The sequence below is a fragment of the Streptomonospora alba genome (assembly GCF_000826685.1).
Lineage (GTDB): Bacteria > Actinomycetota > Actinomycetes > Streptosporangiales > Streptosporangiaceae > Streptomonospora > Streptomonospora alba.
Genome location: NZ_JROO01000013.1, coordinates 57,672 through 115,342 on the forward strand (window position 1 = coordinate 57,672; position 57,671 = coordinate 115,342).

The following is a 57,671-nucleotide window of genomic DNA, read 5'->3' on the forward strand; positions in this document are numbered from 1 at the left end:
GGTGAGGGCTGGGTTGTGCAGCCCGAGACCACCGCGACGAGGGCGAGTCCGGTTCCTGCCGCTAGCAGGCGGCGTAGGTGACGGGGGGACACCCTTGCGATCCTTTCACAGCGCCTCAGCGCCGACGCCGCAGCGCGCGCTCGATGTCGCGCTTGGCCTCGCGTTCGGCGATGTCGCGGCGCTTGTCGTAAGTGCGCTTACCACGCGCGAGGGCGATCTCGACCTTGGCCTTGCCCTCGCTGAAGTACAGCGACAGCGGGACCAGGGTGCGCCCGGCCTCCTGGGTCTTGCCGATGAGTCGGGCGATCTCCTCACGGTGCAACAGCAGCTTACGCCGCCGGCGAGCGGCGTGGTTGGTCCAGGTCCCCTGCGTGTACTCGGGGATGTGGACGTTCTCCAACCACACCTCGCCGTCCCTGACCTGGGCGAACCCGTCGACCAAGGAGGCACGTCCGGCGCGCAGCGACTTCACCTCCGTGCCGGTCAGGACAAGTCCGGCCTCGTAGGTGTCGTCGATGTGGTAGTCGTACCGGGCGCGCCGGTTCTGCGCGACGAGCTTGCGCCCTTTTTCCCGTGGCACAGGCATTCCCTTTCTCGACCGCCGACGACGGTGCTCGGGTCGCGGTCACCCGCTGTCCGAGGGCTATACCCGCAGATAGCGCCGCAGTGTCAGGAACGAGGCGACGGTACAGAGTAGGACACCCAGGATGATCGACACGCCGATGACCGACAGCAGGGATCCGGTCGAAAGTGTGACGTCGAACTGGAACCACTGCTGGATGCGGGTGAGCAGCAGGAAGCGCGCGGCGACGATGAAGCCGGAGGCGATGATGCCGCCGATCAGACCCGCGATGGCGCCCTCCAGCAGGAACGGGAGCTGGATGTAGAAGTTCGACGCACCGACCAGCCGCATGATGCCGGTCTCCTTGCGCCTGTTGTAGGCCGCTAGTCGCACGGTGTTGCCGATCAGCAGCGCGGCTGCGGCCAACTGCACGAAGGAGACGGTCAGCGCGGCGGTGGTGAGGCCGTCGAGCAGCCCGAAGAACTGTTCCAGCACCTGCTGATCGTCGTAGATCGTGTCGATGCCCGGCCGGCCCTGCATCTCGTTGGCGACGGCCTGGTACTTGGTGGGATCGACCAGTTGCACCCGGAAGTTGTCGGGGAGGTCGCCCTTGCGGACGGCGTCGATCATCGCCTGGTTGTTGGCGAAGCGGTCCTGGAAATCCTTGAAGGCCTGCTCGGCACTGACGTACTCGACGCTCTTGACCTGGTCCATCGACTCCAGGTCGCTCTGGATGTCCTGGCGCTGCTTGTCGGTGGCCGGCCCGTTCTCCTCACATGTGGTGGAGTTGGAGATCTCCGTGCACATGTAGATGGTCAGGGTCACGCGCTCGTCCCAGTACTGGCGCATCTGCGACACCTGCTGGTTGATCAGCAGACCGCCGCCGAACAGGGCGAGGGAGATGGCCACCGTGGTGATGACCGCCACGGTCATGGTCAGGTTGCGACGCAGACCGATCCAGATCTCGGAAAGTACGAATTGTGCACGCATGAGAGTTAAGGGTCCATCCTCGTGGGCTTCGCCGCGCTGCACTGACCAACGCAGGAGCGCTGGCAGGCCCGAGCGTCAGTACGCCTGTCCGTAGACGCCGCGGGTCTGGTCGCGCACGACCTCGCCCTCTTCGAGCTCGATCACGCGCTTGCGCATCGAGTCGACGATGGCGGCGTCGTGGGTCGCCATGACAACGGTCGTCCCGGTCCTGTTGATTCGGTCGAGCACCTTCATGATGCCGATCGACGTAGCGGGGTCGATGTTCCCCGTGGGCTCGTCAGCAAGCAGGATCTGCGGGCGGTTGACGAACGCCCGCGCGATGGCGACCCGCTGCTGCTCGCCACCCGACAGCTCGTCGGGCATGCGGTCGGCCTTGCCTTCCAGGCCGACGAGTTCGACGACCTCGGGCACGACCTTGCGGATGAACCTCCGCGGTTTGCCGATCACCTCGAGGGCGAACGCCACGTTCTCGAAGACGTTCTTGTTCGGCAGGAGCCGGAAGTCCTGGAAGACGCAGCCGATGCGGCGCCGCAGGTGCGGAACCTTCCAGTTGGAAAGCCGCGCCAGGTCCTTGCCGGCGACGTGCACCCGGCCCTTGTTGGGCTTCTCCTCCTTCAGGACGAGCCGAAGGAAGGTCGACTTGCCGGAGCCGGAGGGACCGACAAGGAAGACGAACTCGCCCTTGCCGACGTCGATGGAGACGTCCTCCAGCGCAGGGTGCTTCTGGGTCGTATAGACCTTGGTGACGTTCTCAAAATGGATCACGGCAGCATCACAAGGTTCTCAGGGGTAGGGGCACCTCAACGGATGACTGGCTCCGCAGGAGGCAGTACCGGCCACAGGGCCAATCGTCAGTGTAGAGGTGATCGCAACCCGGAATGTCCAGATCGGCCCGCAGCCTCGCGCGGGGGCGCGAAGGCGGGCGGATGCTCGGGCGGCCTCGACCACACACGGCGGATCGGCCTCGGCTGTTCAGAGAACAGCAGACCAGAGCATATCGGAAGTGTCAACCGGTGGTAACGTTCACGTATACCGACCACCATGAGCGCGTGTCCAGCGGCGACGCCCTTCGGATACCCTCGTCGCGCCGCCGCGGGGCCTACTCCTGGCTGCGCAGCCAGCGGATCTCGGCGTCGATGAAGCCGTCGATCTCACCGTCGAGCACACCGCCGGTGTTGCCGCTTTCCGCACCGGTGCGCACGTCCTTCACGCTCTGGTAGGGGTGCAGCACGTAGTTGCGCATCTGCGTGCCCCAGCTGCTGAAGCTCTCGCCGCGCAGCTCGTCGATCTCGGCCTGCTCCTCGCGCCGCTTGCGCTCCAGAAGCTTCGCCTGCAGCACCCCCATCGCGGCGGTGCGGTTCTGCAGCTGGCTCTTCTCGTTCTGACACGAGACGACGATGCCGGTGGGCAGGTGTGTGATGCGCACCGCGGAGTCGGTCGTGTTGACGCTCTGCCCGCCGGGCCCGGAGGAGCGGAACACGTCGATGCGCAGCTCGTTCTCGTCGACCTCGATGTGGTCGCTCTGCTGCACGACGGGTACCACGTCCACGCCCGCGAACGAGGTCTGGCGCCGGTTCTGGTTGTCGAACGGCGAGATGCGCACCAGGCGGTGCGTGCCGTGCTCGCCACGCAGCGTGCCGTAGGCGTAGGGGGCCTTGACCGCGAACGTCGTCGACTTGATGCCGGCTTCCTCGGCGTAGGAGATGTCGTAGATCTCGACGGGATAGCCGTGCCGCTCGGCCCAACGCAGGTACATCCGCTGCAGCATCTGCGCCCAGTCGGCCGCGTCGATACCGCCGGCCTGGGCGTTGATGCTGACCAGCGCCTCGCGCTCGTCGTAGGGGCCGCTGAGCAGGGTGCGGACCTCCAACGCACCGATGTCGCGGCGCAGCGACTCCAGCTCGGCGTCGGCCTCGGTACGGGTGTCGGCGTCGTTCTCCGAGGCGGCGAGTTCGTAGAGCACGCTCAGGTCGTCCAGGCGGCTGCGGATCCAGCCGACCTTGTTGACCGTGGACTCCAGGTGGGACAGCCTGCGTGTGACCTGCTGGGCGTGGGTGGGGTTGTTCCACAGCTCCGGGTCGGCAGACTGCTCGCGCAGCTCTTCGATCTCGCGCTGCTTGGCACCGAGGTCCAGGACGGCTTCCACACTCGCCAGCGTGGAGGAGAGTTCCTTGATCTTGTCTGCGGGGTCTAGGTCTGCCACACGCCCCAGTCTAGGGGGAACACGTCCGGTGCCTGCCACGGCGGACCCGCGCGGCCGCGCCGCCGCTTCGACCGCCCGGGCCGCGAGGCGGCCCGGGCCCGGGCCCGGGCGGCCGGGCGGTCGGGCGGTCGGGTGGTCGGGACTCACTCGCCGGAGGAGACCAGCAGGGAGCGCACGGAGCGCAGGGCGACCGAGAGTGTGGCCAGGTCGTACTGGTCGGACTCGCGGATCTCGCGCAGGGTCTGCTCCGAACGCTCCACCGCCACCCGGTTGCGCTCGATCCAGCGCCCCCGCAGCCGCTCCGGGGACTCCCCCGGCTCGCCGCTCTGCAGCACCTCGCGGGTGAGCCCGGCGTGCGCGGCGTAGAGGTCGTCGCGCAGGCCGGCCCGGGCCATGGTCACCCACCGGTCGTGGCGCGGCAGCGCGATGATGCGCTCGCGCAGCGACCCGATCTGCAGGCTCTCGGCCAGGTCGAAGTACACCTCGGCCACCTCGGGCAGCGGGCGCTGCGTGCGGTTGGCGATGGAGACCAGATCGAAGGTCGAGTAGGCCGGGACCATGCTCGCCACCCGCTCGGCCAGTTCGCGGGGCACGTTGGCCTTGGTGAAGCGGTCGCGCCGCTCGGAGAACAGGCGGAGATCGCGGCCCTGCAGCAGCTCGGGCAGCTGCGGCACGATCTCGGCCACGCCGGAGGAAAAGAAGGCCGTCTCCGAGCCCAGGTCGAAGGGCGACTTGCGGTTGCGCAGCAGCCAGCGGGTGCCGCGCTCGGCGAGCTTGCGGGCCTCCAGCATCAGGTCGAGCTGCACGTCGACGTCGATCCAGTGGTCCAGGTTCTCGATCTCGTCCCATAGCGCGCGGAGCCCGAACACCTCGCGCACCACCAGATAGGCGCGCGCGATGTCGTCGGGCGCGGCTCCCAGCTCCTCGCCGATGCGGAAGGCGAAGGTGGTGCCGCCCCGGTTGACCATGTCGTTGACGACCTGGTTGGCGATGATCTCGCGGCCCAGCGGGTGCTCGGGCATGACGTCGGAGAAGCGCCGGCGCAGCGCCTCGGGGAAGTACTCCACCAGCGTCCGGCGCAGGTAGGGGTCGCCGGGCAGGTCGGAGTCGGCGACCTCGTCCTTGAGGGCGTTCTTGGTGTGGGCCAGCAGCGTGGCGAACTCCGGTCCGGTCAGGCCGTGGCCGGCGCTGCGCCGCGAGGCGATGTCCTTGTCGTCGGGCAGCACCTCCAGCTTGCGCTTGAGCCTGCCCTCGCGCTCGAGCCGGCGCATGTAGCGGGCGTGGACGTGCATCATCGCGCCGGCCTGCTTGCGGGCGGCCGACAGCACCACGTTCTGCGCGTAGTTGTTGGCCAGGACCAACTGGGCGACGTCCTCGGTCATGCTCAGGAACAGCTCGTCGCGCTCCTCCTTGGCGAGCCTGCCCTCGCCGACCTCGCGGTCGAGCATGATCTTGATGTTGACCTCGTGGTCGGAGGTGTCCACGCCGGCGGAGTTGTCGATGAAGTCGGCGTTGACCCTGCCGCCGTTGCGCGCGAACTCGATCCGCCCGGCCTGGGTGAGCCCGAGGTTGCCGCCCTCGCCCACGACCTTGCAGCGCAGGTCGGCGCCGTTGACCCGCAGCGCGTCGTTGGCCTTGTCACCGACGTCGGCGTTGGACTCCGTGGAGGCCTTGACGTAGGTCCCGATGCCGCCGTTCCACAGCAGGTCGACCGGGGCACTGAGGATGTGCTGCATCAGCTCGAACGGGGTCAGGGCCGTCGTCTCGGAGTCGATGCCCAGCGCTCGGCGCACCTGCGGCGTGATGGGGATCGACTTGGCCGTGCGCGGGTGCACCCCGCCGCCCTCGGAGATCACCGCGGTGTCGTAGTCGGCCCAGGTACTGCGCGGCAGCTCGAACATGCGCCGGCGCTCGGCGAAGGAGCTCTCGGCGTCGGGATCGGGGTCCAGGAAGATGTGCCGGTGGTCGAACGCGGCCACAAGGCGGATGTGCCGGGAGAGCAGCATGCCGTTGCCGAACACGTCCCCGGACATGTCGCCGACCCCCGCGGCGGTGAAGTCCTCGTTCTGCACGTCGGTGCCGAGCTCGCGGAAGAGGTGCTTGACCGACTCCCAGGCGCCGCGGGCGGTGATGCCCATGGCCTTGTGGTCGTAGCCCACCGACCCGCCGGAGGCGAAGGCGTCGCCCAGCCAGAACCCGCGTTCGATCGCGATGCCGTTGGCGATGTCGGAGAAGGTGGCGGTGCCCTTGTCCGCGGCGACCACCAGGTAGGGGTCGTCGCCGTCGTAGCGCACGACGCGCTCGGGGTGCTCCACACGCCCGGCGACGCGGTTGTCGGTCACGTCGAGCATGCCGCTGATGAACTGCTTGTAGCAGGCGACGACCTCGGCCTGGACCGCGTCGCGGTCGCCGCCGGCGGGCAGCCGCTTGCACACGAACCCGCCCTTGGAGCCGCTGGGCACGATCACGGAGTTCTTCACCGTCTGCGCCTTGACCAGGCCCAGGACCTCGGTGCGGAAGTCCTCGAAGCGCTCCGACCAGCGCAGGCCGCCGCGGGCCACGGCGCCGAAGCGCAGATGCACGCCTTCCATACGCGGCGAGTAGACGTACATCTCGTAGCGCGGGCGCGGCGCGGGCAGGTCGGGGATGCGGCGCGGATCGAGCTTGTAGACCAGGTAGGGCTTGGGAGCCTCGATCCCGCCCTGGAAGTAGGTGGTGCGCAGGGTGGCCTCGATGGCGGCCAGGAAGGAGCGCAGGATGCGGTCCTGGTCCAGGCTGGCGACCTGGTCGAGCTCGCCGCGGATCTCCTCGGTGATGGCCTCGGTGCGTTCCTGGCGCGCCGTCTCGTGGTCGGGGTCGAAGCGGGACTCGAACAGCCGCACCAGCAGGTTGGCGATGTGCACGTTGGCCACGAGCACATCGGAGATGTAGGCGGGACTGAAGGTGCTGCCGGTCTGGCGCAGGTACTTGGCGTAGGCGCGCAGGATGGTCAGCTGGCGCCAGTCGAGTCCGCCGCGCACCACCAGCGCGTTGAAGCCGTCGGACTCGCCGCGGCCCTGCCACAGCGCGGTGAAGGCGTCCTCGAACAGCGCTTTCAGCCGCTCGGCCGGCAGCTCCACGGCGTCGGTGACGGGAGCGAAGCCGAAGTCGTAGATCCAGGCGCGCCCGGCCTCGGCGCCGGCCACGCCGTAGGGGCGCTCGTCGCGGACCTCCACGCCCATGTGCTCCAGCAGCGGCAGCACACGGGAGAGGGAGATCGGCTCGCCCTTGCGGTAGACCTTGAGGCGCCACTCGCCGGGCTCGGCGTTCTCGGGCCGGTAGAGGTTGACGGCCAGTTCGTCCTCGTCGAGCCGGTCGAGGCGGTCGATGTCGTCGACGGCGACCGCGGCGGCGGTGTCGACCTTGTAGCCCTCGGGCACCGCCGAGCCGTAGGTCTGCAGGAGCTCCTCGGCGCGGGCCGCGCCGAAGCGGTCGCGCAGAGCGCGGTCGAGATCGTCCTCCCAGGACCGGGTGGCGGCGACGACCTCGGCCTCCAGGGCGCTGTGGTCGACGTCGGCGAGGATACTGCCGCCCTCCGCGCGCACGACCAGGTAGAGCTGGGCGAAGGGCGCGGAGCCGACCTGGACGCCGTGGTCCATGGTGGCGCCCTCGAAGGCGCGGCTCATCACGTGCTGGATCTGCAGCCGCACGTCGGTGTTGTAGCGGTCCCGCGGCATGTAGACCAGGCAGGACATGAACCGGCCGTAGGGGTCGCGGCGCAGGAAGAGCTTGGTGCCGCGGCGCTCACGCAGGCGCAGCACCCCCAGCACGATGTCGTAGAGCTGGTCGACGGGGGCTTGCAGCAGCTCCTCGCGCGGGAAGCCCTCCAGGATCTCGACGAGGTCCTTGCCGTCGTAGCTCTCGGGGTCGAATCCGGCCAGGTCCAGGATCTCGTTCTGCTTGCGCTTGAGAATCGGGATCTGGGCGATGCTGGTGGTCACCGCCTCATGGGTGTAGAGGCCGAGGAAGCGGTACTCGCCGACGACGCGGCCTTGCTCGTCGAAGCGCTTGACTCCGACGTAGTCGAGGTACTTGCGGCGATGGACCGTTGCCCGGGAGTTGGCCTTGGTCAGCACCAGCACGTGGGGCTCGCGGGCCTTGGCGCGGGCCTCGGGCGGCAGGGCGGCGAAGCTCTCGGAGGCCGGGGAGTCGGCGCGCAGCAAGCCCAGTCCGGTGCCGGGGCGCGGGCTCAGGCCCAGCCGCTCGGCGGGAGAGTCCGGCGCGTCTTCGGCGTCGGAGGCGCTGACCAGGGTGTACTCGCGAAAGCCCATGAAGTGGAAGTGGCGGTCGGCCACCCAGCGCAGGAACTCGACGCTCTCCGACATCTCGCGCGCGTCGACGCCGCCGCGGGACAGGCGCTCGGCGGATGCGGCGACCTCGTCGGCCAGCAGCAGGGCCTGGCGGCGCATCCGGCCGGTGTCCTCGTGGACGCTGTGCACGTCGCCGAGCACGCGTTCGAGGTCGGCGGCCAGCTCCTTGCAGGCGGTGGGGCCGCTGCAGCGGTCGATCTCCAGGTGCATCCAGGACTCCTGGAGCGGGATCAGACCGTCGGGGTCGGCGTCGGGGTCGGGCTCGACCTCGTGCAGGTCGCCGGCGACGTCGCGGGCGACCCGCAGCTGGGGGTGGATGACCAGGTCGTAGCCGATCCCCCGGCGGCTGAGCTCCATGGTGACCGAGTCGACGAGGAAGGGGGCGTCGTCGGTGACGATCTCGACCACCGAGTGGCCGGTCTCCCAGCCGTCGCGCTCGCGGGAGGGGGTGTAGACGCGCACCTTGGCCCGCCCCTGAGGCCGGTGCCGAGCGGACTCCAGGTGGGACGCCGCCGGTCCGCATATCTCCGCGGGATCGCGCTCCTGCAGCTCCTCGGTGGCCACGTGCCGGTAGTAGTGCTCCAGCAGCCGCTCGGTCTGCTCGGGGCCGCCGGTGAAAGGAGGCCGACCGGAGCAGTGCGCGACGGCCTCGCGCAGCAATCGGTCCTGGACGGCGTCAGACTGACCGGGCATCGTGCGACCTCACTCCCTTGTGAGTCGTAGGGGGCCGGCCCCGGATCTGCGGGCGGATCCGGGACGTCGAGTCGTATCGAGTTGTGGGGCGCCGGGTGGGCGCCTGTGATGTTCCCGCTCTCCGGATGACGGGAGGGGAAACCTGTGCGCACAGGTGCGGTGCAACGGCCGGACTCCGTTGTCCGGCCCCGCCGCGGACCAGGTTACTGGGTCGCGTCCCGCGGTGTTGTGATCAACACCGTTAACTGTGCGTTTCGGTGATTAGGAGCGGATTGCGCAACCGCGCGGACCCGCACGGTTCGAGGCGGCCCCCGCGGCGTGTGCCCCGGCCGGGGCCCGCGTCCACGGTACGCCTGAGGCGCGGGGCGGCAAGGCGTGCGGCCGCTGCCGGTCAGGGCGCGCATACGACGTGATCCGCGGGGTACTCGCTGTGCCCGCCGGTGCTCACCCGGTGCCGGAAGTGGCCTCGCGCACGGCGCTGACCAGGCGCACGGTGTCGGTGAGGTCCTCCAGCACGTACTTCGCCCCGGCGGAGCGCAGCTGGGACTCGGTGGCCGACCCGCTGACCACGCCGATCGGCGTCGCGTGGCCGATCAGGGCGGCCTCGACGTCGCGCGGGGAGTCGCTGATGTAGACCGTGGACCACTCGGGGAACGCGAATCCGTGGGCCTGGGCCGCGCGCATGCGGGTGAACTGGATGAGGCTGCCCTTGGGGTAGTGCTCGGAGCCGAATCCGCCGATGCTCAGGTCGAGGTAGCCGTCGAGGCCGAAGGCGGAGAGCTTGGCCACGGCGTTGGCCATGATCGCGCCGGTGACCACGGTCTGCACGGTGTCCTCAAGCCCGCCGACGGCCGCCAGCGCCTCGGGTGCTCCCGACATCGCCCGTCCGCGCGCCGTCAGCTGGTCGCGGCGGCGGGCGAACGCCTCGCCCAGGGCGTCGACGAAGTCGGACAGCGGTTCCTCGCCCGGGTCCAGCCGCACGTCGTTGCGTGCCAGGAACTCGAAGAAGATCTCGGAGTCGGTGCGTCCTCCGGTTGAGGCCAGATACACCAGCGGCACCCCGGTGACCTGCTCGAAGGCCTCAGCGTAGGCCGCTCGCGTCACCTGGGCGACGTCGACGAGCGTGAGGTCGATATTCCACAACACCAGCCGGCTGATGGCAGCCTCCTCAAGGGCGTGCGGGCTTTTCCACCACAATTCTGCCTCGCACCGGAACCACAGGCCTCCGCCGTCCCCAGGCGGCCGGACGCACCGCTGTGCGGGGCCGCGGGGCGGCGGGAGCGCCCGTTCGGCACCGGCGTGAGGCTTACAGTAGTCCACCCTGCGCTCCCCTGCGTCTGGGAGGCCGCCTGCGGCGGCGCCGAGCGGAAAGGGGACCCGCGTCCCCCGCGCCGGGGCGCAGCGGGCCTCGCCCGCCTCGGCCCCGGCGCAGTGCCGGCGGCCGGCTCACCCCATGTGGGGATAGCGCCAGTCCGTGGGCGGGTTGAACGTCTCCTTGATCGCGCGCGGGCTGACCCAGCGGGCCAGGTTGAACACCGACCCCGCCTTGTCGTTGGTGCCGCTGGCGCGAGCGCCGCCGAAGGGCTGCTGGCCCACGATCGACCCCGTCGGCTTGTCGTTGATGTAGAAGTTGCCGGCCGAGAACCGCAGCGCGGCGTCGGCCTTGGCGACGGCGGCGCGGTCGCGGGCGACGACCGCCCCGGTCAGCGCGTAGGGCGCGACGTCGGCCATCTGCTCAAGGACCTGGTCGTAGCGGGAGTCGTCGTAGACGTGCACGGCCAGGATCGGACCGAAGTACTCGGTGCGGAAGACCTCGTCGGTCGGGTCGTCGCACTCCAGCACGGTGGGTTCGATGAAGTAGCCGACGCTGTCGTCGGCTCCCCCGCCCGCCAGCACGGTGATGGAGTCCGTGTCCTTGGCACGCTTGAGCGCGCCCGCGTTCTTGGCGAAGGCGCGGTCGTCGATCACGGCGCCCATGAACGTCGACACGTCGCCGGTGACGTCGCCCATGGTGAGCTTGCCGACCTCGTCGAGCAGGCTGTCGCGCATCGACGACCACAAGCTGCGCGGGATGTAGGCGCGGGAGGCGGCCGAGCACTTCTGGCCCTGGTACTCGAAGGCCCCGCGGATCAGCGCCGTGCGCAGCACGTCGGGGTCGGCCGAGGAGTGGGCGACGACGAAGTCCTTGCCGCCGGTCTCGCCGACGATGCGCGGGTAGGAGCGGTAGTCGGCGATGTGCTCGCCGGCGGTGCGCCACAGGTGCTGGAAGGTGCCCGCCGACCCGGTGAAGTGGATGCCGGCGAGGTCGGGCTGGGCCAGCGCCGTCTCCGAGACGGCGTGGCCGTCGCCGGTGACCAGGTTGATCACGCCCGGCGGCATCCCGGCCTCCTCCAGCACGCGCATCACGAAGTGCGCGGAGTAGGTCTGGGTCGGCGAAGGCTTCCACACCACCACGTTGCCCATCAGGGCGGGCGCGGTGGGCAGGTTGCCGGCGATGGCGGTGAAGTTGAACGGGGTGATCGCCAGGACGAACCCCTCCAGCGGCCGCAGCTCCTGCCGGTTCCATACGCCGCGTACGGAGATGGGCTGCTCGGCGTAGAGGCGGCGGGCGAAGGAGACGTTGAACCGCCAGAAGTCGATCAGTTCGCAGGCGGCGTCGATCTCGGCCTGCCAGACGGACTTGGACTGGCCGAGCATGGTGGCGGCGTTGACCCGGGCTCGGTAGGGGCCGGCGAGCAGGTCGGCGGCGCGCAGCAGGATGGCGGCGCGGTCGTCGAAGGACATGGCGCGCCAGGCGGGGGCGGCGGCGCGTGCGGCCTCGATCGCCCGCTCGGCCTCGCCGGGTGTGGCGTTGCTCATCCGGCCCAGGACGTGGGCGTGGCCGTGGGGCTTGAGCGCGGGGAGCAACTCGCCGGCGCCGAGACTGTGCTCGCCGCCGATCACCTGCGAAAGCTCGGTCTCCTCGGCCGACTGGCGGGCGATCTCCGCTTCGAGCTCGGCCCGTTCGGGGCTTCCCGGCGCGTAGCTCAGGTTGGGCTCGTTGACGGGGACGGGAACGTCGGTCACGGCATCCATCGCACTGCCTCCCGATCGGGGTAGGTGGCGGCCCGGGCGGGGCGGACGCGGGGTGCGCGCTTCCCGGCGGCGGGCGCTGCGCGATGATGCATACCCGCTCGGCAGGAGCCGGTAAAGCGCCGAACAGCGTTGATCTTGTACCTACGGACACTGAAAGCGATTTCCGGTGCCCGTAGGTACAAGATCAACGGGAATCGACGGGTCACTCGCGGCCGAGGAGGTGGGGCAGCTCTTGCGTGGCGTACCAGAGGAGTTCGTGCTCCTCCAGGGCGTCGTCCTGGGGGCCGGTACCGGCGGCCGCCGCGGCGACGGCCTCCTCGGCCCCGGGGGCGTCGACGTGCACCGCGGCGATGCGCTTGCGGGGAACCGTCCCGGTGAGGGTGACGGCGGCCGGGTGATCGCTCCCGCTGGGCGGCGGGCCGATGACCGCGTCGGGGGCCTCGGCGGCGAGCACTGCGCGGCGGCGCGGCGCGGAGGGGTCCGCACTCAGCATGCGGAGCGAGGCCGCGGCGGCGCCGCGCAGCGCCTCGTACTCCAGCTCTTCGTCGTCGTCCGCCGTGTCCGGACCGGCCAGCCGCTCGGTTACGGCGTAGGCGGTCAGCGGCGGACCGCTGATCTCGCCCTCGTCCAGGACGGCGGCGAGGCCGGGGAATGTGCTGGGCAGGTAGATGCGCATCGTCGTCCCGCGGATCGTTTCTCATGGTCGGGCGGAGAGTGTCCGCCCGGAAAGTCTGCCAGAGGCGACGAAAGCACGGGGCGCGCAGCGCCTCCACTCGGGGATGCGGCCCGCGGCGGTGCGGCGAGCGGCATGGAGATCACGGCCGCCCGCCGCAGGGGCGGCTGTCAGAAGGGCATCGGGTCCAACTCGATGCCGCAGGTCTCGGCCAGCCGGTCGCGCGTCTCGGCGGGGTCGCGGTGCAGGATGCCGACCATGCCCAGCTCGACCGCCGCGTGCACGTTGTGCTCGATGTCGTCGATGAACACGCACTGTTCCGGAGGCAGGCCGGTCAGCTCGACGGCGCGGTGGAAGATCTCCTCCTCGGGCTTGCGCATGCCCACCTCGCCGGAGATGACGACGGCGTCGAAGGTCGCGTCGAAGCGGTCACGCGGATATCCGTTGCCCCAGGAATTGGACAGCAGGCAGGTGCGCACCCGTTGCTCGCGGGCCTGGCGCAGCACCGCGTACATCTCGTCGACCGGGTGGAAGCCCGAGAACATCCGCTTGATCAGGCCCTCGGCGGGAACCGGACCTCCGTCCACCAGCCGCAACTCGGCCGCGAGGAGGCGTTCGAACTCCGAGGTGGCCATCTCGCCGCGCTCCAGGGCGTGGATGGGGTTCGCCTCCACGGAGCCGTCGGCGTAGGCGCCCTGGACCCAGGAGCGCATGACGTCGCGGTAGCGGGCGTCGTCGATGCCGTCGTCGGCCAGCCAGGCGGTGATGGTCTCGCGCAGCGGGGTCGTCAGGACCCCGCCCCAATCGGTGATGATTCCACGGCACTCGGTGGCCATACTCGCCTCCATCCCTAGCTGGGCGCCCGGTACCGGGCGCCGGTCCCCGCACGGGGCTCGGAACCGCCGTGCCGGGAGACGGGTTCTTCCCTGGCAACGGCACCGCCAATCCCCGCGCCGCCACGGCCGCCCCCAGCGGGCGGAGCGCGGGCGAAGCGACGCGAGGGCGGCACGACAGCCCGCCTGCACAGTACCGACCAGTCGGTCTGATGGCATACTGCGGTTATGGACTTCGATCTCAGCGCCACCGCCCGCGACCGCCTTGCCGAACTGCAGTCGTTCATGGACGAGCACGTCTATCCGGCCGAATCCGTGTACCACCGCCAGCGCGCCGAAGCCGGGCGGGACAGCCACGAGCTTCCGCCCGTGATGGAGGAGCTGAAGGCCGAGGCGCGCCGCCGCGGGTTGTGGAACCTCTTCCTGCCCGACGTGGGCGGGCTGAGCGTCACCGACTACGCGCCGCTGGCCGAGCTGACCGGCCGCTCGCCGGTGCTGGCCCCGCAGGCGCTGAACTGCTCGGCGCCCGATACCGGCAACATGGAGGTGCTGCACATGTTCGGCACCCCCGAGCAGCGGGAGCGGTGGCTGGAGCCGCTGCTGGAGGGCCGCATCCGCTCGGCGTTCGCCATGACCGAGCCCGACGTGGCCTCCTCCGACGCCGCCAACATCGCCACCTCCATCGTCCGCGACGGCGACGACTACGTGGTCGACGGGCGCAAATGGTGGATCAGCGGCGCCGCCGACCCGCGCTGCGAGATCTTCATCGTGATGGGCAAGACCGACCCGGACGGCCCCGCCCACCGCCAGCAGTCGATGATCCTGGTCCCCCGCGACACACCCGGCCTGGAGATCGTCCGGTCCCTGCCCGTGTTCGGCTACCAGGACCAGGAGGGCCACTGCGAGCTGCGGTTCACCGACGTGCGGGTGCCCGCCGCCAATCTCGTCTCCGGCGAGGGAGAGGGCTTCGCGATCGCCCAGGCGCGGCTGGGCCCGGGGCGCATCCACCACTGCATGCGCGCCCTCGGCATGGCCGAGCGCGCGCTGGAGCTCATGGTCCGCCGCGCCGAGCAGCGGGAGGCCTTCGGCAAGCCGCTGGCCGCCCAGGGGGTGGTCCAGCAGCAGATCGCCGAATCGCGGCTGGCCATCGAGCAGGCGCGGCTGCTGGTGCTCAAGACGGCCTGGCTGATCGACAACCGCGGCACCAAGGAGGCGCGCACGGAGATCTCGGCGATCAAGGTGGCGGCGCCGCGGGCCGCGGTGGACGTCCTGGACCGCGCCATCCAGGTGCACGGAGGCGGAGGCGTCAGCGACGACTTCCCGCTGGCCGAGATGTACGCCCACGCGCGCGCCATGCGGATCTTCGACGGCCCCGACGAGGTGCACCTGCGTTCGCTCGCCCGCCAGGAGGGCAAGCGCCACGGCTGAGCGCAGCGCAGCACGTCCGGCCGGTAGCCGCGCGTCCGCACGGCCGGGACCGGCCGGACCGGGCCGTGCGGCCCGCCGGACGTGCTCAGTAGGACAGCCCGTCCCCGAACTCCAGGTCGGTACCGGGGATGCTCACCGGCAGCCTGCCGGACGGGGAGACCTCGCCTGCGAGCACGCGTGCCGCCGCCGCGCGGGAGGCGTCCACCGAGGAGTACGTGGCCAGGTATCCGTCGACCCCGTCGAGTTCGGCGATGTCGTAGGGATCGCCCTGGGCCACCACGACCACGGGCGTTCCGGTGCCCTGGGCGGCGGATACGCGGGACTTCTGCTCGGCGTCGCCGCGTGCGCTGCGCGTTCCCACCACGGCGGCGTCGGCTGCGGCGGGATCGGAGACGACCGTGTACCCCAGCTCCTCCAAGCCCGCGCCGATCTCCTCGGCGCCGGGCCCTGTCACGCTGACCGTGGCCCCTGCCTCCAGCGGCAGCACGCCGCCGCTGTTGCGCAGCAGTGTCACCGCGTCCTCGGCCAGGGTGCGGGCCGCCTCGCGGTGCTCCTGCGTGGCTACCGCATCGGCGGCGGCCCCGGCGCTTGCGGGTTCGGCCTCGAACAGGCCCCGTTCGGCCTTTGCGGTCAGGATGCGCAGCACCGACCGGTCCAGTCGCTCGGAGCTGATGCGCCCCTCCTCCACAGCTCCGCGCAGCGCTTCGAAGGCCGCCTGCGGGTCCGGCGGCATCAGCAGCTGGTCGGCTCCGGCGAGCACGGCACGCACCGCGATCTCGCCGTCGGAGTGGGTCTGGCGCACGCCCTCCATATTCAGCGCGTCGGTGGTGACGATGCCGTCGTAGCCGAGCTCGTCGCGCAGGATGCCGCCGATGACCTCGGGAGAAAGCGTCGAGGGCTCACCGGAGTCGTCGAGCGCCGGCATGAGCACGTGCGCCGTCATGATCGCGTCCACGTCGGCCTCGACGGCGGCGCGGAAGGGCGGCAGGTCTTCCCGCTCCCACTCCTGCCGCGGTTTCTCGATGACGGGCAGGCCTGTGTGGCTGTCGACGTCGGTGTCGCCGTGGCCGGGGAAGTGCTTGACGACGGGGACCACGCCGCCCTTGCTGAAGGCGGCGGCCTCGGCCCCGGCCATCTCGGACACCAGATCGGGGTCGGAGCCGAACGAGCGGATGCCGATGACCGGATTGTCGGGGTTGGTGTTGGCGTCGGCGACGGGCGCGTAATCGAGGTTGATGCCCAGCGCTGTGAGTTCGGCCGCGGTCGCGCCCGCCAGCGCCCTGGCGTGGGCCGTGTCGCGGGTGGCGCCCACCGCCATCGCGTCGGGGAAGCGGGTGCCCACCGGCAGCCGCGCCACCATGCCCTGCTCCTGGTCGATGCCGAGGAACAGCGGGATGCCGGCACCGCTGTCGGCCGCCGCGTCCTGCAGGCCGTTGGACATGCCGCCGATCTGCTCCGCCCCCTCAAGGTTCTCGGGGAAGTAGATGAGCCCGCCGGGGTGGTACGTCGAGACCAGATCGGCGCTCTCCTCGGCGGTGGTGCCCTTGGCCAGCAGTACCATCAGCTGGCCGATCTTCTCCTCGACCGACATCTCGCCCAGGCGTTGCCGGGCCAGCTCGGCCGCCTCGTCGCCGTCGGGCGAGGGCGGGGAGTCGGAGCCGGAGGAGTCCTCGGGCGGGGTGGAGCCCGGGCTGCACCCCGCGAGGGCGGGGATCAGCAGCAGCACGGCGGCGCCCAGCAGCGCGGGCAGGCAACGGATCGGCATGCGGACCTTCCGGTAACGGACACGGCACGGCGGCGCGGTGGGGGAAGGCCGCGTACGGCGGCGCGGCGAGCGTGCGGCTGCGGCGGTGCGCCCACGGTCGCGGCCCGCCCCACGATAGCGCCTGGCGCACACGCCCGGGGTCCGCAGCGGGTCCGGGAGCACCTGCAACGAGCTGTTCTCCGGGAACGCACGCGGCCGGTCACCGTAGAGGTCGCGGTGACGGGGCTGTGTAGCGCCGGGAGCCGGGCGGCTGCGTGCCGCCCGGAGCACGCCCGAACACAGCCCCGTCACCGGAGCCTGCTGTGGTGGCGGTCGCGGGTACTCCCCGGCGGGTTCCCCACCGGAGCCCGGATGCCCGATGCTCTGCTTAGAGCCCCAGCTCGGCCAAGGCCGGGAGCTGCTCGGACGCCGCGGTGCGGGCCTCCTCCGGCCCCCGGGCAGCACGGGCCGCCTCAGCGGCGGCGCGGCACTGGGCGAGGTCGGCGCGCGCCAGCGCGGCGCGCACCAGCGGCAGGGCCGAGGCGCCCATCGACAGGCTGGTGACCCCGAGCCCGGTCAGCACGCACGCCAGCAGCGGATCGGCCGCCGCCTCCCCGCACACGCCGCACGTGCGGCCCGCCTCGGCGGCGGAGGAGGCCGAGGCCGCCACCAGGTCCAGCACCCCGGGCTGCCAGGGGTCCTGGAAGCGTCCCAGGCCGCCTGTCTCGCGATCGGCGGCACAGGTGTACTGGGTGAGGTCGTTGGTGCCGATGCTGAAGAAGTCGACGTGCTCGGCGATGTGGCGCGCCCGCAGAGCCGCGGCGGGGACCTCGATCATCACCCCCGCGTGCTGGATGCCGGCCTTGGCCGCCGCGGCCGCGAACCATTCGGCGTCGGCCGCGTCGGTGACCATGGGCGCCATGACCTGAAGGTGGGCGCCGGTGTCGCGCTCGGCCTCGGCCAGCGCCGCAAGCTGGATGTCCAGGGTCTCGGGCAGGCGGCGCATCATCCGCAGCCCGCGCTCCCCCAGCGCCGGGTTGGGCTCCTGCTGCTCCCCCGCGGGGAGGAACTCCAGCGGCTTGTCGGCGCCGGCGTCCAGGGTGCGTACCACGACCCGCCCTCCGGGGAACGCCTCCAGGACCGCGCGGTATGCGGCGACCTGCTCATCGTGGCCGGGAGCGTCGGCGCGGTCGAGGAACAGGAACTCGGTGCGGTACAGCCCCACCCCTTCGGCGCCGTTCTCCAACGCCGCCGGCAGGTCGTGGGGACCGCCGATGTTGGCCAGCAGCGGCACCTCGTGGCCGTCGGCGGTCCGACCGGGCCCGCTGCTCTGGGCCGCGGCTGCGGCACGGGCGCGCGAAGCGGCGACGGCGGCCTCGACGACTCCCGGCTCGGGATCGAGGGCCACGTCGCCGGTGGCGCCGTCGACCAGCACCGTCGTTCCCTCCGCCACGGTGTCGGCGCCCGGGCAGGCCACGACAGCGGGCAGGCCCAGCGCTCGGGCGAGGATGGCGGTGTGGCTGGTGGGCCCGCCCTCGCGGGTCACGAGCGCGACGACCCGCTCGGGGTCGAGCGTGGCGGTGTCGGCCGGCGCCAGGTCCTCGGCGACCAGCACGAACGGGACGTCCGACTCGGGGAGGCCGGGCACGGGCGCCCCCATCAGCCTGGCGACGATCCGCTCGCGCACGTCGTCGAGGTCGGCCACGCGCGCGGCCATGTACTCCCCCGCGGCCGCGAGCATCTCGCGGTAGACCGCCACCGCCTCGGAGACGGCGCGGGCGGCCGAGGCTCCCTCGTTCACGCGCTTGCGCACGTCGTCGGCGAGCGCGGGGTCGCGAGCCATCAGCGCCTGGGCGTTGAGCACCTCGGCGGCGTCGCCGCCGGCGGCCTCGCCGCGTTCGCCGAGATCCCGGGCGGTCTCCTCCATCGCCGCGACCGCGCGGTCGGCCTCGGCGGCCGCGTCGCCTCCGTGGCGGGCGTCGGGGTCAGGCTGCGGGACCTCGCGCACCAGCCGGCGGACCGGCCCGTAACCCGCACCGGGACTGACTCCGGCGCCCTTGAGCGTCTGCGGCATGCTCTCCCCCACTCAGCCCGCGTCGGCGATCTCGGCGAGCCGGTCGAGCACCTGCTCGGCGTCGTCGCCTTCGGCGGTGATGACGATCTCGTCGTCCTTGCGGACGTCCAGGCCCATCACGGCCAGGATGCTCTTGGCCGAAACCCCCTGGCCCTCGCCCTTGGCGACCGTCACCTCGCCGCCGGACTTGGCGGCGGCCTCGACGAACAGAGCGGCGGGGCGGGCGTGCAGGCCGACCTCGGACTGGACTGTGATTCGGCGTTGCGCCACGGGACGCACCTTTCTTGACGGTTGCTACTGCTGGGGTCGTGCCCGCCGGCCGATCCGTGGCCAGTCGACCTCGGTGAGGTGGTCGACGACCAGGTCGGCCCGGCTCAGGACCGCGGGTTCGTGGGTGGTGGTGATCGCGACGACGCGCATGCCGGCGCGCAGCCCCGCCTCGATACCGGCCGGGGTGTCCTCGAACACCACGACGCGGGCGGGATCCTCGTCCAGGATGCGGGCCCCGCTGAGGTAGCCCTGCGGGTCGGGCTTGCCCTCGGTGACGTCGCCGGCTGTGACCAGGCCGCGGAACATCGGCAGCACGCCCAGCCGCTCCAGCGCGACGTGCGCCCATCCGCGGCCGGCGGAGGTCACCAGGCCGAAAGGCACCCCTTGGGCGAACAGGCGGTGCAGGAACGCCACGGACTCGGGCAGCTCCTGTGACGGCGGCAGGTCCGGGTCGGCCTGGATCATCTGGAGCTCGGCCAGCAGCACGTCCCAGGTGACGCCCGGGAACAGGTGCGGGTCCTCGTTGAACACGTCGGCGCCGCGGCGGCCCATGAAGCGGTGCAGGGTGCTCTCGTCGTAGGGGACGTTGTGCATGTCCAGCAGCCGCGACCACACCTCCATGGAGCGCGGCTCGCTGTTGATCAGCGTCCCGTCGAGGTCGAAGAGGGCGGCGCGGGGCGCGGGGCCGTCGGCGGCGGTCATGGGACCACCGCCGGTCCGACGGCGCACCGGATTCCGCCGAGCGGCGCGTTCCCGCGAGTGCGGATCCGGGTGTACGGGGCGTCGGACGACTCGGCCGAGCCGCCGGAGCGGCGGCGGTGGGCCGGGCCTGGGCCCTGTGCTCTGAGCGAAGCCGCACAGCGGCTGCGGGAGCCGGGGTAGGTCCTCATCGGGGGTTCTCCGGACGGGGCGGTCGGTGGTGGTGGTGCGGGATCATCCAGCGGGCGGCCGCTGGCGCCGCCCGCCGCTTCGGCGGGGAAGGACGTCAGGACCAGGTGAACAGCGGGTCGCCGGCGGCCACGTCCCCGTCGGCGACCGACCCGACGACGGCGGCGTCGGCGTCCAGCGCGGCGACCGGCACGATCGCGGACAGGCCCTGGGCCTCGATGTCGGCAGGGTTCCACCGGATGACGGGAGTGCCCGCCTCGACGTGCGCACCCTCCTCGACGAGCTTCTCGAAACCGGCGCCGTCGAGCTTGACCGTGTCGATGCCCAAGTGCACCAGCACACCGTGCCCGCTCTCGGCGAGCACCATGAACGCGTGCGGGTGCAGCTTGGCGACGCGGCCGCTGATGGGCGCGGCGGCGTCCTGCGGCCGGGCGGCGGGCCGTACGGCGGCACCGGGGCCGACCATGCCCTGAGCGAATACGGGGTCGGAGACCTCCGCCATGGCGACGGCGGTTCCGGGGACGGGAGCGAGCACTTGGAGCACGCGGCACCTCCTGCGAACGGGGCGCGGCCGGCCGGCGGCGGGCCGCGCCCGGTGGCGGATGTCAGCCTGGCTGTCGGCCTGGCCGACGGCTGGGTCGGGTCAGTCGAGCAGGTCGTTGATGTCGTCGGTGAGCGAGTCGGCCTCGGGCCCCACCACGACCTGGACGACGTTTCCGGAGATGAGCACCCCGTGAGCGCCGGCGGCCTTGAGCGCCGGCTCGTCGACCTTGCCCGGGTCGCCGACCTCGGTCCGCAGCCGGGTGATGCACGCCTCGATGTCCTCGATGTTGTCGGCGCCGCCGAGCCCGGCGACGATCGCCGTTGCCTTGTCGGCCATGTGATCCTCCAGTTCGGTCATGCGTGATCCGGTGCCGGGGCGTGCGGTGCGCGGAGGGGTCCACGACCGGGGCGCCGTGGCGCCGGGGACCATTCGAGCTTAGGCGGCGCACAGGGCGGCGCCCACACGGCGCCCGGGCGGTGTGCGGGCTAGGTCTGGGTGACCTTGCCCAGGCCGCGCGGCGAGTCGGGGTCGTAGCCCAGCCTGCGGGCCAGCCGCTCGGTGATCTGCTGGGCCGGGACGATGAGCGCGATGGGGGCCAGCCACTCGGGCAGGTCGGGCATGGGCACGCACAGGTCGCAGGCGTCGGCCAGCGCCGAACCGCCGCCGACGGCGTAGACGGGAGCGCCCGCTGCGCTGACGCGTTCGGCCAGCGCGACGGTGCCCTCCAGTGTCGGTCCGGAGTTCGCGGCCGTCAGCAAAGCCGGTGTGGAGCGGTCGACCACGGCGATGGGGCCGTGCAGCAGGTCGGCGTACGACAGGCCCATCGCGTGCAGGTAGCACGCCTCCTTGAGCTTGAGGGCGGCCTCCAGTGCGGTGGAGAAGGCCATGCCGCGCCCGGAGACCACGGCGCCCTGCACACCGACGAGGCGCTCGACGATGGCGTCGACGTCGTCGCCGGGGCGGGCGAGCACCTGGTCGATGGCGTCGGGCGCGGCTTGCAGCTCGGAGCGGTCCAGGTCGGCGCCGAGTCCCAGTGCCAGCACGGCAAGGGCGGCCAGCTGGGTCGTGTAGGTCTTGGTGGCCGGGACTGCGCGCTCGCTGCCGGCCCGGGTGACCATGGCGACGTCGGCGGTGCGGGTCATGGGCGAGTCGGCGCCGTTGGTGATGCCGACCGTGCGGGCGCCGCAGTCGGCGGCCCAGGCCATGGTGTCGACGATCTCCTCGGTGCGGCCCGACTGGGAGATGGCCACGGCGAGCACACCGGACAGGTCGACCTTGGCGCCGTAGGTGGTGGCGATGGACGGCGAGGCCAGGGTGGCCAGGCGCCCGCAATGGGCTTGCACGAGGTAGCTGCCGTAAACGGCGGCGTTGTCGGAGGAGCCGCGGGCGATGAACAGCACCTGCCGGGTCTCCCGACCGAGGGCGGCGATCTCCGGGATCAACGGCAGCAGCGTGTCCAGGGTCGCGCGCAGCGCGTCGGGCTGCTGGGCGATCTCCGAGCGCATCACGCTCGTCGTGGTTGTCATCAGTTCTTCCCTCGGATCCGTCTGGGCGCCGATGCGTCGCTGTGGCCAGCGGCTACGGCACTCCGCCAGATGTCGTCGCCTGTGCCGCAGTCCACATATTGACACGTGTGGCCGTGCTGTGGTCTAGTCCGGCCTATACCAGTCATACCAGACTCGTACCCGACCGAACAGGCATCCTCCATGGCGATCGATCCGACGAGCCCAGTCCCCAAGTATTCACAGCTCAGGGACTTGCTACTGGACTGGATCGTGGAGACGGGCCTGTCGGTGGACGACCCGATCCCCTCCGAGCGCGAACTCGGCCAGCGCTACGAGCTGTCGCGGATGACCGTGCGCCAGACCGTGGACCTGCTGGTCTCGGAGGGCAAGCTCTACCGGGTCCCGGGCAAGGGCACGTTCGTCGCCCGGCCCAAGATCGAGATGTCCCTGGCGCTCGCGTCCTTCACCGAGGACATGCGTGCCCGCGGGTTCCGCCCCGGCGCACAGGACCTCGTGCGCCGGGTGCTGCCCGCCAGCGGCGGCACGGCGCGGGCCATGGGGCTGGAGCCCGAGACCCCGGTGCACCACATCGAACGCCTGCGCACCGCCGACGGCGAGCCGATGGCGGTGGAGCGGTCCAGCATCCCCCTCGATCTGGCGCCCGGCCTGGACGGACACTCCCTGGCGGGCCGGTCGCTGTATGAGGTGCTGGAGCAGGAGTACGGGATCATCCTGGACTCCGGCGAGCAGACGATCGAGGCCGGCGTGTGCGACCCCGCCGACGCCAAGCTGCTGGGCCTGCCCCAGGGCAGCCCGGTGCTGTCGATGCGGCGCCGCAGCTTCGCCAACGGCCGCTGCGTCGAGCTTGCGACGTCGCGGTACCGGGCCGACCGGTACACGCTGCATTCGCGCCTCGACCCCCGACGACCGGGCGGATCCTGACCACCGCCCGGCTCCACCGCGCACGCGTCCGACGCGTACGCACCCATCCGACCCGTTCGAACTGGGAGGAACCCGTGAGTTCCACTTCGGCAGCCACCGGAGGCCCACCCGCCACCGGATCCTCATCGAAGATTCTGGGCGTGCTGCAGCGCATCGGCCGCAGCCTGATGATGCCCATCGCCGTCCTGCCGGCGGCGGCGATCCTCCTGCGCCTGGGCCAGGGCGACATGCTCGGCAGCAACGGCCCCGACCCCGGCGGTCTCGCCGACGCCGGAGGCATGGGCTGGATGGAGCCCGTAGCCGGCGTCATCGGCACCGCCGGCGACGCACTGTTCCAGGCTCTGCCCCTGCTGTTCGCGGTGGGCGTGGCCATCGGCTTCGCCAAGCGCGCCGACGGCTCCACCGCGCTGGCGGCGGTCGTGGGCTACGTGGTCTTCGACCGCGTGACGAAGTACATGTTCTTCAACTTCGACCCCAGCGGCCAGCTGCACGAATCGGTGACGGCATTCGACGCCGAGGGCACCGAGGTCATCAACTGGGGCGTGAAGAACCCGACCGACGTGCTCGGCGGTATCGTCATCGGCCTGCTCGCGGCACTGCTGTGGCAGCGCTACTACCGCATCAAGCTGCCCACGTGGCTGGGCTTCTTCGGCGGCCGGCGCTTCGTCCCGATCATCACCGCCGTGGCCGCCCTGCTGGTGGCCGTGGCCTTCGGCTTCGTCTGGCCCACCGTCGGCGGCTGGATCAACGGCCTGGGCGAGTGGATCGTCGGCTCGGGCGCCGTCGGCGCCGGTGTCTACGGCATGGTGAACCGGCTCCTGCTGCCCTTCGGTCTGCACCACATCATCAACTCCGTCGTGTGGTTCGTGTTCGGCAGCTACACCGACCCCGAAACCGGCAACGTCTTCAACGGCGAGATCAACCGCTACCTGGCCGGCGACCCCACTGCGGGCGGCTTCCTCTCCGGATTCTTCCCCGTGCTGATGTTCGGCCTGCCCGCGGCCGCCTTCGCCATGTGGCGCGCCGCCCACCCGAGCCAGCGCCCCGCCGTCGGCGGCATCATGATCTCGGCCGCGCTGACGGCCTTCGTCACCGGTATCACCGAGCCGATCGAGTTCGCGTTCATCTTCATCGCGCCGGTCCTGTTCTTCGTGCACGTGGTGCTCACCGGCATCTCGATGGCCATCCTCAACGCCCTCGACGCGCATTTGGGCTTCGGGTTCTCAGCGGGGCTCATCGACATGCTGCTGAACGCCTTCAAGTCCAACACGACGGGACTGGGGTGGATCCTGCTCATGGGTGCGGTCTACGCCGCGATCTACTACCTGATCTTCTACTTCCTGATCACCCGCCTGAACCTGCCCACACCGGGCCGTGAACCCGAGGAGGATCAGGCCTCGGTCGCCAGCAACCCGGACGCCTCCGCGGCCAAGGGCGACTCGGGTCCTGTAGGCCCCGAGAAGGGCTCCGGCGGTGGTAGCACCGGAAACCGCGGCGGCAGCAGCGGTGGCAAGTCCGGCGGCTGACGCCGCACCGACCGTGAAGTAGCCCGTCACCGGTGACAACATCGGGGCGGATCCCGCGAGAAGCGACGGGATCCGCCCCTCTTTTCGCGCTCAGGGGTCGCGGTCGTGGATCATCAGCGCCCTGCCGTGCCGCTTGGCGAGGGCGATGTGCCGGCGGAACGAGTCCTGCCGGGCCGCCCTGCCTTCGTCCCCGGCTTTCCCCCGTTGATCTTGTACCTGCGGTCATTGTGAGCGATCACATGTGACCGTAGGTACAAGATCAACGCTGTGGGGGCCAGCGGGGCGTTACGGGGACAGAAGAGGGCCTCCTGATGCTCGGTGCTGATGTCGCAATCCGCACCGGGATCAGAAGGCCCTCTTCTTGTTCAACCGCTGTCACGGGCGTGTCGGCTGTTACCGACATGCCGGGACATCACACCTAGGCGGTGCGGTTGCGCGGGTCGCCGTGGCACTTCTTGAACTTCTTGCCCGAGCCGCAGGGGCACGGAGCGTTGCGGGACGCGCCCGCGTAGGCGTCCTCGACCGTCTCGGTGCGGGTGTCGACGGTGCCGTCCTCCGCGGGGGCGGAGTACTGCAGCCTGCTCGGACGGCTCTGGCCGAAGCCGGAGACCACGAGCTCCTCGCCGCCGTCGTCGAGGGCGTCCTTGTCGGCCGCCGCCTCGTGGTCGGCCGCGGCCTCGGCCTCGACGACGTCCTCGGCGTCCGGCTTCGCCGAATCCGACGGCTTGCCGCCGAGGACCTTGTCGGCCTCGTCCTCCTCGCCGGCCTCCTTGGTCGCCACGCCGCCCTCGGCGGGGGCGGCCGTGACAACAGCGCCGCCGGCGGCGCCTGCGGCCGTGACCGCGGCGCTGGCCGGAGTGACCGACGCGGAGGTCTTGCCGCGAACCTGGACCTCGACGTTGAAGAGGTAGCCGACGGACTCCTCCTTGATGGCTTCGAGCATCTCCTGGAACATGTCGAAGCCCTCCCGCTGGTACTCGATCAGCGGGTTGCGCTGGGCCATGGCCCGCAGGCCGATGCCCTGCTGCAGGTAGTCCATCTCGTAGAGGTGCTCGCGCCACTTGCGGCCCATGACCTCCAGGATCACGCGCCGCTCAAGCTCGCGCATGGCCTCCGAGCCCAGCTCCTCCTCGCGGCGTGCGTAGGCCGCGTGGGCGTCTTCGAGCACGCGCTCGGAGATGACGTCGGGGGTCACGGCCGTGACCTCGCCCCCGTTCTCCTCGATGAGGTCGTCGACGCTGAAGCTGATCGGGTAGATCTGCTTGAAGGCCTGCCACAGCCGGTCGAGATCCCAGTCGCCGGCGTCGCCCTCGTTGGTGGCCGCGCGGACGTAGCCGTCGAGCACGTCGTCGAGCATGCCCGAGGCCTGCTCGCGCAGGTCGGCGCCCTCGAGCACCTTGCGGCGCTCGGCGTAGATGACCTTGCGCTGGCGGTTGAGGACCTCGTCGTACTTCAGGACGTTCTTGCGGATCTCGAGGTTCTGCGCCTCGACCTGCGCCTGGGCCGACTGGATCGCCTTGGTGACGACCTTGGACTCGATGGGCTGGTCGTCGGGGATGTTCAGCCGCTCGTAGATGAGCTCGACGCGCCCGCTGTTGAACAGGCGCATGAGGTCGTCTTCGAGGGAGAGGTAGAAGCGCGAGAGGCCCGGGTCGCCCTGGCGGCCGGAGCGGCCGCGCAGCTGGTTGTCGATGCGCCGGGACTCGTGGCGCTCGGTGCCGAGCACGTAGAGCCCGCCGGCCTCGACGACCTGCTCGTGCTCGCTCTCGACCTCCTTCTTGGCCTTCTCCAGCGCCTCGGGCCAGGCCTCCTCGTACTCCTCGGAGGTCTCCAGCGGGCTCAGGCCGCGCCGCTGCAGCTCCTCGTCGGCCATGAACTCGGGGTTGCCGCCGAGCATGATGTCGGTACCGCGCCCGGCCATGTTGGTGGCGACGGTGACGGCGCCGAGCTTGCCCGCCCGCGCGATGATCGAGGCCTCTCGCGCGTGGTTCTTTGCGTTGAGGACCTCGTGGGCGATACCCCGCCGCTTGAGCATCTTCGACAGCAGCTCGGACTTCTCGACGCTGGTCGTGCCGACCAGGACCGGCTGCCCGTTCTCGTTGCACTCGGCGATGTCGTCGACGACGGCCTCGAACTTGGCGTCCTCGCCCTTGTAGATGACATCGCGCTCGTCGGAGCGGATCATCGGCTTGTTCGTGGGGATGGCCACGACGCCGATGCCGTAGGTCTGGTCGAACTCCGCGGCCTCGGTGACAGCGGTACCGGTCATGCCGGCCAGCTTGCTGTAGAGGCGGAAGTAGTTCTGCAGGGTGATCTTGGCCTGGGTCTGGTTCTCGTCCTTGATCTGGACGCGTTCCTTGGCCTCGATCGCCTGGTGCATGCCCTCGTTGTAGCGGCGCCCGCGGAGCACGCGGCCGGTGAACTCGTCGACGATGAGCACCTCGCCGTCCTTGACGATGTACTCCTTGTCGCGCCGGTAGAGCTCCTTGGCCTTGAGGGCGTTGTTCAGGAAGCTGATCAGCGGCGTGTTCACCGACTCGTAGAGGTTGTCGATGCCCAGCCAGTCCTCGACCTTGGCGACACCGCTCTCGGTGATGCCGACGGTGCGGTTCTTCTCCTCGACCTCGTAGTCGGTGTCGCGGACCAGGCGCGGGGCGATCTTGGCGAACTCGGAGTACCACTTCGAGTTCTGCTCGGCGGGGCCGCTGATGATGAGCGGGGTGCGGGCCTCGTCGATGAGGATGGAGTCGACCTCGTCGACGATGGCGTAGGAGTGGCCGCGCTGGACGGTCTCCTCGAGGGAGACGGCCATGTTGTCGCGCAGGTAGTCGAAACCGAACTCGTTGTTGGTTCCGTAGGTGATGTCGGCGGCGTAGGCGGCCTGGCGTTCGGTGCGCGGCATCTCCGGCGCGAGCACGCCGACCTTCATGCCGAGGAACTGGTAGATGCGCCCCATGTTCTCGGCGTCGCGCTTGGCCAGGTAGTCGTTGGGCGTCACCACGTGCGCGCCTTCGCCGGCCAGCGCGTTGAGATAGACCGCGAGCGCGGAGGTCAGCGTCTTGCCCTCACCGGTCTTCATCTCGGCGATGTTGCCGAGATGCAGGGCGGCGCCGCCCATCAGCTGGACGTCGAAGTGGCGCTGGCCGAGAGTGCGCTTAGCCGCCTCGCGTACGGCGGCGAAGGCCTCGGGCAACAGGTCGTCGAGCGACTCGCCGTCCTTGTGGCGCTGGCGGAGCTCGTCGGTGAGCTCGCGCAGCTCGCCGTCGCTGAGGTCGACGAAGTCGTCCTCGATCGAGTTGATCTGGTCCTTCAGCTTGTTGAGCTTGCGCAGGATCTTGCCCTCGCCCGCGCGGAGGACCTTGTCGAGTATGGCTGGCACTTCTTATGCGCTCCTCGCAGATCTGGGCCCGCGTCTGGAGGCGGGACGGATCCTTGACCCCCAGCATTCCATCTTAGGCGACCCCGTACCCCCGCCGTGCATTCACACATGGTCGCATCACCGTCACACTCGCGTAACCGCCGGTGGGCGGGCGGTTTGCGAATCGCGGCTCGGGTTATCCGGTTCAGAAGGACGGTGCACACCGATCGGTACCAGGGGGTGCCGCCATGACGGATGGCAAGAGCGCGGACGACGAGGCAGTCGAGACCGCCGGCGCCCAGGCCGCGCACGGCGAGAAGAGCAGGCGCGCCCGGCGGCCCTACCGCTACATCCGCGGCTACCAGGGGGAAGGCGGCGACTTCGCGCCCTCCAACACCCACCGGGGACGGCTCGCGTCGTGGGTCTCGGTCGCGATCTTCCTCATCGGGTTCCTCCTCGGCGGGATCGGCATCTCGCTGAGCATGAACTGGTGGCTGATCGGAATCGGCCTGGGCCTGATGGCCGTGGCCGGCGTCCTGTTCCTGGTCTCCGACATCTTCACCGACGTGGTGCTGGACGACCCGCGCTACGAGGCGGAGGAGCCGCACAACACGCCGCTGCACAAGATCAAGGCGCAGGACCGGCAGCGGGCCGAGGGCGAGGAGGGCCACCGCGCCGCCGCGGAGGACCTGCCCGGTCACGGCCGAGACCCCGCGGACTGAGTCCTGCCCGGCCGAGCGCCTCGGCACGCGAACCGCGGCCCCGGAGCGCCGGCTCCGGGGCCGCGGGCGGCAGAGCCGCCCGAGGGGCGGCCGTGCCCGGAGGGTCAGTCGACCAGGCGGAGCACTCCGTAGTTGAAGCCCTTACGGCGGTAGACCACGCTGGGGGCGTCGCGGTCCTGGTCGTGGAACAGGTAGAAGTCGTGTCCCACGAGTTCCATCTCCATGAGGGCCCGGTCGATGGTCATCGGTTTGGCCGAGTGGAACTTCTCCCTGACGATGACGGGGCCGTCCCCTTGGGTGTCGAGTTCGACGAAATCCTCGGAGAACTGCTCGTCGACCGTGCTGCCGTCGAACTCTTCGGGGCTTTCGGCGGGGCCGGGGACCGGCGCGGCGCCCACATCCCCGCCGGGTGCTGAGGCGGTGTCGCCGGCGAGGTCGGCGGTTGCCGCGGCGACCGAGACGGGGGCGCGGTTGCCCTTGTGCACCTTGTTGCGGTCGGCGACCTTGCGCAGCCGCGACTCCACGCGGCCGATCGCCAGGTCGAGGGCGTTGTAGCGGTCGTCGGCGGACGCCTCGCTGCGGATGACCGGGCCGGTGGAGCGGATGGTCAGTTCGACCCGCTCGCGCATGTCGGCGAGCTTCGGGTTGCGCTCCTTGGACACCTCCACATCGACGCTCATGCCCTTCTTCTCCCACTTGGAGAGCTTCTCGAGCTTGTTCTCGACGTGCTGCCGGAACTTCTCGCTGACACCGGTGCGTCGACCTTTGACGATGATGTCCACAAGACCCCCTTCAACGCGTGGCCACCGGTGGCCGGTGGCCCGGCTTGGTACTGCCGCTCCGCGCGGGGCGCGGAGCTCACTGTGACTCCGCTGCCCTCCCTTCCGCCACCTCGCGAGCGCTCCCGGCGGGGCCGCGCGGTGACTGGGTCCGGCCTTTTCGAGTTTGGCTCTGCGTATACCCACAAGATCGCGGCTCATATCCGCTTGCAGGCAGGAATCCGCACTGGTCACAGAAGGGATTCGGACACAGAGCACAGATCGGCGCACATCGGGTCGAGCGCGCTCGGGCGCCGGGTGAGGACTGCGTGCGCCACGGGCGGAGGACCGTGCACCGGCGGGTGCACGTGCGGGGACCCGACGAGCGTCGGAATCCGGGATCGACGGGACGGCGCCAGGGCCGCGCACCGCTGCCGCCGGGCGCCGCATCGGGCCGGGCGCGGAGGGGCGAACGCCCGCTCCGCGCACCGACCGGCGATGCCACCCGTCCGGCCGACCTGGTCTTCGTCCCCACATCCGCCTGCTGAGGGGCCCGCCGCGCTTGAGCGCGACTACTGCCCTTCTCCCGCGACCGAGGGACATCGGGTCCCTCCGCGAGGCAGGACTTACCTCTAAGCCGCACCGTGATCGGTCGACGAAAAGTCGCCTTACGTGGGCCGTTTCGCCTGCGGCTGGCATCGGCTTGCCGAACGGGCGCCCCAGCGAAGGGACGCCGTACCCGGCGCAACCACGGACCCGGACGGGTGCCATGCTCTGCACGCTAACCTGAGTTCCGCCAGATGTCAGGTCGTGATCCCGCTCCGTATCCGCCGCGAGGGAGCCCCGACCGCTCGGGAAGGCCCGGATCGCCGCAGGAGCGGACGAAGGTAAAACGTTCGCCCGCATCCGCGCGAACGCCCTCACCCGCGTTCGGCGAGCACCGCGCCACCCGCCACCACCGCTCCCGCACTGCGCAGCGCCCGGGCGGCCTCGGCGAGCGTGGCCCCGGTCGTGACGACGTCGTCGACCACCACCACCCGCCGTCCGGCCAGTCCGGCGGGATCGCGCACCGCCAGGGCACCGGTGAGATTGGCGCGGCGCCGGTCGCGGCCCAGCCCGACCTGGTCGCTGACGCGGCGCCGGTGAGCCAGGACCGGCGCCCGCGGCAGCCGGGCGATCCCGCAGCGGCGCGCGGCCGCGCGGGCCAGCAGCAGCACGGGGTCGTAGCCGCGCCGGCGGAGGGCGGCCGGCCGTGCGGGCACGGGGACCAGCAGCACGTCGCGGTGCCGGGCCGCCGCGGCGACGGCTCCGGCGAGGCGGGCGCCCAGCGGCGCGGCGAGGCCGCGCGCGCTGCGCTCCTTGAACGCCAGCAGCACGGTGCGCTCCAGCCCGCAGTAGCCGCCGGCCGTCCACACCGGCGGGCATCCCGGTCGCCGACGGCACACCCGCGCCCGCGAGCCGAGCGCGCGGGCGCAGTCGGGGCAGAGCCGGCCGCCGGGGCGCGCGCACCCCGCGCAGTGGTCGCCGAGAACGAGACCGAGCAGGCCGGCGAGTCCCGACGCGAGGGCGCGCGGAGTCCGCGGCGGAGCCCTGTGCGGCGGCGGTCCCGCACCGGCGCACAGGGCCGCCGAGACGGCGAGAGGGCCGGACAGGTCACGGCCGACCGGGGCGGAGGCGGCTGCTGCTTGGCTCATGGCACCAGGTTCGGCTCTGTCCCGGCCCCGCCGCCACCGCGGTTCGCGCCCTGTGGACGGGCAGGCGCCGCGGATCGAGGGCTCGGCGCGGGGACACCGGCGGTTTTCGGCCGCCGGAACCGCCCGGCCTGCCCTCCGGACGCTCAGCCCGGGTAGACCGCGTTGGTCCCCTCGATGACGCGCTGCCAGTTGATCCGGTCGTTGGTCATCCAGATGTTGTCGTCCTCGGTGCTGGACAGCAGCGGGAGTCCCGGCGCGGCGGTGATGCCGACCATGTCGGTGCCCGGAGGCGCGCCGGCGCTGGTGGTCTCGGTGCTGCCGTCCAGCGACACCAAGTAGCCCTGGCCGACTTCCTCCTCGGATCCGCCGAGCACGGCGAGCTGGTCTCCGCCCCGCCAGGAGACGTCGGTGACGTCCTGCAGCTCGGTGGCCAGTGGAAGCTCGCCGCTGACGGTGACACCGTCGTCGGAGTGGACGACGCGGCCCACCGACAGCTCCGTGCCGCTGCCCGTGCCGTCGTCGGTGAGCACGGCCGCACGGGTGCCGTCGCGGGACAGCCGCAGCTTGGTGACCTCGGTGTCGGCCAGGTCGGGGGCCTCGACTTCGACGGGGTCTGCGCCTCCGCGCAGCATCCACACGCGGGTGCCCGGCTCCCCGCCGCTTCCGCCACCGGAGGGCGACGGGGACGGCGACGGGGAGGCAGGCGGGTCGCCGCGCTCGGTGTCCTCGGCGACCGACTCGGACTCCTCCTCGTCCTGCTGCCCGTCGCCACCGCCGGTGGAGACGTCCTCGGTCACCCACAGGTTGCCGTAGCCGTCCCACGACAACGAGGTGTACTCGCCGCCCGAAAGGACGGTGGAGTACTCGCTGCCGTCGGCCGTCTCCGCGACGACGACCTCCCGGCCGCCGGCGCGGATGCCGCCCACCTCGTCCTCGTCCAGGGACACGGCGTGCTGCTCCAGCACGGCTCCGCCGTCGCCCGGCGCTCCCGGCACGCGGCGCTCCTGGGGCTTGGCGTCGCTGCTCTCGCTCTCCAGCGCCCACATCTGCCCGTCGCGGACGAAGTAGGCCCGCAGGCTGCCCGTGACGCCCGAAGGGTTGACCGAGTCATAGCCGTTCTCGGGAGGAAGCAGGCTCTCGCCGTCCTCGCCCGGGATGTCGATCTCCTGGCCGCCTACACGCAGCGTCAGCTCCTGGACCCCGGTCAGCTGGCGAAGCGTCCACACCAGCTGCGCACCCATGCCGAACCGCTGCTTCTCGGACCCGGCGGACGCGTCGACCTCGACGGTGACCCGGCCCGAGTCGTAGGCCACGTCGGCGGTGGCGTCCTCGGGGAAGGCCGATTCCACCGCCGCGTCCAGCCACCCGGTGGGGCCCTCGACCAGCATCTTCACCAGTCGCGTGGCCGAGCGGTCGCTGCTGACCGGAAGGAACACCGGGTCGGGCACCAGGGTGCTGCGGTCGCGGTTGAAGAAGTACAGGTTCAGCGGCCGGTAGGCGAGGTCGACGTCGCTGCGGCTGAGCACCAGCCGGTCGGGCGGGCGGGAGATGCGCCACTGGTCGCCGCCGGTGCGTACCAGCTCCATGGTGATGTCGATGACCTGGCCGGAGTCGGCGGGAAGGTACTGGCCACTGGCCTCGATGGTCGCCAGTTGGCTGCTGAGCAGGCGCACCGTCGCGGTCTCGCCGTCCTCGGCGACCTCGGTGTCGATGGCGAGCTTGCTGCTGTCCTCGTAGACCAGGACCTGTCCGCCGGGCGCCCAGTCGGTGCCGGCCTCGGGAGCCAGGTACTCGCGTGCGGCGCTGTGGTTCTCCTCGAAGCTGCCCATGCTCTTGAGGAACCCGCGCACCAGGCCTTCGGGGTCGACGCCGGCCTGAGGGCCGGGCGGCAGCTGGCGGACGTATCCGCTGCCCGCCGCGGACCCGGCGTCGCCTCCGGCGCCCTCGACGACGGGACCGCCGCTGGGCACGGCCGCGCACGCCGACAGCCCCACGGCGAGCAGGGCGGCGGCCGCGGCGGTGCCGGCGCGGCGCGTGCGCTCACGCGGCGCACTCCCGGCGGTACTCACGTGACCTCCTCGGCCGTACTGTCGTTCGCGCTGGAGACCGTGCTCCCGTTCGCTCCGGAGCGCGCGGCCGGGCCTTGCGTGCTCGCCTCCGCGGCGGCGTCGGCCCTCGCCTCGGCGCCGGATCCGGCGTCCGCCTCGGTTTCGGCGGCACCGCCGGCGTCGGAGTCGGCGCCCGAGGCGCCCTCGCCCATGGACGCGGAAAAGCCGCGCACCCTTCCGGTGGCCATCTCCGGCGGCGCCAGCGGAAGCGGGGATCCGCGCAGCTCCTGGCCCTCCCGGCGCGGCAGGGAGAGCCGGAACTGCGACCCTTTGCCGGGCATGCCCCAGGCCTGCAGCCAGCCGCCGTGCAGCCGGGCGTCCTCCTTGGCGATGGACAGGCCGAGGCCGGTACCGCCCGTGGTGCGCGCCCGCGCGGGGTCGGCCCGCCAGAAGCGGTCGAAGCACATGTGCTCCTCGCCCTCCTTGAGGCCCACGCCGAAGTCGCGTACCCCCACGGCCACCGCGTCGCGATCGCCGGCGGCGGTGACGATGACGTCCTTGCCCTCGCTGTGCTCGATGGCGTTGACGATGAGGTTGCGCAGGATGCGGGTGATGCGGCGCATGTCGAACTCGGCGGTGCAGGGCTCGGCCGGCAGCCGCATCACGACCTTGATCCCGGACTTCTCCGCGATCTGCTCGGCGTCGCCCACGGCCTTCATCACCACGTCGCGCATGTCGATGCTCTCCATCGACAGCGTGGCCGCTCCGGCATCGTGGCGGCTGATCTCCAGCAGGTCGGCCAGCAGCTCCTCGAAGCGCTCCAGCTGGCTCTGCAGCAGCTCCACCGAGCGCGCCATGTGGGGGTCCAGCTCGTCGCGGTCCTCGTAGAGCAGGTCGCCGGCCATGCGGATGGTGGTGAGCGGGGTGCGCAGCTCGTGGGAGACGTCGGAGGCGAACTGGCGCTGCACCTGCGACAGCTCCTCCAGCTCGCGGATCTTCTCCTGCAGGTTGCCTGCCATGTCGTTGAAGGACAGCGCGAGCCGGGCGAGGTCGTCCTCGCCGCGGACTTTCATCCGCTCCGAGAGGTCGCCCGAGGCCAGCCGCTCGGCCGAGCCGGCGGCCGCGCGCACCGGTGTCACCACCTGGCGGGTCACCACGTAGGCGATCACGGCCAGCAGCAGGATCAGCACCGTGCCGACGAAGACGACGGTGTTCTGCACCAGGTCGAGCATCTGCTGCTCGTGGTCCAGCGGGAACACGTAGTACAGCTCGTAGGCGTTGGACAGCCGCGCCCCCACCACGAGACCGGGCGCGCGGTAGTCGTCGTCGACGATCTGGGTGTAGGTGACGTACTGCTTGCCCAGCTCCAGGCTGTCGCCGACCTCGTCGCGCAGCCGCTGCGGGACGGCCTTGTCGACGGTGGAGTAGCCCGACAGCCCGCCCACGTCGGGCAGGATGACCACCTCGTACAGCCCGGTGGTGCCGCTGTGGTTGCTCAGCTGGGTGGTGATCGCTTCGGCTCGGCCGTCCTGGTCGGCGTTCTGCTCGCCGTCCTGCATGATGCTGACGGCCCGGTCCAGCCCGGCCTTGTGGTCGTTGAGCGCGGCCTCGCGCTTGGCGTCGAGCAGGCCGGTGAGCACCTGCTGGACCAGGAAGAATCCCAGCACCGCGGTGACCAGTCCGGAGATGAGCAGGGTGGTGGTGACCACGCGCAACTGCAGCGAGCGCCGCCAGCGCGAGTGCACGCCCCGCACCAGTGCCCGGGCGCCACGCTGCGCGATCAGGTAGCAGCGCAGTGGAAAGGCGGCCAAGCGGTGCCAGCGCGAACGCGCGCCGCTCGGATCCCGGTCCGACCGCGTCGCGTTCTCGGTGTCAGCATCGCCCGTCGCCTGTGCCATTTCGCCGGATTCAGGCGGTCCCCGCCTTGTAGCCGACACCCCGTACGGTCACCACGACCTCGGGATGCTCGGGATCCTTCTCGATCTTGGCTCGCAGCCGCTGCACGTGGACGTTGACCAGCCGGGTGTCGGCGGCGTGCCGGTAGCCCCACACCTGCTCCAGCAGCACCTCGCGGGTGAAGACCTGGCGCGGCTTGCGGGCCAGGGCCACCAGCAGGTCGAACTCCAGCGGAGTGAGGCTGATGGGCTCGCCGTCGCGGCGCACCGAGTGGCCCGCGACGTCGATGGTGATGTCCCCGATCTGCAGCACCTCGGGGGCCGGCTCCTCGGTGCGGCGCAGCCGCACCCGCACACGCGCCACCAGCTCCTTGGGCTTGAACGGTTTGACGATGTAGTCGTCCGCGCCGGACTCCAGGCCCAGCACTATGTCCACGGTGTCGCTCTTCGCGGTGAGCATCACGATCGGCACGCCCGACTCGGCGCGGATCTGCCGGCACACGTCGATTCCGTCGGCGCCGGGCAGCATCAGGTCCAGCAGCACGAGATCGGGCTTGGTCTCGCGGAAGGCCTCGAGCGCCTTGTCGCCGTCGTGGACGAACGACGGTTCGAAGCCTTCGCCTCTGAGGACGATGCCCAACATCTCAGCGAGAGCGAGGTCGTCGTCGACGACCAGTACGCGTCCCTTCATGGGTGTATCCGGCACGAGGCCCTCCTCCCACTTCGGAGGCGCAGCGGCTCGCGCCTTCTCCTTTCTGGACACTCAAGCGGCAGTACTTCGGACACTTTCGCCGGGTCCCTTGTGGGAGCCGTCCTCCCCACTCACCTTGCCATCTTCCGAACCGGGCTTCGCCCGGTGCGCTCACCAGCGAATCGGCCCCTGCCGGACGGCACGTCCGCCCCGGTGGCCGGCCCGCCCCTCAGGGCGGTCCCGCGCGCCACCCTGCCGCCTGCACCGCCGCGCGTCTATACGTACGGACCCGCGGTGGCTGCGCAGCCCGCGCCGACTTGGCCGGCAGATAACAGAAAGCATACAAAACGAATGAAGCCGAGCGGTGCTCCCAAAGCGCAGCGGGAGGCCGCCGCCCCCGACCGCCGGGCCATCCGGGGCCGCCGTGGCATACCGTGGAGGGCGCTACCGCTCCGAGTACGACAGCACGACGGAGGGCCGAAACCGATGAGCCACGACGACGGCCGGGACCGGTGGGGACACGAGCCGCACCCCGGTCCCGATCAGCCGAGCGAGGCGGGCGGTGCCGGTCCGGAATACCGGTGGACGGCTCCGGGCCAGGGGGCTCCCCCGTCCGGAGAAGGCGCATGGGCGGCCCCCGGCGGCACCGGTCCCGAAAGCGGCCCGGGTCCAGGCTACGGGCATGAAGGCTATGGCGGGCCCGGATGGGGCCAGGGCGGATACAGCGGCCAGGGCGCCGACGGCCCCGCCGCGCCCCCTCCCGGCTACGGACGTCCGTGGGCGCCGCGGCCCGGCGTGGTGACACTGCGCCCGATGACCCTCGGCGACATCTACAACGGCGCGTTCGGCTACATCCGGCAGAACCCGAAGGCCACCCTGGGCCTCGCCCTCATCGTCACCGCGCTGTTCAGCATCGTCTCCTCCATCGGCATGGGCGGCTACCTCGCCGATTACGGCAGGGTCATGCAGGAGACGCTGGACGACCCCTCCGGTCCCGCGGCCGGTGATCCGACGCCCTTCGAGTTGTGGTCGATCGTCACCATGTACGCGGGCATACTCGTCAGCTACATCGGCCAGATCGTGCTCACCGGCCTGCTCGCCGCGGTCGTCGGGCTGGCGGTGCTGGGGCGGAGGCCGACGATGCGCGAGGCGCTGCAGGTGGCGCGCGGCCGGCTGCCGGCGGTGTTCGGCGTGGCCCTCCTGCTCCTGCTGCTGATCCTGCTGTGGACCGCCCTGGCGGTCGGCCTCATCTTCGGCGCGGTCCTGCTGGGAACGGCGGTGCACCCCGTCGCGGGCGTGGTGACCGGAGTCCTGGGCGTTCCCGCCCTGATCGTGCTGGCCGTGTGGATCTACGTGCGCACCTCGCTGGCGATGCCGGTGGCGGTGCTGGAGCGCGCCGGCCCCGCGTCGGCCCTGGCCCGCTCCTGGCGGCTGACCCACCACAGCTGGTGGCGGGTGTTCGGCCTCCTGCTGCTGGCCCAGATCCTCGTGAGCATCGTCGTGAACCTGCTGTCCACGCCCTTCACCGGGGCGGCGATGGTGCTGGCCTTCATCGCCCCCGAGTCGGCGTGGGCGCCGGCGGTGGCGACAGCGCTGGCCTACGTCGGCACGGTTCTGGCCGGCGCCCTGGGCACCCCGTTCGTCATCGGCGTCACCACCCTGCTCTACATCGACCTGCGCATGCGGCGCGAAGGGCTCGACCTGAAGCTGCAGGCGGCCACGCAGTCGGGCGAGCACCTCGACGCCGAGGTCTACGTGCCCGACGAGGCTGCGGCGGGTGCCCCCGCCGGCTCGGGCTCCTATGGGCAGAGCGGCGGGTACACCCCGCCCGGCGGCGATCCCTACTACGGGGGCGGCGCCTACTACGGTGGCGCGCAGCCCGGCACTTCGCAGAGCCGCCCGCAGGACGGCCACGGCTGGGGCGGCTACGGCCAAGGCGGCCCCGGGACCTCCGCCTGATGGGCGCTGCCTTGCTCCCGGCGGCCCTCGTCGAGCGCGAGGAGGGGCAGAGGCTGGCCCGCGAGGAGCTCTCCAAGCGCATCTACGGCGAGTCCGAACCGAGCCTGCTGGAGCTCATCCGGATGCGCGTGGCGGAATGGCTCTCCACGGTCGAGGTCCAGGCGCCCGGCGGCTGGTGGACGCTGGGGCCGCTACTCGCCGTACTCGCTGCCCTGGTGGTGGCGCTGATCGTCTACCTGCGCCCCGCACGCAGCGCCCGCCGCGGAAGGCCCCTCATCGACACGGCCGCGCCGCTGACCGCCGCCGATCACCGCTCCGCCGCCGAGCGCCACGCCGAGCAGGGCGACTACGGCACCGCGATCCGCGAGCGGCTGCGCGCCGTCACCCGCGAACTGGAGGACGGCGCCGTCATCACGCCCCGCCCCGGCCGGACCGCCACCGAGCTCGCCGCCGAGACCTCCCGGGCGCTGCCTCAGCTGCGCGACCGCCTCTACGCCGCCGCCTCGACATTCAACGACTCCGCCTACGGCCAGCGGCCCGCCACCGCAGACGGCTACCGGGTGCTGGCCGACCTGGACGAGCAGGTGCGCCGGGCCCGCCCCGAGGCCGCTGCCGGCACCGGGCAGCCCCCGGGAGGCGCCCTGTGAGCGCACCCCTCGCGCCCGCGCCCCCGACAGCCCCCTCCTCGCCCTCCTCGCCGCGGGTCGGCGATCTGTGGCGCCGCGCGCGCGGCCCCGTCGCCTTCATCGCCGTGCTCTTCGTACTCGCGCTGCTGCTGTCCCTGGGCGCCCGGGATCCCCGCGAGGGGCGGCTGGAGCCCGAAGGGCCCAACCCCGAGGGCAGCCGCGCGCTCGTGCAGATCCTGCAGGACCGCGGCAACGACGTCACCGTCGCCCGCACCGCCGCCGCCGCGCTGGAGGCCGCCGGCCCCGACACCGTCACAGTGCTGGTCGGCACGCACCGGTTGCCGCGCGACCAGCTCGACTCGCTGGCCGAGGGACTGGACCACCGCATCCTCGTGCAACCCACCACCCCGGCGCTGAAGGCGCTGGCGCCCGGTGTGGAGATGACGGGCCGCACCGGCGAGCAGTCGCTTGAGCCGCGGTGCGGACTGGATGCGGCCTCGGCCGCCGGCACGGCCGAATCGGGCGGCGAGGTGTACACCGCCCCCCAGAGTGCGGGCTGCTATCCCGCCGAAGGCGGCCGCGCGCTGGTGCACGTCATCGGCGAAAGCACCACCACGGTGCTGGGCAGCGCGGCGCCGCTGACCAACGACCGGCTCGACGACGACGGCAACGCCGCGCTCGCGCTCTCGCTCATCGGCGAGCGCGACGTGGTGTGGCTTCGCCCCGACCCCGTCCCCGAGGAAGGCCGGTCGGACCTGTGGGAGCTGGTGCCGCAGTCGCTGCGGCTGAGCCTGGTCCCGCTGGTCGCCACGCTGCTGCTGCTCGCACTGTGGCAGGGGCGGCGACTGGGTCCGCTCGTGGCCGAGCGGCTGCCCGTTGTGGTGCGCGCTTCGGAGACCACCGAGGGCCGCGCCGGCCTGTACGCCGCGCGGCGGTCCCGCGACAGGGCCGCGGCCGCGCTGCGCTCGGGCACCCTGCGCCGGATCAGGCCCGGGCTGGGCCTGGGGCCCGACGCCGCCCCCGACTCGGTGGTGGACGCGGTCGCCGCGCGCACGGGCGAGGACCCCGGGCGCTTGGGCCCCCTCCTGTACGGCGCCGCTCAATCCGGTGCCGCCGATCCCTACACCGCTGACGACCGGGGCCTTGTGCGGCTGGCCGACGAGCTGGATCGGATGGAGGGGCACCTGCGGTGACACGCCTCCGCCAGTCCGTTCCGTCGCCGGCTCCGCTGACCGCAGGCGACCGCAGCCGAATTCCGCCCGGCTTCCCGCTTCACCGCCTCTGCAGGTCATCGGGGGCGTACGCCGCGGGAATCCGAACGGCCTCCGGCGCCCCCGTCCTTGCATGCCCCGGCCCGGACGAGATGATGAAGACCGGGCTCGCACCGCCCGCTCACCGAGCGGGCTACGACGAACGCCGATCGTGACGCTTTTTTCCGCCGCCGACCTACTCCGCAGTAGTCCGATTCCTGCCCGGGGTCGACTCCGGACCATCCCAGGAGGTTCATGGTGACCGCCTTCCCCACCGACGGCCGCCCTGCGCCCGAGCAGGCCGAACAGGCCGAGCAGGCCAGAGCCGCGCTGACCGCGCTGCGCCACGAGGTCGCCAAGGCCGTCGTGGGCCAGGAGGAGACCGTGACCGGCATGGTCGTCTCCCTGCTGTGCCGCGGCCACGTGCTGATGGAAGGGGTGCCCGGCGTCGCCAAGACGCTGCTGGTGCGCGCGGTCTCCACTGCGCTGTCGCTGGACCACAAGCGCATCCAGTTCACGCCGGACCTGATGCCCGGCGACGTCACCGGCTCGATGGTCTACGACTCGCGCACCGCCAACTTCGAGTTCCACGAGGGCCCGGTCTTCACCAACCTGTTCCTGGCCGACGAGATCAACCGGACCCCGCCCAAGACGCAGGCGGCGCTGCTGGAGGCCATGGAGGAGCGCCAGGTGACCGTGGCGGGCTCGCCCGTGGCCCTGCCCGACCCCTTCGTGGTGGCGGCCACCCAGAACCCGGTCGAGTACGAGGGCACCTACCCGCTGCCCGAGGCGCAGCTGGACCGGTTCCTGCTCAAGCTGGTGGTCGGCCTGCCCGACCGCGGCCACGAGGTCGACATGCTGGGGCGCCACGCCCAGGGCTTCGACCCCGGCGACCTCGGCGCGGCCGGCTTGCGGCCGGTGGCGGGCGCCGAGGACCTGCGTGCCGCCCGCGCGGCCGTGGCCACCACCTCCGTCGCCCCCGAAGTACTGGGCTACATCGTCGACATCTGCCGCGCCACCCGGAACTCGCCGTCGCTGCAGCTGGGCGCCTCGCCGCGGGGCGCCACGGCGCTGCTGCGCACCAGCCGCGCCTGGGCGTGGCTGTCCGGGCGCGACTACGTCACTCCCGACGACGTCAAGGCGCTGGCCAAGGCGACACTGCGGCACCGGATCTCGCTGCGGCCCGAGGCCGAGCTGGAGGGCGCCACGAGCGCGGGCGTGCTCGACGGCGTCCTGGCCTCAGTGCCGGTTCCCCGCTGAGGAGACGTTCGACGGTGGTACGGCGATAGGAACGCAGGCGTCGCGTAGCGTCTCCGGTGGGTGGTGGGAGACGGGCGGCAAGGCGTCGCGACAGGTCACAGGTACGGAGGTAGCGGGGATGGCGATCACGGGGCGGGCGGTGCTGGCCGCATTCGGCGCCACGCTCGTGGTGCTGGTCGCGGGAGCGCTCGGCACCTGGCTGGTCGCCGCGGTCCTTGTGCTGCTGGCGGCGGCGATCCTCGCCGACGTCGTGTTGGCGCCCAGCCCGCGCAGACTGCGCTTCGAGCGCTCGGGCGACACCTCCGTCCGGCTGGGCGAGACCGCCGAGGTCGCGCTTGTGGTCGCCAATCCCGCGCGGCGGGCCCTGCGCGGGGTGATCCGCGACGCGTGGGCACCCAGCGCCGGCGCCGAGCCGCAGCGCCGCCGGGTGCGCGTGCCCGGGGGCGGCCGGGTGCGGGTGGCCACGGCGCTGACACCCACCCGTCGCGGCGACCGGTCCGCGGCGGGGGTCACCGTGCGCAGCCTCGGTCCGCTGGGGCTGGGCGCACGCCAGTGCACCCACACCGTGCCCTGGGCCGTGCGCACGCTTCCGCCCTTCCACAGCCGCCGCCACCTGCCGGGCAAGCTCTCGCGGCTGCGCGAGCTCGACGGCCAGCACACGGCGCTGGTGCGCGGGCAGGGCAGCGAGTTCGACTCGCTGCGCGAGTACGTGCCCGGCGACGACGTGCGCTCGATCGACTGGCGCGCCACCGCCCGCCGCGACTCCGTGGTCGTGCGCACCTGGCGGCCCGAGCGCGACCGCAGGATCCTGATCGTGCTCGACACCAGCCGCACCTCGGCAGGCAGGGTGGGCGACGTTCCCCGACTGGACCACGCCATGGACGCCGCTCTGCTGCTGGCGGCGCTGGCCGGCAGGGCCGGGGACCGGGTGGACCTGCTCGCCTTCGACCGCAGGGTGCGCGCTCAAGTGCGCAGCCACGGCCGCGGCAGCCGTATCCCGCAGATCGTTCAGGCCATGGCGCCGCTGGAGCCCGAGCTGGTGGAATCCGACCCGGCGGGCCTGGTCTCCACGATCCTCGGCGGCCACAGCCGGACCCGCCAACTGGTCGTGCTGCTGACCGACCTGAACGCCGCCGCGCTGGAGGAGGGCCTGCTTCCGCGGCTGCCCGCGCTGACCTCGCGCCACCTGCTCATGGTGGCCGCGGTGGGCGACCCCCGGGTGGCGGAGATGGCCGCGGAGCGGGGCAGCACGCGGTCGGTGTACGAGGCCGCCGCGGCCGAACGCACCCTGGGCGATCGCAGCCGGATCACCGCCGAGCTGCGCCGCCACGGAGTCGAGGTCGTCGACGCCGAGCCCGACCACATCGCCCCGGCTCTGGCCGACGCCTACATCGGCCTCAAGGCCCAGGGCCGGCTGTAGGCCGGGACCGGCTACCCCGCCACCGGGGCCGTCTGGGGGGCCGCGGCGATGTCTCCGCTCACGCCGCGGTTGTGGGCGGCGCGGCCGACGATGAAGACGTAGGCGAGGAAGAGCAGCTCGGCGGCCACGCCGATGCCGATCCGCAGCCAGGTGATGTGGACCCACCCGGTCACCAGGCCCTCGATCAGCCCGGAGACGAACAGCACCACCACGAGCCCGAGGGCGACGGCGAGGGCCGGGCGCGCCTCCTCGCCCAGCGCCCGCAAGCGGGGCCGCGGGCCGGGCGCGATGAGGGTCCAGCCGAGCTTGAGGCCCACGCCCGCGGCGACGAACACGGCGGTCAGCTCCAGCAGGCCGTGCGGGATGATCAGTCCGAGGAAGACGTCGCCCTTGCCGTGGGCGAACATCATCCCCGCCGCCACCCCCAGGTTGGCGCCGTTGAGCACCAGCACATAGACGGTGGGCAGGCACAGGAACACGCCGAAGATCAGCGCCTGGGTGGCCGCCCACGCGTTGTTGGTCCACACCTGGGCGGCGAAGGACGCGCCGGGGTGCTCGACGTAGTAGTTGGCGAAGTCGTTCTCGACGTAGGCCCGGATCTCCTCGGGGGTGCCCATGGCGGCCAGTACCTGGGGGTCGTTGGCGATCCAGGCGGCCAGGGCGGCGGAGAAGGCGACGGTGCCCAGGCCGGCGGCGATCCACCACCACCGCAGCCGGTACAGCACGGCGGGGAAGGTCTCGGTGAAGAAGCGGGAGGCGTCGCGCCAGGAGGATTCGTGGGCGCCGGTGACCGCCGAGCGGGCCCGTGCCACCAGGCCGGAGAGGTAGCCGACCAGTCCGGGGTCCTGCCCCGAGGAGCGCACCATCGACAGGTGGGTGGATACGCGCTGGTAGAGGTCGACGAGCTCGTCGACCTCGCTGCCGCTGAGGCGGCGGCGCCTGCGCACGAGGGTGTCGAGGCGGTCCCATTCGGTGCGGTGCGCGGCCGCGAAGACGTCCAGATCCACGCGGGCGACTCTACCGGCCCGCCCGCGGCGCCCGGAGGGCTCGGGCGGCGCACTCGCGCCGCGGCCGGGACGCCGAGGGGCGAGCGAGTGTCGATCCGCCGTGCTCTCCTGACAGACTGGAGGACGAGGAGCGGACGGGAGTGCGGCGCGCGGCCGCGGCGACACGACGAAGGGCGTACACGGTGGCTTACCCGGGCGGTGGACATCCCCACGACCAGTCGTCTGTCGTCACCGGCGACGCCGTCGTGCTCGACCTGCGCCCCGCGGGTTTCGCCACCCGCATGGCGGCGTTCCTGATCGACGTCGCCGTCCAGTCCGCGGGCCTGTTCGCCGGCACACTGCTGGCCTCGCTCGTCGGAAGCGGGCTGGACCCCGCCGCCACCGCGGCGGTGAGCCTGGCACTGGCCGTGCTGGCCCTGGTGGGCTACCCCACCGCCATGGAGTCGCTCACCCGGGGGCGCTCCCTGGGCAAGATGGCGCTGGGGCTGCGGGTGGTCGGCACCGACGGCTCTCCGGAGCGGTTCCGCCAGGCGCTGGGGCGCGCGCTGACCGCGGTCGTGGAGATCTGGCTGACGTCGGGCGTGATCGCCCTGATCACCTCGCTGGTCGACCGCGACGGCCGCCGCGTGGGCGACTTCGTGGCCGGCACGCTCGTGGTGCACGAGCGGGCGGCCCGGCGCACCGAGGAGTCCTTCGCGATGCCGCCGCACCTGGCCGCATGGGCGCAGAGCGCCGAGCTGTCGCAGCTCTCGCCGGAGACCGCGACCATGGCGCGGCAGTACCTCCTGCGCTTCGACGAGTTGGCCGAGGAGTCGCGCTACCGGATGGGCACGCGCATCGCCGACTTGGTGGCCGCGGCTGTGAGTCCGCTTCCGCCGCCCGGCACCACTCCCCCGGACTTTCTGCGGGCGGTGCTCGCCGAGCGCCGCAAGCGCGAGGAGGAGCGGCTGGCCCTGCGACACGCGGAGGCCCAGGGCGGGTCCCCGGGCCCCGACGGCACGCCGGCGGAGGGCGGCCCTCCGGCCGGGGGCGGCTACGGACCCGCCGACTCGGGCGCCTATGGGCGGAACGGCGGGTATCCCCCACCCGGTGCCTAGAGCGGGCCGCAGCAACCCTGGAGCGCCGACGGCGGGAACGGATGCCCCGCTCCCGGTCCGCCGGCCCTCCGGCGGCACAGAGGACCGGCGGGACGGCCACCGGCAGGTCCGCGGCGGGCGCCACCGCATCGGCCCGCGGAGCTCACTCCTGCCAGGAGTTGAGGTAGTCCTCCTGCTCGGGGCTGAGGCGGTCGATACCCACCCCCAGGGCCTCCAGCTCCAGGCGGGCCACGTCGGTGTCGATGCCGGAGGGCACCTCCAGCACTCCCGGCGCCAGTTCGGCGGCGCTGCGCGCCAGCCACGCCACGGTCAGCGCCTGCACCGAGAAGGACATGTCCATCACCGCAGCCGGGTGGCCCTCGGCAGCGCCCAGGTTGACCAGTCGCCCTTCGGCCAGCAGCACGATCCGGCGGCCGTCGGCCAGCACGTACTCGTCGGCCTGCGGGCGGACCTCGCGCCGGATCTCCACCGACATGGCCTCCAGCGCCGGCAGGTCGATCTCGACGTCGAAGTGGCCGGAGTTGGCCAGCACGGCGCCGTCCTTGAGCGAAGCCAGGTGCTCGGCGCGGATCACGTCGCGGTTGCCGGTGACGGTCACCAGCACGTCGCCCACGGGCGCGGCCTCGTCCATGGGCAGCACGGTGTAGCCCTGCATCACCGCGTCCAGCGCCTTGACCGGGTCGACCTCGGTGACCACGACACGGGCGCCCAGGCCACGGGCGCGCTCGGCCAGGCCTCGGCCGCAGTAGCCGAATCCGGCCACCACGACGGTGCGCCCGGCGATCATCGCGTTGGTGGCGCGCATGATGCCGTCGAGAGTGGACTGGCCGGTGCCGTAGCGGTTGTCGAACATCCGCTTCGTGGCGGTGTCGTTGACCGCGACCATGGGCAGTTTCAGCACGCCCTCGGCGCTCATCCGCCGCAGCCGGATGACGCCGGTGGTGGTCTGCTCGCAGCCGCCCACGGTCTCCTCCAGCAGGTGCGGACGCTCCATGTGGGCGAGGTTGACCAGATCGCACCCGTCGTCGAGAAGCAGGTGCGGGCGCCGTTCGAGCACGGTGGCCAGGTTGCGGTCGTAGGAGGCGGGGTCGACGCCGGCGCGGGCGTAGACCGCGATGCCGTACTCGGCGACCAGGGCGGCCGCCGTGTCGTCCTGGGTGGACAGCGGGTTGGAGGCGGCGAGCGCGATCTCGGCGCCGCCGCCGCTCAGGGCCCGCAGCAGGTTGGCGGTCTCGGCCGTGACGTGCATGCACGCGGCGAGGCGCATGCCCTCAAGCGGCCGTTCCGCGGCGAAGCGGTCGTGCAGCTTTCGCAGCACCGGCATCGCGCGCTCGGCCCATTCGACGCGGCGGACCCCGGCCTGAGCCAGGCCGAGGTCCGCGACGTCGCTTTCTGGGAGTGCCATCCGGGGAGCTTCCCAGATCCCGTTTAGCCCGGTACCGCTTTTAGTAGCGGTAGTGCTCGGGCTTGTAGGGGCCGGCGACGTCCACGCCGATGTAGGCGGCCTGCTCCTTGGTGAGCTCGGTCAGCCGGACGCCGAGGGCGTCCAGGTGCAGCCGGGCGACCTTCTCGTCGAGGAGCTTGGGCAGCGTGTAGACCTCGAGGGGGTACTCGTCGGTCTTGGTGAACAGCTCGATCTGGGCGATGGTCTGGTTCGTGAAGCTGTTGGACATCACGAAGCTGGGGTGACCGGTCGCGTTGCCCAGGTTGAGCAGGCGGCCCTCGGACAACACCAGGATGGAGTGGCCGTCCGGGAACAGGTACTCGTGCACCTGCGGCTTGATCTCGGTCTTCTTGATACCGGAGATCTTCTCCAGGCCCGCCATGTCGATCTCGTTGTCGAAGTGGCCGACGTTGCCGACGATCGCCTGGTGCTTCATCCGCTTCATGTGGTCGGCGGTGAAGATGTCGAAGTTGCCGGTGGTGGTGATGAAGATGTCGGCGGTCTCGACGTAGTCCTCGACCCGGGCGACCTCGTAGCCGTCCATGGCGGCCTGGAGGGCGATGATCGGGTCGACCTCGGTGACGATGACGCGGGCGCCCTGGCCGCGCAGCGCCTCGGCCGAGCCCTTGCCGACGTCGCCGTAGCCGGCCACCAGCGCGATCTTGCCGCCGATCAGGACGTCGGTGGCGCGCATGATGCCGTCGGGCAGCGAGTGGCGGATGCCGTACTTGTTGTCGAACTTGCTCTTGGTGACCGAGTCGTTGACGTTGATCGCCGGGAAGAGCAGCTTGCCGTCGCGGTGCATCTCGTAGAGGCGGTGGACACCGGTGGTGGTCTCCTCGGTGACGCCCTTGATGCGCGAGGCGACACGGGTCCACTTCTGCGGGTCGTCCGCGACGCTCTTCTTGAGGAGGTTCAGGAAGACCTTGAACTCATCGGGGTCGTCCTCGGAGGGGCTGGGCACAGCGCCCGCCTTCTCGAACTCCACGCCCTTGTGTACGAGCATGGTGGCGTCGCCGCCGTCGTCGAGAATCATGTTGGGGCCGTCGCCGCCGGGCCAGGTCAGCGCCTGCTCGGTGCACCACCAGTACTCTTCGAGGGTCTCGCCCTTCCAGGCGTAGACCGGCACGCCCTGGGGGTTGTCGGGGGTGCCGTTGGGGCCGACCACCGCAGCGGCGGCGGCCTGGTCCTGGGTGGAGAAGATGTTGCAGCTGACCCAGCGGACCTCGGCGCCCAGCGCCGTGAGGGTCTCGATGAGCACCGCGGTCTGCACGGTCATGTGCAGGGAGCCCATGATCTTGGCGCCCTTGAGGGGCTGCTGAGCGCCGTACTCGCGGCGGGTGGCCATGAGCCCCGGCATCTCGTGCTCGGCGAGCTGGATCTCCTTGCGACCGTACTCGGCGAGGGACAGGTCAGCGACTTTGTAGTCGAAGGACATACGTCTTTACTCCTCCTGGGTTGATGCGCACCGAGTCTAGAACGGGGCACCGGCCCGGGGCACGACCACGAGAGGTAATCTGACGCCGCAGCGTCAGAATCACCCGCCGCTGGACGGACTGAAGGGCACAGGTGACTACCCATGGCGGAACCGCACAATCGCGCGCCGGCCTCCGATTCCGCGCCCTACGGACCGGTCGGCGACGGCCGATCCGAGAAGCGGAGTGACTCCGCTCACGTATCGGCTTCCGGGGAGGGCCGACCGCCCCGGAGGCGGCCCTCCGACGGCTTCTCCGAGGCCCCCGCGACGCTTCCGATCTCGGCGGCCGCCGAGCGCCTGGGCACCACCGCGCGGATGCTGCGCTACCGCGAGGCGCTGGGGCTGGTCCCGCCGACCAAGGAGCAGCCCACCGGCCGCGGCCACCGCCACCGCCGCTTCAGCGAGGACGACCTCGACGCCGTCTCGGCCGGACTGGAACTGGAACGGGCCTACGGCATCCCGCCGACGGCCCTGGCGTTCGCCCTGCGCGTCCTCGCCGAGCCCGCGATCCTGGCCCGGATCCGCTCCTTCGGAGAGCGCGTGGGCCGCCTGGCTCCGGCCCCGGCCCGGGCCATGGATTTCGAGAAGCAGAAGGCTCTGCGCCTCCTTCAGGGCAGGGAGCAACCCCGGCAGGGGCCGCCCGGGCCGGTTCCTCCCGGGCGGCGTTGAGCCGCCTCCGCAGCGGTGGGCACACCCGTGCCCGGCCCTCGTGCCCGGCCCTTCGAGAGGCGCGCCGGCGTCACAGGTCGGTGGCCGCCTCGATGCGGTTGCGCAGGGTCGGGGCCAGGGTGCGCATGTAGGTGGCGGTGATGTGGCCGCGGTCCCAGTAGACGAGCACGTTGCCGATGACCGCGGGGCACCGGTCACCGCGGCACAGCTTGTCGGTGAAGTCCAGGAAGACCACGTTGCCGGGCACCCCCTCAAGCCCCTCCAGCGGGGACGTGCGGGCCATGGAGGGGGACCGCCGGCCGACGCACTCCTGGCGGCGCTTCTCGGCCAGGCAGTCGGGAGCCGCGAAGCTCAGACGCGGGGTGTCGCGGACGGCGATGACGTCGATGCCCATCCCGTCCAGCTCGCGCCACCGCTGCACGTAGCCTTCGGCGACCGTCTCGCCCACCGGTCCCGCCTGGGCGTCGAGGTTGGTCCGAGTGGCGGTGGTGAACACGGCGTCGGGCCGCAGTTCGGCCAGCTCGGGCATGACGCCCGCGTTCCACCCGGCGCAGGAGTGGTAGACCTCACCGCCCCGCAGCTGCTCGGCACCGGTGAACAGGCACGAGCCCTTGATGATGTTGACGATCCGCCACTTCTTGTCCTCTGCGATCTCCCGCAGGGCCGGCAGCCAGTGGGCCGCGTGTGAGGCGCCCACCAGCGCGATGGTGCGGTCGTAGTCGCGGGGGCCGTAGGCGCAGGTGATCACCTCGCTCTCGCGGGTGCCCTGGTTGCAGTCGTCGGCGTAGCTGGCGGGTATGTCCTCGGCGGCGTTGGCGGGATCGGGATACACGGGAGCGCCCTCGCCCTCGACCACATCGGCGGCGGGGGAGCCCAGCACGGCCGCGCCCGGGTAGTCGGCGCTCTGGGCCGCGATCTCCTGCTCGCGCTGCTCGTGGGAGATATGCCCCGACCACACGCCCGCGGCGGCCAGTACCGGAACGATGAAGGCCGCGCCCACGGCCAGCGACCACGCACTTCCGGTCCGGGTGCGGGTGAGCGCGTCGACCCCGTCCTCGGTGATCCAGCGCGTGGCCACCGCCAGCGCCATCGACAGCGCGAGGACGAGGCAGCCGCCGGTAAGGCTGGGCTGGGTGCGGTCGGTGACCTCCAGATAGCAGACCAGCACCGGCCAGTGCCAGAGGTAGAGCGCGTAGGCGTGGTCGCCGATGTAGTGCACCGGACGCAGGTTGAGCAGGCGGTCGGCCGCCACCGGCGAGCCCGTGCTGCCCGCGACGATCACGGCTGCGGCCGCCAGAGTCGGCCACAGTGCGATGTAACCGGGAAACAGCGTGGACACCTGGAGCAGCAGGCCGCACGCCACCAGGGCCGCAAGCCCGGCCCAGCCCAGCACGATCCGCAGCAGGCGGGGCAGGCGCAGGTGCGGAAGCGCGAGGGCCAGCAGCCCGCCCATCGCCAGCTCCCACAGGCGGGCGCCGGTGTCGAAGTAGGCCCAGGGCTGGTCTGCTGCGGTGACGGCGACGGAGTAGGCCAGCGACGCGGCGAAGACCAGGGTGAGTGCGGCGGCGACCGCGCGGCGCAGCGGCTGCCCGGCCGCGCGGGCCAGAGCGGCGACGACGGTGATGAGCACCGGCCACACCACGTAGAACTGGCCCTGGACCGACAGCGACCAGAAATGCTGGACCGGTCCCGCGGCGCTGTTCTGGGCGAGGTAGTCCACCGAGTTGAGCGCCAGGTGCCAGTTCTCGACGTACAGCGCCGATGCCACGACGCCCGAGATCGCCTCGCGCCACGCTGTGGACGGCAGGAACAGGAAGCTCGCCACGAGGATTCCGCCCAGGGCCGCCGCGGCCGCCGGAAAGAGGCGCTTGACCAGCCGCGACCAGAACGCGGTGAAGTCGATCCTGCCGCGCCGCTCCATCGTCCGCAGCAGCGAACCCGTGATCAGGAAACCGGTGAGCAGCAGGAACACGTCCACACCGCCGGAGACCCGGCCGAGCCAGATGTGGTAGGCGGCCACCAGGACGACCGCCACCGCCCGCAGCCCTTGGAGCTCGGGCCGGAACCCGCCGCCGGACCGCTGAGCGGCGCCGGGCGGGGACTCGGGAGCAGACGGCGCTGGAGCGGCGGAACCAGGGGGCGACGGCTGCACGGAATACCTCATCGGCTGTCTGACGGGGATGTTCAAGGGGGATGTTCAAGGCGGAGCGGTGTTGCCGGGAGCCGGGCCGCCGGCTCGCATGCCGCCCCTTTCAGGACGCGCGAAGCGCACCCGCGGTTGCCGCCTCGGGGGCCGCGTCGGGTCGGCGCGGCCAGGAGTATAAGCGGTGCGCAGCGCAGACGGAGCACCGGTCCGGCCCGAGCACGGCACCGCAGCGGTACCGGGACCGCCCTCGGCGCCCCGTGCCCCGGTGGCGACTCGCCGCGCGTTCGCGGAAGGATCATCACAAGCCGGGTTTTATCCGCCGTAGCTCTGGCTACGGTGACAGCGTGGACACCAGACGACGCGGCCTGGCCCTTGCTCCCGAGAGCTTTTCCGACACCGTGCGCAGGCGGCTCGGAAACCTCGACCGGCTGCGCGAGGTCTGGACCGAGCGGCGGCGCTACGTCGACAGGACCGAGGATCCCGCCCTCAACCGGCTCAGCGCACGCAGGCGCGTCGAGGCGTTGCGGCGCCTGGCCGGGGTGGACACCTCCGACGCCGGCGGCGTGGCCGCCGAGGAGGAGGCGTTCCTGGCCATGGCCGCGGACTGCCGCTCCGGCGTGCGCCTGACCCCCGAGTACTTCGAGGCGCTGGTAGGCGGCGCACCCGACTTCAGCCCGCCCCTGCCCGCGCCCCCCGGTGTCGGCGAACTGCTGGCCGAGGCCGCCGCCGTCGAGACCCATCCCGTCATCCGCGCCGCACATCTCTTCGCGACCTGCACCGCCGCGCTCGATCCCGGCTCCGCGACGGATCCGGCCACGGACGGCCCGCCCGCGCACCTGCGCCCGCTGCCGTGGTGGCTCGCCGCGCTGTCGTTGATCCGCTCCGACCTCCCGCCACCCGCGATCGACGTCGGCTGCCCCCTTCCCGCGCCGGGGAGCACCGTCTCCGCCGAGCCGCCGGACACCGCCGCTGCGGACCTGCCGTGGCGCGCACCCGCACCGGAGACAACGGTGCCCGCGCCCCGGGCCGGCGACGACCGGCTGGCCCCGCTGGTGCTACTGCTGGCCGACCTGGAGACCGCCGCCCTGCGCAGCGAGCTGAGCCGGCTGGCACGCGTGCAGACCCGACCCCGGGGCGAGAGCGGCCGCCTCGCCGCGGCGGTGCACCGCCGCATCGTCGAGCACCTGCGCTTGCGGTCCGCGCCGCTGCACTTGGTGCTGCGCGAACTCGATCCCTCCTGCCGGGCCGTGGTCAGCAGCTCGACCGCGGGCCCCGCGTTCACCACCCCCGGCGCCCCGGGTGCGCCCGGCGAGGATCCCGAACGCGCCGAGGACGAGGGCGCGGAACCGGGCGGCGCCGCCGCCCGCGCCGAGGAGCCGTCCGGCGAACCCGCCACGGCCACCCGCATGCGGGCGCCCGTCGCTCCCTCGACCGGCGAGCGCAGCCGCGGCGCCGCCCGGCGCGCGCTGTTCGCCCCGGGCGCCAACGAGTGGCACGCCTCGCTGGACGTCGACCTGGCCGACGGAGTGCTGCGGCTGCTGGTGTTCGTGCAGGAGGTGGGCTCACCGGCCTCAGGCGTGCTCGCCGTGACCGCGGACGGCTGGCTGACCACCGACGACGGCGCCGAGGACGTGCTGGCCGCGGGGTGCGCCGACTGCGTGACCCTGGTGCCCACCGACGGGGCCGACGACCGCTGGCCGGAGGTCGAGGCGTTCGCCGACGACGTGCTGGCACGCTCCATCGGGTACCTGACCCGCGTCGCGCGCTACTGAAGGCGTCAGCGCCGCTGCGGATGCGGCTGGACGGCACCGGGGCCGCGCCCGGGCTACCCGCTCAGCGCGACGAGGAACAGCACCAGCAGCAGGATGATGATCGCGATCAGCACCGCGGGCACAACCCAGCCCTGCGACAGGATCGGGTCCTCGACCCGGCGCTGCGGCTGGTTCTGAGGCTGCGGCATGTTCGGCGGCGGCTGCGTGGGCATACCGCGGTTGCCGTACATCGTGTTGGGGCCGGTCGCCGGAGGCGGTCCGGGGGCCGGACCGCGCGGCACACCCGTCATGTTCGGGTTGCCGCCGGGCATCTGCGGCCCCGGCCCCATCTGCTGGTGGGGCGGGAAACCGCCCTGCTGGGGGCCCGTGGGCTGGGGACCGGCGGCCTGCGGGCCCGTGGGCTGCGGGCCGGCCGAGGGATGCATTCCAGCGCCGAAGCCTCCGTAGCCGGCCGGGTAGGGCGTCTGCGGCCCGCTCGGCGTGGGTGTGGCCGGACCGCCGTGGGCGGGCGGAGCGCCCGGACCGGGCACAGGTGTCTGCGGCCCGCTGAGCGGCCCCTTCTCGGCGATCCGCTCGCCCTCCTTGAGGGCGTCGTCGGTGGAGACGGCGCTCTCGTGGCCGAGCAGCCGCATCAGCAGTTCCTGGGCCGCCGGCCTGCGCTCGGGGTCCTTGTCCAGGCACGCCTGCACCACGGTCGTCAGCGATTCCGGCATTCCGGTCAGGTCGGGCGGCGCGCTGACGACGCGGTGCACGACGGCGGGGACGCTGTCGGTGCCGAAGGGCGCGTTGCCGGTGGCGGCGAACGCCATGACGCAGCCCCACGCGAAGATGTCGACCTTCTGGGTCATCTCGTGGCCCTCGATCTGCTCGGGGGCCATGTAGGACGGCGTGCCGACGATCGAGTTGGTCATCGTGGCGGTGCCGTCGGACATGCGCGCGATTCCGAAATCGATGACCCGGGGGCCGTCGGGGCCCAGCAGCACGTTTCCGGGCTTGAAGTCGCGGTGCACGATGCCGGCCTGGTGGATGGCCACCAGTGCGGTCGCGGTCGTGATCGCCAGGCGCTGCAGCGACGCGCCCTTGTGCGGCCCCTTGGCGGCCACCGCCTCCTGCAGCGACGTGCCGGGCACGTACTCGGAGACGACGTAGGGCGGGTCCTCGTCGAGCTGGGCGTCGTGGATGGCGGCGGTGCAGAACGAGGCGACCTTCTGCGCCGCGCGCACCTCCTTGGCGAACCGCTTGCGGAGATCGTCGTCCTGCGCCCACTGGTCGTTGAGGACCTTGATGGCGAATTCCTCGCCCTCTTCGTCGCGGCCGAGGTAGACCACACCCTGGCCGCCCTTCCCGAGGCGTCCGACCACGCTGTATCCACCGAACGAGGCGGGGTCGTTCGGCGACAGCGACTCGGGACCGGGCATCGATCTCCTCCAGGTGCGGTCGTGCTGGCGCTAACGCACGACCAGCGTATGGGCTAGTGGATCCGCGCCGTATGCGACGGCTACGTACACAGTGGCGTAATCGATTAGAGCGATCAAACCGGCAATTCGTTCCAATGCACCCGCCTGCGGCGCGGAGATCTCGCTTACGCCCACGCCCCGTTCGCGGGCGGTGTCCGCTGCGGCCTGCAGATCACCTGCGGCCTGCGGGCCCTCTTCCTCGGGGTCGCGCAGCAGGAGAAGCCGGATGGACACACTGCCGTCCTCCACCGGGTCGTCGAAGATCGACCGCGGGCCGGCGCCGCCGAAGGGCCCGTCGACGACGGCGATCGGGCCGTCGAGCAATCCGGGCGCCCGGCCGCAGACGGCAGGGTAACCGGCGAGTGCCGCCAGACGGGAGGCGAAGTAGCGCCCGGCGGTCTCGGACACCGCCGTGGCGCCGCACACCAGCGGAAGGCTGCCGGCCATGTCCAGCACCGCGGACTTGGCCTCGTTCTCCCAGGTCTCGGCGGAGGGGCCGTAGTCAGCGGCGGCCTGCTCCAGGCGCGCCGCGGCCGCCTCGTAGGCGGCGTCGGGCGGAGCGGGCAGGCCGACCCGTTCGGCCGCCGTGAGCAGCGCTGCCGCAGTCGGCCACACAGCCTCGACGAACCCGCCCGCCTGCGGGAGCACCACGGCGGGATCGCGGGCCTGCTCGGCGATGGCCGCGAGCGGGTCGTCGCGCGGCCCGACCGCCAGGAAGCGACAGCCGCGGCGCACGGCCTCGGCCGCGCACTCACGCACCCACTCCGGAGTCTGGCCGATTGTGGACGCGGCGGCGGCCACGAGGTCGTAGCCGCCCACCCAGCCCGGCAGCCGGTAGTCGTGCACGGTGATCACGGGCACGGGGCAGCCGGGACCCAGCACCGCGGCCAGGATCTCACCGGCGAAACCCGCAGCGCCGGCGCCCACGACCACGATGGAGCGCGGTCTCCCGTCCGCGGCCAACGCGTCGAGCGGGGCCTCGGATGCGGCGGTGCGCGCTGCGCGCAGCTGCGCCGCGGCCGCCGCCGTCGCTCTCAGCGCCTCGGCGCCGGCTTGGGGGTCGTCCAACCGCGATTCGTCGAATTCGCGCGGCATGGGTTCCTTTCCCGATGTCTGGGGTCGCCCCCGCGCGTAGGAGCCGGGGGCCGGGCCGCGCCGATACGCCTAGCCGATGCTGCGGGCCTCGTCCACCAGCAGCACCGGGATGCCGTCTCGGATGGGGTAGGCCAGCCCGCTCTCGTCGCAGACGAGCTCGCCCGCTTCCTCGTCGAGCCGCAGCGGCGCCTTGCTCTGAGGGCAGGCCAGGATCTCCAGCAGCCAGTCGTCGATCTTCGCGGTCATCGCCGTCTTCCCGTCTGGTGGTCGTGGAGCGTCGGGCGCCCGGTCAGGCACGCACGATGGCGAGCACGTCGTCGCGCAGCTTCGCCATCGCCGCGGAGTCGGGAGCCTCGACGTTGAGCCGCAGCAGCGGCTCGGTGTTGGAGGCGCGCAGGTTGAACCAGGAGCCGTCGTCCAGGGTCACCGACAGCCCGTCGAGGTGATCGACCCCGGACGCCTGGTCGGCGTAGGCCCGCTCCGCGGCCGCCATGCGGTCCTGCTGGTCGGCGACCTCGGAGTTGATCTCGCCCGAGGCCGCATAGCGGGTGTACTCCTCGGTGATCTGCGACAACGGGCGGGGGTCGGAGCCGAGCACGCGCAGCACGTGCATCGCCGCGAGCATACCGGTGTCGGCCCGCCAGAAGTCGCGGAAGTAGTAGTGGGCGGAGTGCTCGCCGCCGAAGATCGCGCCGGTCTCGGCCATGGTCGCCTTGATGAAGGAGTGGCCCACCCTGGTGCGGACCGGCTCTCCGCCGTGCTCGCGCACGATCTCCGGCACCGACGAGGACGTGATCAGGTTGTGGATGATCATCGAGCCGGGTTCCTTCGCCAGCTCCTGCACCGCGACCAGCGCGGTGATGGCCGACGGCGGCACGGGCTCGCCGCGCTCGTCGATGACGAAGCAGCGGTCGGCGTCGCCGTCGAAGGCGAGCCCGATGTCCGCACCCGTCTCGCGGACCCGCGCCTGCAGGTCGACCAGGTTGGCGTAGTCGAGCGGGTTGGCGGGGTGGTTGGGGAACGTGCCGTCGAGCTCGAAGTACAGCGGATCGATGGTCAGCGGCAGCTCCCCCAGCCACTCGCCGCCCAGCACCGCGGGCACGGTGTAGCCGCCCATGCCGTTTCCGGCGTCGACCGCCACCCGCAGCGGTCTCCCGCCCGAGAGGTCGACCAGGGAGCGCAGGTACCGGGCGTATTCGGTGAGCAGGTCGCGCTCGGTGATGGAGCCGCGGGCGCTCTCGGTCTCGGGCACCCCCCGCTCGGCCAGGCGGCGGATCTCCACCAGGCCGCTCTCGGAGCCGATCGGAGCCGCCCCGGCCTGGCACATCTTGATGCCGTTGTACTGGGCGGGATTGTGGCTTGCCGTGAACATCGCGCCGGGCATCTCCAGGTAGCCCGCCGCGAAGTACAGCATGTCGGTCGAGCCCAGGCCCGCCATCACCACGTCGAGGCCCTGGCCGGTCACGCCTTCGGCGAAGGCGCGCGCGAGCTCCGGGGAGGAGGGCCGCATGTCGTAGGCCACCACCGCGGTGGAACCGCCGACCGTGCGCGCGAAGGCCGCGCCGATCGAGCGCGCCCCGGCGGCGTCGAGGGTGTCGGGGAAGACTCCCCGTACGTCGTAGGCCTTGAAGATGTCGCCGAGGTCACCCACACGCTGCTCCGGATCCGGTAGTAATCGGGGGCTGTTGCGGCAGGTCCCGCCGCGCCGCCGAACGGCCGCGGACAGGCTGCGTCCACGTCGCCCCCAAATTACCAAGGCGCCGCGACACGACCGCGACAGGCGGGCCGGAGCCGACGGAGGCGCCTTCAGGCGTCGCGGCCGGGTCCGGCCGAGCGGTGGGAGGAGGACGGGGGCTCGGGCTGCTGGGATTCGGACTTGACCACGCGCAGATGCCCGCGCCGGTTGGTCTCGACCCCCTGCCCGACGGGGTCGTCCGCGGCGGGGGGCCGGGCGGCCTCGCGGACGGCGTCGGCCAGGGCCTCCAGGTCGTCGCTGCCGGGGCCCGCGCCCGAGGAGTCGGCGGGCAGCCGCACGACCTCCCATCCGCGCGGGGCGGTGAGCCGCTCGGCGTGCATGGCGCACAGGTCGTAGCAGTGGGGTTCGGCGTAGGCGGCCAGGGGACCGAGGACCGCCGTGGAGTCGGCGTAGACATAAGTGAGCGTGAAGACTGCGGGCTGCCGGCACGCCGTGCGCGAGCAGCGTCGGGCGACGCTCACGGACATCGACCTTATTCCCTTCCACCGCGACACGCCAGCATCCCGCCGCTGTGTCCGGCGCGGGAGGAGCGAGCCGCAGGAAGGGCGCCGCTCCTGCTGCGGAGTCCGGCGAAGGCGGCGTCGTGCGGGTGGCACGCGGCCCGCGGCGCCTGCGCGCGAAGGCGGCGGGAGGCTCCATCCCTTCTTCACAAGGGGCTGCATCCGGGCGGCGGATGGCATAGTCTCGAATCGTGCGACGAGTGCACCTGGATAGGGCTCAAGCCGACCGAGTACGACGTCGAGACCGGCGCGGACGGGGCCTTCGTGGACCCCTGGCGCCACCTGAGCTCCCCGTGAGCCGAAGCCGGGCGCAGGTCTTCGACGACCTGGTGCTCGACGCGGTGGAACGGTTGGAGCGCCACTGGGCGCGAGAGCTCGCCAACGTGGAGTTCCTGGTCGAGGACGTCCCTCGGGTCCCCCGCGGAGTCACCGCCGACGACGGCATCCCCTTCTCGCGTCTGGAGACCACCGGGTCCGGGCAGGCGCGCATCATCGTCTACCGCAGGCCGGTCGAGATCCGCACACGCGACCCCGAGGAGATGGCCCTGCTCGTCTACGACAGCGTGGTCGAGGAGGTCGCCAACCTGCTCGGGCTGGAGCCGGAGACCGTGGATCCCGAGACCTGACCGCACGGCGGCCCGTGGTCAGGGCATTCCGTCGGGCACCACCGACAGCACCACCGAGCGCCCGTCCGCGGTGCGGCACTGCCAGGTCACCGGTTCGCCGCCGCGCAGCCGCTGCTCGGCGAACCACTCGCGCACCACCGGCACCGCCTGGCTGGCGACCCCGCGCTGGTACTCGGCATAGCGCCCGCGCAGCCATCGCGCCGCTGAGAACGCGCTGTCGTAGGTACCGGAATACCGTTCCCGCGCCTCGCCTACCTGCTCGTATCCGTTGAAGTTCATGGGGCTCCCTCGAACCCGCGGGTCCGCCCCCTCGGCGCCCGCGCGCCCTGACCCGCCGAGTAATGATGGCAGCGCCCCACCACCGTGTCTCCCCCCGTGGCCGGTGGCGGCCGCGGGCCCACGGCGGGGTCCGCCCCCTACTACTCCACGATCGCCGTGAGGGAGTCCTCCACCTGCGGGAGGGGCACTTCGGTCGGCGCCGCAAGGAGGGGCTGGACGGACGCGGCGCTGTCGCCGCCGTCCTCATGAGTGAGCACCCGGCCCGCGTAGACGGGGGCGTCGCCCTTGATCCGCACGGTGAACGCGTGCGCGCCGTCGGGTTCCGGGAGGTCTTCGACGGTGGTCCGGTCGGCGGCGATCTCCACT

The 57,671-nt window shown here is 71.9% G+C and carries 47 protein-coding genes and 1 pseudogene (2 of these 48 cut by a window edge); 13 read left to right on the top strand and 35 right to left on the bottom strand.

Annotation, left to right across the window (positions count from 1 at the left end; genetic code table 11):
* The 10 genes from LP52_RS08060 to LP52_RS08105 form a co-directional block, all read right to left on the bottom strand.
* Positions 1-92, bottom strand: the beginning of a protein-coding gene (locus LP52_RS08060) for a penicillin-binding transpeptidase domain-containing protein (protein ID WP_040272086.1). The gene continues 1,933 nt to the left of window position 1, outside the view; the window shows 92 of its 2,025 coding nt (coding positions 1-92); it begins with the start codon at positions 90-92; the stop codon falls past the left edge of the window.
* Between the two features lie 23 nt (positions 93-115).
* On the bottom strand, positions 116-586 hold the full coding sequence (smpB, locus tag LP52_RS08065) for an SsrA-binding protein SmpB (RefSeq protein ID WP_193789964.1): 471 nt from the start codon (positions 584-586) through the stop codon (positions 116-118).
* 57 nt (positions 587-643) lie between these two features.
* Entirely contained in the window at positions 644-1,552 is a 909-nt protein-coding gene (gene ftsX / locus LP52_RS08070) for a permease-like cell division protein FtsX (protein WP_052809593.1), read from the bottom strand.
* 75 nt (positions 1,553-1,627) lie between these two features.
* Positions 1,628-2,317, bottom strand: coding sequence for a cell division ATP-binding protein FtsE (gene ftsE, locus LP52_RS08075; protein ID WP_040272090.1), 690 nt, complete (start codon positions 2,315-2,317; stop codon positions 1,628-1,630).
* A 334-nt stretch (positions 2,318-2,651) separates the two neighbouring features.
* Entirely contained in the window at positions 2,652-3,755 is a 1,104-nt protein-coding gene (prfB, locus tag LP52_RS08080) for a peptide chain release factor 2 (RefSeq protein WP_040272092.1), read from the bottom strand.
* Between the two features lie 143 nt (positions 3,756-3,898).
* A complete protein-coding gene (locus tag LP52_RS08085) occupies positions 3,899-8,797 on the bottom strand; it encodes an NAD-glutamate dehydrogenase (RefSeq protein WP_040272093.1) in 4,899 nt (1,632 codons plus the stop codon).
* A gap of 444 nt (positions 8,798-9,241) precedes the next feature.
* Positions 9,242-9,940, bottom strand: a complete 699-nt coding sequence (locus LP52_RS08090; protein ID WP_193789965.1) for an HAD family hydrolase — start codon at positions 9,938-9,940, stop codon at positions 9,242-9,244.
* 303 nt (positions 9,941-10,243) lie between these two features.
* Positions 10,244-11,872, bottom strand: a complete 1,629-nt coding sequence (gene pruA / locus LP52_RS08095) for an L-glutamate gamma-semialdehyde dehydrogenase (protein WP_040272096.1) — start codon at positions 11,870-11,872, stop codon at positions 10,244-10,246.
* Between the two features lie 202 nt (positions 11,873-12,074).
* Positions 12,075-12,548 carry a DUF6912 family protein gene (locus LP52_RS08100; RefSeq protein ID WP_040272098.1) on the bottom strand — a complete coding sequence of 158 codons (474 nt, stop codon included), beginning with the start codon at positions 12,546-12,548 and terminating at the stop codon, positions 12,075-12,077.
* 167 nt (positions 12,549-12,715) lie between these two features.
* Entirely contained in the window at positions 12,716-13,381 is a 666-nt protein-coding gene (locus tag LP52_RS08105; RefSeq protein ID WP_040272100.1) for an HAD family hydrolase, read from the bottom strand.
* Positions 13,382-13,606: 225 nt separating this feature from the next.
* On the opposite strand from LP52_RS08105, the gene LP52_RS08110 reads away from it, so the two are divergent.
* Positions 13,607-14,806, top strand: a complete 1,200-nt coding sequence (locus tag LP52_RS08110) for an acyl-CoA dehydrogenase family protein (protein WP_040272102.1) — start codon at positions 13,607-13,609, stop codon at positions 14,804-14,806.
* 85 nt (positions 14,807-14,891) lie between these two features.
* On the opposite strand, the gene LP52_RS08115 is transcribed toward LP52_RS08110, so the two are convergent.
* From LP52_RS08115 to LP52_RS08145, 7 genes are all read right to left on the bottom strand, one after another.
* Complete coding sequence (locus LP52_RS08115; protein WP_040272104.1) at positions 14,892-16,571, bottom strand: glycoside hydrolase family 3 protein; 1,680 nt, start codon at positions 16,569-16,571, stop codon at positions 14,892-14,894.
* A gap of 367 nt (positions 16,572-16,938) precedes the next feature.
* Complete coding sequence (gene ptsP / locus LP52_RS08120) at positions 16,939-18,624, bottom strand: phosphoenolpyruvate--protein phosphotransferase (RefSeq protein WP_040272106.1); 1,686 nt, start codon at positions 18,622-18,624, stop codon at positions 16,939-16,941.
* A gap of 12 nt (positions 18,625-18,636) precedes the next feature.
* Entirely contained in the window at positions 18,637-18,894 is a 258-nt protein-coding gene (locus LP52_RS08125; RefSeq protein WP_040272107.1) for an HPr family phosphocarrier protein, read from the bottom strand.
* Between the two features lie 24 nt (positions 18,895-18,918).
* Positions 18,919-19,596, bottom strand: coding sequence for an HAD family hydrolase (locus LP52_RS08130; RefSeq protein WP_040272108.1), 678 nt, complete (start codon positions 19,594-19,596; stop codon positions 18,919-18,921).
* A gap of 283 nt (positions 19,597-19,879) precedes the next feature.
* Positions 19,880-20,326 carry a PTS sugar transporter subunit IIA gene (locus tag LP52_RS08135; protein WP_040272110.1) on the bottom strand — a complete coding sequence of 149 codons (447 nt, stop codon included), beginning with the start codon at positions 20,324-20,326 and terminating at the stop codon, positions 19,880-19,882.
* A gap of 99 nt (positions 20,327-20,425) precedes the next feature.
* A complete protein-coding gene (locus tag LP52_RS08140; RefSeq protein ID WP_040272182.1) occupies positions 20,426-20,662 on the bottom strand; it encodes a glucose PTS transporter subunit EIIB in 237 nt (78 codons plus the stop codon).
* 149 nt (positions 20,663-20,811) lie between these two features.
* Positions 20,812-21,852, bottom strand: coding sequence for an SIS domain-containing protein (locus LP52_RS08145; RefSeq protein WP_040272112.1), 1,041 nt, complete (start codon positions 21,850-21,852; stop codon positions 20,812-20,814).
* Positions 21,853-22,032: 180 nt separating this feature from the next.
* Here LP52_RS08145 and LP52_RS08150 point away from each other — a divergent pair, with 180 nt between their 5' ends.
* Both LP52_RS08150 and LP52_RS08155 read left to right on the top strand, forming a co-directional pair.
* A complete protein-coding gene (locus LP52_RS08150) occupies positions 22,033-22,773 on the top strand; it encodes a GntR family transcriptional regulator (RefSeq protein ID WP_040272114.1) in 741 nt (246 codons plus the stop codon).
* Positions 22,774-22,847: 74 nt separating this feature from the next.
* Positions 22,848-24,299 carry a PTS transporter subunit EIIC gene (locus tag LP52_RS08155; protein WP_040272115.1) on the top strand — a complete coding sequence of 484 codons (1,452 nt, stop codon included), beginning with the start codon at positions 22,848-22,850 and terminating at the stop codon, positions 24,297-24,299.
* A 96-nt stretch (positions 24,300-24,395) separates the two neighbouring features.
* Here LP52_RS08155 and LP52_RS28315 read toward each other — a convergent pair.
* A pseudogene (locus LP52_RS28315) lies at positions 24,396-24,497 on the bottom strand (AraC family transcriptional regulator); the annotation flags it as partial.
* Between the two features lie 220 nt (positions 24,498-24,717).
* Positions 24,718-27,678, bottom strand: coding sequence for a preprotein translocase subunit SecA (secA, locus tag LP52_RS08160; protein WP_040272117.1), 2,961 nt, complete (start codon positions 27,676-27,678; stop codon positions 24,718-24,720).
* A gap of 227 nt (positions 27,679-27,905) precedes the next feature.
* Here secA and LP52_RS08165 point away from each other — a divergent pair, with 227 nt between their 5' ends.
* Positions 27,906-28,379, top strand: coding sequence for an MFS transporter (locus LP52_RS08165; protein ID WP_238580790.1), 474 nt, complete (start codon positions 27,906-27,908; stop codon positions 28,377-28,379).
* Between the two features lie 104 nt (positions 28,380-28,483).
* On the opposite strand, the gene hpf is transcribed toward LP52_RS08165, so the two are convergent.
* The 5 genes from hpf to mtrA all read right to left on the bottom strand — a co-directional run bounded on the left by hpf (position 28,484) and on the right by mtrA (position 35,465).
* Positions 28,484-29,161 carry a ribosome hibernation-promoting factor, HPF/YfiA family gene (gene hpf / locus LP52_RS08170; protein ID WP_040272118.1) on the bottom strand — a complete coding sequence of 226 codons (678 nt, stop codon included), beginning with the start codon at positions 29,159-29,161 and terminating at the stop codon, positions 28,484-28,486.
* Positions 29,162-30,057: 896 nt separating this feature from the next.
* The gene (locus LP52_RS08175) at positions 30,058-30,831 is read right to left on the bottom strand and encodes a ComF family protein (protein WP_084723012.1); all 774 of its coding nucleotides are present in this window, start codon (positions 30,829-30,831) and stop codon (positions 30,058-30,060) included.
* 143 nt (positions 30,832-30,974) lie between these two features.
* Entirely contained in the window at positions 30,975-32,900 is a 1,926-nt protein-coding gene (locus tag LP52_RS08180; RefSeq protein ID WP_040272120.1) for an LpqB family beta-propeller domain-containing protein, read from the bottom strand.
* Positions 32,897-34,777, bottom strand: a complete 1,881-nt coding sequence (gene mtrB, locus LP52_RS08185; protein ID WP_084723013.1) for an MtrAB system histidine kinase MtrB — start codon at positions 34,775-34,777, stop codon at positions 32,897-32,899. The genes LP52_RS08180 and mtrB overlap by 4 nt, the downstream gene beginning before the upstream one ends.
* A 10-nt stretch (positions 34,778-34,787) precedes the next feature.
* Entirely contained in the window at positions 34,788-35,465 is a 678-nt protein-coding gene (gene mtrA / locus LP52_RS08190) for an MtrAB system response regulator MtrA (RefSeq protein ID WP_040272122.1), read from the bottom strand.
* An 813-nt stretch (positions 35,466-36,278) separates the two neighbouring features.
* On the opposite strand from mtrA, the gene LP52_RS08195 reads away from it, so the two are divergent.
* The 5 genes from LP52_RS08195 to LP52_RS08215 all read left to right on the top strand — a co-directional run bounded on the left by LP52_RS08195 (position 36,279) and on the right by LP52_RS08215 (position 41,980).
* Positions 36,279-37,424, top strand: a complete 1,146-nt coding sequence (locus LP52_RS08195) for a glycerophosphoryl diester phosphodiesterase membrane domain-containing protein (RefSeq protein ID WP_238580791.1) — start codon at positions 36,279-36,281, stop codon at positions 37,422-37,424.
* Positions 37,424-38,071 carry a DUF4129 domain-containing protein gene (locus LP52_RS08200; protein WP_040272124.1) on the top strand — a complete coding sequence of 216 codons (648 nt, stop codon included), beginning with the start codon at positions 37,424-37,426 and terminating at the stop codon, positions 38,069-38,071. The genes LP52_RS08195 and LP52_RS08200 overlap by 1 nt, the downstream gene beginning before the upstream one ends.
* Positions 38,068-39,243 carry a DUF4350 domain-containing protein gene (locus tag LP52_RS08205; protein ID WP_040272126.1) on the top strand — a complete coding sequence of 392 codons (1,176 nt, stop codon included), beginning with the start codon at positions 38,068-38,070 and terminating at the stop codon, positions 39,241-39,243. The genes LP52_RS08200 and LP52_RS08205 overlap by 4 nt, the downstream gene beginning before the upstream one ends.
* A 312-nt stretch (positions 39,244-39,555) precedes the next feature.
* The gene (locus tag LP52_RS08210; RefSeq protein WP_040272127.1) at positions 39,556-40,560 is read left to right on the top strand and encodes an AAA family ATPase; all 1,005 of its coding nucleotides are present in this window, start codon (positions 39,556-39,558) and stop codon (positions 40,558-40,560) included.
* A 118-nt stretch (positions 40,561-40,678) separates the two neighbouring features.
* Positions 40,679-41,980, top strand: a complete 1,302-nt coding sequence (locus LP52_RS08215; RefSeq protein WP_040272129.1) for a DUF58 domain-containing protein — start codon at positions 40,679-40,681, stop codon at positions 41,978-41,980.
* Positions 41,981-41,991: 11 nt separating this feature from the next.
* Here the strand turns inward: LP52_RS08215 and LP52_RS08220 are convergent, their stop codons facing one another.
* Positions 41,992-42,987: a stage II sporulation protein M gene (locus LP52_RS08220; protein WP_040272131.1), complete on the bottom strand. Its 996-nt coding sequence runs from the start codon at positions 42,985-42,987 to the stop codon at positions 41,992-41,994.
* A gap of 182 nt (positions 42,988-43,169) precedes the next feature.
* Between LP52_RS08220 and LP52_RS08225 the strand changes: the two genes are divergently transcribed.
* Positions 43,170-44,084 carry an RDD family protein gene (locus tag LP52_RS08225; protein ID WP_084723014.1) on the top strand — a complete coding sequence of 305 codons (915 nt, stop codon included), beginning with the start codon at positions 43,170-43,172 and terminating at the stop codon, positions 44,082-44,084.
* Between the two features lie 142 nt (positions 44,085-44,226).
* Here LP52_RS08225 and ahcY (LP52_RS08230) read toward each other — a convergent pair whose 3' ends face one another.
* Together ahcY (LP52_RS08230) and ahcY (LP52_RS08235) are read right to left on the bottom strand one after the other, a co-directional pair.
* Positions 44,227-45,489: an adenosylhomocysteinase gene (gene ahcY, locus LP52_RS08230; RefSeq protein WP_040272133.1), complete on the bottom strand. Its 1,263-nt coding sequence runs from the start codon at positions 45,487-45,489 to the stop codon at positions 44,227-44,229.
* Between the two features lie 40 nt (positions 45,490-45,529).
* Entirely contained in the window at positions 45,530-46,966 is a 1,437-nt protein-coding gene (gene ahcY / locus LP52_RS08235; RefSeq protein WP_040272134.1) for an adenosylhomocysteinase, read from the bottom strand.
* A gap of 315 nt (positions 46,967-47,281) precedes the next feature.
* Between ahcY (LP52_RS08235) and LP52_RS08240 the strand changes: the two genes are divergently transcribed.
* Complete coding sequence (locus tag LP52_RS08240) at positions 47,282-47,674, top strand: MerR family transcriptional regulator (RefSeq protein WP_052809599.1); 393 nt, start codon at positions 47,282-47,284, stop codon at positions 47,672-47,674.
* 70 nt (positions 47,675-47,744) lie between these two features.
* On the opposite strand, the gene LP52_RS08245 is transcribed toward LP52_RS08240, so the two are convergent.
* Entirely contained in the window at positions 47,745-49,826 is a 2,082-nt protein-coding gene (locus tag LP52_RS08245; RefSeq protein WP_238580792.1) for an acyltransferase family protein, read from the bottom strand.
* Between the two features lie 338 nt (positions 49,827-50,164).
* Between LP52_RS08245 and LP52_RS08250 the strand changes: the two genes are divergently transcribed.
* Entirely contained in the window at positions 50,165-51,592 is a 1,428-nt protein-coding gene (locus LP52_RS08250) for a hypothetical protein (protein WP_040272138.1), read from the top strand.
* Positions 51,593-51,645: 53 nt separating this feature from the next.
* Here LP52_RS08250 and LP52_RS08255 read toward each other — a convergent pair whose 3' ends face one another.
* The 5 genes from LP52_RS08255 to LP52_RS08270 all read right to left on the bottom strand — a co-directional run bounded on the left by LP52_RS08255 (position 51,646) and on the right by LP52_RS08270 (position 56,361).
* A complete protein-coding gene (locus LP52_RS08255) occupies positions 51,646-53,010 on the bottom strand; it encodes a serine/threonine-protein kinase (protein ID WP_040272139.1) in 1,365 nt (454 codons plus the stop codon).
* Positions 53,011-53,040: 30 nt separating this feature from the next.
* Positions 53,041-54,144, bottom strand: coding sequence for an SIS domain-containing protein (locus LP52_RS08260; protein WP_040272141.1), 1,104 nt, complete (start codon positions 54,142-54,144; stop codon positions 53,041-53,043).
* Positions 54,145-54,213: 69 nt separating this feature from the next.
* Positions 54,214-54,390: a Trm112 family protein gene (locus LP52_RS26365; RefSeq protein ID WP_084723016.1), complete on the bottom strand. Its 177-nt coding sequence runs from the start codon at positions 54,388-54,390 to the stop codon at positions 54,214-54,216.
* Between the two features lie 43 nt (positions 54,391-54,433).
* Positions 54,434-55,795: a phosphomannomutase/phosphoglucomutase gene (locus tag LP52_RS08265; RefSeq protein WP_040272143.1), complete on the bottom strand. Its 1,362-nt coding sequence runs from the start codon at positions 55,793-55,795 to the stop codon at positions 54,434-54,436.
* Positions 55,796-55,950: 155 nt separating this feature from the next.
* Positions 55,951-56,361 (bottom strand): DUF3499 domain-containing protein, encoded by a 411-nt coding sequence (locus tag LP52_RS08270; RefSeq protein WP_040272197.1) that lies wholly within the window; start codon positions 56,359-56,361, stop codon positions 55,951-55,953.
* A gap of 239 nt (positions 56,362-56,600) precedes the next feature.
* Here LP52_RS08270 and LP52_RS08275 point away from each other — a divergent pair, with 239 nt between their 5' ends.
* The gene (locus tag LP52_RS08275; RefSeq protein WP_040272145.1) at positions 56,601-57,026 is read left to right on the top strand and encodes a metallopeptidase family protein; all 426 of its coding nucleotides are present in this window, start codon (positions 56,601-56,603) and stop codon (positions 57,024-57,026) included.
* Between the two features lie 18 nt (positions 57,027-57,044).
* On the opposite strand, the gene LP52_RS08280 is transcribed toward LP52_RS08275, so the two are convergent.
* Positions 57,045-57,305, bottom strand: a complete 261-nt coding sequence (locus tag LP52_RS08280) for a hypothetical protein (protein ID WP_040272147.1) — start codon at positions 57,303-57,305, stop codon at positions 57,045-57,047.
* 140 nt (positions 57,306-57,445) lie between these two features.
* A protein-coding gene (locus tag LP52_RS08285; RefSeq protein WP_040272149.1) for a DUF5719 family protein crosses the window boundary here: on the bottom strand, positions 57,446-57,671 show its final stretch. 1,199 nt of this gene lie beyond the right edge of the window; 226 of the gene's 1,425 nt are visible here — the last part of the coding sequence; its start codon lies beyond the right edge, outside the window; it ends in the stop codon at positions 57,446-57,448.

Bases quoted from the DNA above. Each gene is read 5' to 3' on its own strand.
- smpB (WP_193789964.1), bottom strand. From the start codon at position 586: ATGCCTGTGCCACGGGAAAAAGGGCGCAAGCTCGTCGCGCAGAACCGG.
- ftsX (WP_052809593.1), bottom strand. From the start codon at position 1,552: ATGCGTGCACAATTCGTACTTTCCGAGATCTGGATCGGTCTGCGTCGC.
- LP52_RS08085 (WP_040272093.1), bottom strand. From the start codon at position 8,797: ATGCCCGGTCAGTCTGACGCCGTCCAGGACCGATTGCTGCGCGAGGCC.
- pruA (WP_040272096.1), bottom strand. From the start codon at position 11,872: ATGGATGCCGTGACCGACGTTCCCGTCCCCGTCAACGAGCCCAACCTG.
- LP52_RS08100 (WP_040272098.1), bottom strand. From the start codon at position 12,548: ATGCGCATCTACCTGCCCAGCACATTCCCCGGCCTCGCCGCCGTCCTG.
- LP52_RS08105 (WP_040272100.1), bottom strand. From the start codon at position 13,381: ATGGCCACCGAGTGCCGTGGAATCATCACCGATTGGGGCGGGGTCCTG.
- LP52_RS08110 (WP_040272102.1), top strand. From the start codon at position 13,607: ATGGACTTCGATCTCAGCGCCACCGCCCGCGACCGCCTTGCCGAACTG.
- LP52_RS08115 (WP_040272104.1), bottom strand. From the start codon at position 16,571: ATGCCGATCCGTTGCCTGCCCGCGCTGCTGGGCGCCGCCGTGCTGCTG.
- ptsP (WP_040272106.1), bottom strand. From the start codon at position 18,624: ATGCCGCAGACGCTCAAGGGCGCCGGAGTCAGTCCCGGTGCGGGTTAC.
- LP52_RS08130 (WP_040272108.1), bottom strand. From the start codon at position 19,596: ATGACCGCCGCCGACGGCCCCGCGCCCCGCGCCGCCCTCTTCGACCTC.
- LP52_RS08140 (WP_040272182.1), bottom strand. From the start codon at position 20,662: ATGGCCGACAAGGCAACGGCGATCGTCGCCGGGCTCGGCGGCGCCGAC.
- LP52_RS08145 (WP_040272112.1), bottom strand. From the start codon at position 21,852: ATGACAACCACGACGAGCGTGATGCGCTCGGAGATCGCCCAGCAGCCC.
- LP52_RS08150 (WP_040272114.1), top strand. From the start codon at position 22,033: ATGGCGATCGATCCGACGAGCCCAGTCCCCAAGTATTCACAGCTCAGG.
- LP52_RS08165 (WP_238580790.1), top strand. From the start codon at position 27,906: ATGACGGATGGCAAGAGCGCGGACGACGAGGCAGTCGAGACCGCCGGC.
- LP52_RS08175 (WP_084723012.1), bottom strand. From the start codon at position 30,831: ATGAGCCAAGCAGCAGCCGCCTCCGCCCCGGTCGGCCGTGACCTGTCC.
- mtrB (WP_084723013.1), bottom strand. From the start codon at position 34,777: ATGGCACAGGCGACGGGCGATGCTGACACCGAGAACGCGACGCGGTCG.
- mtrA (WP_040272122.1), bottom strand. From the start codon at position 35,465: ATGAAGGGACGCGTACTGGTCGTCGACGACGACCTCGCTCTCGCTGAG.
- LP52_RS08195 (WP_238580791.1), top strand. From the start codon at position 36,279: ATGACCCTCGGCGACATCTACAACGGCGCGTTCGGCTACATCCGGCAG.
- LP52_RS08200 (WP_040272124.1), top strand. From the start codon at position 37,424: ATGGGCGCTGCCTTGCTCCCGGCGGCCCTCGTCGAGCGCGAGGAGGGG.
- LP52_RS08210 (WP_040272127.1), top strand. From the start codon at position 39,556: ATGGTGACCGCCTTCCCCACCGACGGCCGCCCTGCGCCCGAGCAGGCC.
- LP52_RS08215 (WP_040272129.1), top strand. From the start codon at position 40,679: ATGGCGATCACGGGGCGGGCGGTGCTGGCCGCATTCGGCGCCACGCTC.
- ahcY (WP_040272133.1), bottom strand. From the start codon at position 45,489: ATGGCACTCCCAGAAAGCGACGTCGCGGACCTCGGCCTGGCTCAGGCC.
- ahcY (WP_040272134.1), bottom strand. From the start codon at position 46,966: ATGTCCTTCGACTACAAAGTCGCTGACCTGTCCCTCGCCGAGTACGGT.
- LP52_RS08255 (WP_040272139.1), bottom strand. From the start codon at position 53,010: ATGCCCGGTCCCGAGTCGCTGTCGCCGAACGACCCCGCCTCGTTCGGT.
- LP52_RS08260 (WP_040272141.1), bottom strand. From the start codon at position 54,144: ATGCCGCGCGAATTCGACGAATCGCGGTTGGACGACCCCCAAGCCGGC.
- LP52_RS26365 (WP_084723016.1), bottom strand. From the start codon at position 54,390: ATGACCGCGAAGATCGACGACTGGCTGCTGGAGATCCTGGCCTGCCCT.
- LP52_RS08280 (WP_040272147.1), bottom strand. From the start codon at position 57,305: ATGAACTTCAACGGATACGAGCAGGTAGGCGAGGCGCGGGAACGGTAT.